The sequence below is a fragment of the Micromonospora sp. SD19 genome, assembly GCF_054462275.1.
This window is the reverse complement of record NZ_JBTLMN010000018.1, coordinates 1-43,747: the sequence shown is the minus strand read 5'-3', so window position 1 is coordinate 43,747 and position 43,747 is coordinate 1. Positions and strand designations below refer to the sequence as shown.

The 43,747-nt window shown below is 72.1% G+C and carries 37 protein-coding genes and 1 pseudogene; 15 read left to right on the top strand and 23 right to left on the bottom strand.

Annotated elements, in window-relative coordinates; genetic code table 11:
- Positions 1 to 720 precede the first annotated feature (720 nt).
- The 4 genes from uvrC to rsgA all read right to left on the bottom strand — a co-directional run bounded on the left by uvrC (position 721) and on the right by rsgA (position 7,857).
- Positions 721 to 2,709 (bottom strand): excinuclease ABC subunit UvrC, encoded by a 1,989-nt coding sequence (gene uvrC / locus ACX27O_RS32590; protein ID WP_210866745.1) that lies wholly within the window; start codon positions 2,707 to 2,709, stop codon positions 721 to 723.
- A 262-nt stretch (positions 2,710 to 2,971) separates the two neighbouring features.
- On the bottom strand, positions 2,972 to 3,457 hold the full coding sequence (locus ACX27O_RS32585; RefSeq protein WP_030338337.1) for a Rieske (2Fe-2S) protein: 486 nt from the start codon (positions 3,455 to 3,457) through the stop codon (positions 2,972 to 2,974).
- 163 nt (positions 3,458 to 3,620) lie between these two features.
- Complete coding sequence (gene uvrA / locus ACX27O_RS32580) at positions 3,621 to 6,575, bottom strand: excinuclease ABC subunit UvrA (protein WP_458940590.1); 2,955 nt, start codon at positions 6,573 to 6,575, stop codon at positions 3,621 to 3,623.
- A 211-nt stretch (positions 6,576 to 6,786) separates the two neighbouring features.
- Complete coding sequence (gene rsgA / locus ACX27O_RS32575; protein WP_458940589.1) at positions 6,787 to 7,857, bottom strand: ribosome small subunit-dependent GTPase A; 1,071 nt, start codon at positions 7,855 to 7,857, stop codon at positions 6,787 to 6,789.
- A 180-nt stretch (positions 7,858 to 8,037) separates the two neighbouring features.
- On the opposite strand from rsgA, the gene ACX27O_RS32570 reads away from it, so the two are divergent.
- Complete coding sequence (locus ACX27O_RS32570) at positions 8,038 to 8,754, top strand: maleylpyruvate isomerase family mycothiol-dependent enzyme (protein WP_358131364.1); 717 nt, start codon at positions 8,038 to 8,040, stop codon at positions 8,752 to 8,754.
- A gap of 7 nt (positions 8,755 to 8,761) precedes the next feature.
- On the top strand, positions 8,762 to 9,415 hold the full coding sequence (locus ACX27O_RS32565) for an MBL fold metallo-hydrolase (RefSeq protein ID WP_458940588.1): 654 nt from the start codon (positions 8,762 to 8,764) through the stop codon (positions 9,413 to 9,415).
- A 130-nt stretch (positions 9,416 to 9,545) separates the two neighbouring features.
- Here the strand turns inward: ACX27O_RS32565 and ACX27O_RS32560 are convergent, their stop codons facing one another.
- Together ACX27O_RS32560 and ACX27O_RS32555 are read right to left on the bottom strand one after the other, a co-directional pair.
- On the bottom strand, positions 9,546 to 10,154 hold the full coding sequence (locus tag ACX27O_RS32560) for a DedA family protein (protein WP_030338025.1): 609 nt from the start codon (positions 10,152 to 10,154) through the stop codon (positions 9,546 to 9,548).
- Positions 10,155 to 10,257: 103 nt separating this feature from the next.
- The gene (locus ACX27O_RS32555) at positions 10,258 to 10,941 is read right to left on the bottom strand and encodes a class I SAM-dependent methyltransferase (protein ID WP_036412762.1); all 684 of its coding nucleotides are present in this window, start codon (positions 10,939 to 10,941) and stop codon (positions 10,258 to 10,260) included.
- Positions 10,942 to 11,134: 193 nt separating this feature from the next.
- Here ACX27O_RS32555 and ACX27O_RS32550 point away from each other — a divergent pair, with 193 nt between their 5' ends.
- A complete protein-coding gene (locus ACX27O_RS32550; protein WP_007072071.1) occupies positions 11,135 to 11,338 on the top strand; it encodes a cold-shock protein in 204 nt (67 codons plus the stop codon).
- Positions 11,339 to 11,386: 48 nt separating this feature from the next.
- On the opposite strand, the gene ACX27O_RS32545 is transcribed toward ACX27O_RS32550, so the two are convergent.
- The 5 genes from ACX27O_RS32545 to ACX27O_RS32525 all read right to left on the bottom strand — a co-directional run bounded on the left by ACX27O_RS32545 (position 11,387) and on the right by ACX27O_RS32525 (position 16,575).
- Complete coding sequence (locus ACX27O_RS32545) at positions 11,387 to 12,667, bottom strand: MFS transporter (RefSeq protein ID WP_210862089.1); 1,281 nt, start codon at positions 12,665 to 12,667, stop codon at positions 11,387 to 11,389.
- Positions 12,664 to 13,239, bottom strand: coding sequence for an ArsR/SmtB family transcription factor (locus tag ACX27O_RS32540; protein ID WP_030338022.1), 576 nt, complete (start codon positions 13,237 to 13,239; stop codon positions 12,664 to 12,666). Before ACX27O_RS32540 ends, ACX27O_RS32545 begins: the two co-directional genes overlap by 4 nt.
- A gap of 108 nt (positions 13,240 to 13,347) precedes the next feature.
- Positions 13,348 to 14,220, bottom strand: a complete 873-nt coding sequence (locus ACX27O_RS32535) for a hypothetical protein (protein WP_358128182.1) — start codon at positions 14,218 to 14,220, stop codon at positions 13,348 to 13,350.
- Positions 14,221 to 14,377: 157 nt separating this feature from the next.
- Positions 14,378 to 16,057: a CocE/NonD family hydrolase gene (locus ACX27O_RS32530; protein WP_458940587.1), complete on the bottom strand. Its 1,680-nt coding sequence runs from the start codon at positions 16,055 to 16,057 to the stop codon at positions 14,378 to 14,380.
- Positions 16,058 to 16,059: 2 nt separating this feature from the next.
- Entirely contained in the window at positions 16,060 to 16,575 is a 516-nt protein-coding gene (locus tag ACX27O_RS32525) for a MarR family winged helix-turn-helix transcriptional regulator (RefSeq protein WP_030338019.1), read from the bottom strand.
- Positions 16,576 to 16,698: 123 nt separating this feature from the next.
- Between ACX27O_RS32525 and ACX27O_RS32520 the strand changes: the two genes are divergently transcribed.
- Entirely contained in the window at positions 16,699 to 18,825 is a 2,127-nt protein-coding gene (locus ACX27O_RS32520) for an MMPL family transporter (RefSeq protein ID WP_458940586.1), read from the top strand.
- A 45-nt stretch (positions 18,826 to 18,870) separates the two neighbouring features.
- On the opposite strand, the gene ACX27O_RS32515 is transcribed toward ACX27O_RS32520, so the two are convergent.
- Together ACX27O_RS32515 and ACX27O_RS32510 are read right to left on the bottom strand one after the other, a co-directional pair.
- Positions 18,871 to 19,743, bottom strand: coding sequence for a transglycosylase SLT domain-containing protein (locus ACX27O_RS32515; protein ID WP_458940585.1), 873 nt, complete (start codon positions 19,741 to 19,743; stop codon positions 18,871 to 18,873).
- Positions 19,744 to 19,778: 35 nt separating this feature from the next.
- Positions 19,779 to 21,197, bottom strand: coding sequence for a DedA family protein (locus ACX27O_RS32510; RefSeq protein ID WP_210862019.1), 1,419 nt, complete (start codon positions 21,195 to 21,197; stop codon positions 19,779 to 19,781).
- A 133-nt stretch (positions 21,198 to 21,330) separates the two neighbouring features.
- Between ACX27O_RS32510 and typA the strand changes: the two genes are divergently transcribed.
- From typA to ACX27O_RS32495, 3 genes are all read left to right on the top strand, one after another.
- The gene (gene typA, locus ACX27O_RS32505) at positions 21,331 to 23,199 is read left to right on the top strand and encodes a translational GTPase TypA (RefSeq protein WP_030338015.1); all 1,869 of its coding nucleotides are present in this window, start codon (positions 21,331 to 21,333) and stop codon (positions 23,197 to 23,199) included.
- A 113-nt stretch (positions 23,200 to 23,312) separates the two neighbouring features.
- Positions 23,313 to 24,164, top strand: a complete 852-nt coding sequence (locus tag ACX27O_RS32500; protein WP_358134508.1) for a serine hydrolase — start codon at positions 23,313 to 23,315, stop codon at positions 24,162 to 24,164.
- A 77-nt stretch (positions 24,165 to 24,241) separates the two neighbouring features.
- Positions 24,242 to 24,943 (top strand): lysoplasmalogenase, encoded by a 702-nt coding sequence (locus ACX27O_RS32495; RefSeq protein WP_358134505.1) that lies wholly within the window; start codon positions 24,242 to 24,244, stop codon positions 24,941 to 24,943.
- Here the strand turns inward: ACX27O_RS32495 and ACX27O_RS32490 are convergent.
- Positions 24,912 to 25,709 carry a tyrosine-protein phosphatase gene (locus ACX27O_RS32490; RefSeq protein ID WP_030338012.1) on the bottom strand — a complete coding sequence of 266 codons (798 nt, stop codon included), beginning with the start codon at positions 25,707 to 25,709 and terminating at the stop codon, positions 24,912 to 24,914. The two genes, ACX27O_RS32495 and ACX27O_RS32490, sit on opposite strands and share 32 nt — an antisense overlap.
- 44 nt (positions 25,710 to 25,753) lie before the next feature.
- On the opposite strand from ACX27O_RS32490, the gene ACX27O_RS32485 reads away from it, so the two are divergent.
- On the top strand, positions 25,754 to 26,851 hold the full coding sequence (locus ACX27O_RS32485; protein ID WP_030338011.1) for a mandelate racemase/muconate lactonizing enzyme family protein: 1,098 nt from the start codon (positions 25,754 to 25,756) through the stop codon (positions 26,849 to 26,851).
- A gap of 60 nt (positions 26,852 to 26,911) precedes the next feature.
- A complete protein-coding gene (locus ACX27O_RS32480) occupies positions 26,912 to 27,835 on the top strand; it encodes a C40 family peptidase (RefSeq protein ID WP_458940584.1) in 924 nt (307 codons plus the stop codon).
- A gap of 49 nt (positions 27,836 to 27,884) precedes the next feature.
- On the opposite strand, the gene ACX27O_RS32475 is transcribed toward ACX27O_RS32480, so the two are convergent.
- The 3 genes from ACX27O_RS32475 to pnuC all read right to left on the bottom strand — a co-directional run bounded on the left by ACX27O_RS32475 (position 27,885) and on the right by pnuC (position 30,972).
- The gene (locus ACX27O_RS32475; RefSeq protein WP_210859117.1) at positions 27,885 to 28,883 is read right to left on the bottom strand and encodes a TerC family protein; all 999 of its coding nucleotides are present in this window, start codon (positions 28,881 to 28,883) and stop codon (positions 27,885 to 27,887) included.
- Positions 28,884 to 29,194: 311 nt separating this feature from the next.
- A complete protein-coding gene (locus ACX27O_RS32470; protein WP_458940583.1) occupies positions 29,195 to 30,319 on the bottom strand; it encodes an AAA family ATPase in 1,125 nt (374 codons plus the stop codon).
- The gene (pnuC, locus tag ACX27O_RS32465; RefSeq protein WP_210866947.1) at positions 30,316 to 30,972 is read right to left on the bottom strand and encodes a nicotinamide riboside transporter PnuC; all 657 of its coding nucleotides are present in this window, start codon (positions 30,970 to 30,972) and stop codon (positions 30,316 to 30,318) included. The genes ACX27O_RS32470 and pnuC overlap by 4 nt, the downstream gene beginning before the upstream one ends.
- 82 nt (positions 30,973 to 31,054) lie before the next feature.
- Here pnuC and ACX27O_RS32460 point away from each other — a divergent pair, with 82 nt between their 5' ends.
- Positions 31,055 to 31,348: an antibiotic biosynthesis monooxygenase family protein gene (locus ACX27O_RS32460; protein ID WP_030338006.1), complete on the top strand. Its 294-nt coding sequence runs from the start codon at positions 31,055 to 31,057 to the stop codon at positions 31,346 to 31,348.
- 112 nt (positions 31,349 to 31,460) lie between these two features.
- Here the strand turns inward: ACX27O_RS32460 and ACX27O_RS32455 are convergent, their stop codons facing one another.
- The 4 genes from ACX27O_RS32455 to uvrB all read right to left on the bottom strand — a co-directional run bounded on the left by ACX27O_RS32455 (position 31,461) and on the right by uvrB (position 35,974).
- On the bottom strand, positions 31,461 to 32,318 hold the full coding sequence (locus tag ACX27O_RS32455) for a helix-turn-helix domain-containing protein (protein ID WP_030338005.1): 858 nt from the start codon (positions 32,316 to 32,318) through the stop codon (positions 31,461 to 31,463).
- Positions 32,319 to 32,510: 192 nt separating this feature from the next.
- The gene (locus tag ACX27O_RS32450) at positions 32,511 to 32,879 is read right to left on the bottom strand and encodes a VOC family protein (protein WP_458940582.1); all 369 of its coding nucleotides are present in this window, start codon (positions 32,877 to 32,879) and stop codon (positions 32,511 to 32,513) included.
- A 92-nt stretch (positions 32,880 to 32,971) separates the two neighbouring features.
- Complete coding sequence (locus ACX27O_RS32445) at positions 32,972 to 33,781, bottom strand: helix-turn-helix domain-containing protein (RefSeq protein ID WP_458940581.1); 810 nt, start codon at positions 33,779 to 33,781, stop codon at positions 32,972 to 32,974.
- Between the two features lie 84 nt (positions 33,782 to 33,865).
- Positions 33,866 to 35,974, bottom strand: a complete 2,109-nt coding sequence (gene uvrB / locus ACX27O_RS32440; RefSeq protein ID WP_030338002.1) for an excinuclease ABC subunit UvrB — start codon at positions 35,972 to 35,974, stop codon at positions 33,866 to 33,868.
- Positions 35,975 to 36,273: 299 nt separating this feature from the next.
- Between uvrB and ACX27O_RS32435 the strand changes: the two genes are divergently transcribed.
- Positions 36,274 to 38,001 carry a hypothetical protein gene (locus tag ACX27O_RS32435; RefSeq protein ID WP_458940580.1) on the top strand — a complete coding sequence of 576 codons (1,728 nt, stop codon included), beginning with the start codon at positions 36,274 to 36,276 and terminating at the stop codon, positions 37,999 to 38,001.
- 9 nt (positions 38,002 to 38,010) lie between these two features.
- Here ACX27O_RS32435 and coaE read toward each other — a convergent pair whose 3' ends face one another.
- Positions 38,011 to 39,192, bottom strand: coding sequence for a dephospho-CoA kinase (coaE, locus tag ACX27O_RS32430; protein WP_358128167.1), 1,182 nt, complete (start codon positions 39,190 to 39,192; stop codon positions 38,011 to 38,013).
- Positions 39,193 to 39,347: 155 nt separating this feature from the next.
- Positions 39,348 to 40,856, bottom strand: coding sequence for a 30S ribosomal protein S1 (gene rpsA / locus ACX27O_RS32425; RefSeq protein WP_030337999.1), 1,509 nt, complete (start codon positions 40,854 to 40,856; stop codon positions 39,348 to 39,350).
- 440 nt (positions 40,857 to 41,296) lie between these two features.
- Between rpsA and ACX27O_RS32420 the strand changes: the two genes are divergently transcribed.
- The 4 genes and pseudogenes from ACX27O_RS32420 to ACX27O_RS32405 all read left to right on the top strand — a co-directional run.
- Positions 41,297 to 42,103 (top strand): class I SAM-dependent methyltransferase, encoded by an 807-nt coding sequence (locus ACX27O_RS32420; RefSeq protein ID WP_030337998.1) that lies wholly within the window; start codon positions 41,297 to 41,299, stop codon positions 42,101 to 42,103.
- A gap of 57 nt (positions 42,104 to 42,160) precedes the next feature.
- A complete protein-coding gene (locus ACX27O_RS32415; protein WP_458940579.1) occupies positions 42,161 to 42,763 on the top strand; it encodes a Uma2 family endonuclease in 603 nt (200 codons plus the stop codon).
- Positions 42,764 to 42,799: 36 nt separating this feature from the next.
- Positions 42,800 to 43,018 carry a hypervirulence associated TUDOR domain-containing protein gene (locus tag ACX27O_RS32410; RefSeq protein ID WP_210857899.1) on the top strand — a complete coding sequence of 73 codons (219 nt, stop codon included), beginning with the start codon at positions 42,800 to 42,802 and terminating at the stop codon, positions 43,016 to 43,018.
- Positions 43,005 to 43,349: pseudogene (locus tag ACX27O_RS32405) on the top strand (DUF3140 domain-containing protein); the annotation flags it as partial. The gene ACX27O_RS32410 and the pseudogene ACX27O_RS32405, both read left to right, overlap by 14 nt.
- Between the last annotated feature and the right edge of the window lie 398 nt (positions 43,350 to 43,747).

Here is a 43,747-nt window from a genome sequence, read left to right as displayed (position 1 = left end):
GACGCCGGCTTGCTGGTGTTCGGGGCGGCGAAAGCGGTGGTGACGGGGCCGGCGATGGCACCGCCGGTGAAGGCGAGACCGGCGGCGGTCAGGGCGGTCTTACGAATCAGATCGGTACGCATGATGGCGTGCTCCTCTGCATCGGGGGAACCGCACGGGCACTGAACCGGGGGGTGTGGCCGTGCGGGGAGGTTCGTGGGGGCCCGGCGACCCGCTGGGGTCGGCGTCGGGACAGGGTGTAACGGTTCGCGGTGGCGGGTCATTCCGCCTGCCCATCGGCCCTGTTGTGATGCCGGGCCTGGCTGGTTCCGCCTACCAGGGCTGGCCGGTGGTGCTCGGGCCTGGCTGGTTTCGCCTACCTGGGGCCGGCCGGTGGTGCTCGGCCGTGCGGGGTGTAACCGGGGTGGCCGGGCGGGTGTTCCCGGCGGCTGCTCTCCACCGGGCCGGGGGCGCGGTGGTCTGCCAGGTATAACGACCCCGCCCGGCCCCCGATTCCGCCGTCGGGGTGGCCCCGACCACCCGACACCCCCACCCAAACCCGACAAACCGCCGACCCGACGCCTGCCTCGACGGCTGGCGACCCGGACACAGCGGACACAGCGGCATGATCGACTCGGGTTTCAGGAAGACGCGGCATCCGCGCGCCTGGGACACCGCGACTTCATGAAACCCGAGTCGATCACGCCTGCTTCGCACCCGGGACACCCCGGCATCACAGGATCAGGCGTTGGGTTTCGCCTCCGCGCCGTCGACGGCCTTCGTGTCCTTGTCGAGGGCGGCCAGGATCGCCTCGGCGGTGCGCCGACCGACCCCCGGCACCTCCGTGATCTCTTCGACAGTTGCGGCCGAGAGTCGCTTGAGCGAACCGAAGTGCCGCAACAGCGCTTTGCGCCGGACCTCCCCCAGGCCGGGCACGTGGTCGAGTGCCGACTCGGTCATCCGCTTCGAGCGGCGTTGCCGGTGGAAGGTGATGGCGAACCGGTGGGCCTCGTCACGCACCCGTTGCAGCAGGTAGAGCCCTTCCGAGGTACGCGGAAGGATGACCGGGAACTCGTCGTCCGGCAGCCACACCTCCTCCAGCCGCTTGGCCAGCCCGCACAGCGCCACGTCGTCGATGCCCAGGTCGGCCAGGGCCTGCGCGGCGGCTGCGACCTGTGGGGCACCGCCGTCGACGACCACCAGCTGCGGCGGGTACGCGAATTTGCGCGGCCGGCCGGTCGTCGGATCGATCAGGACGCCGACCTGCGGCTCGACCGCATCCTGCGGGGCGGCCTGGTCGTCGGCCGACTCCACGCCCACCTCGCCCGTCTCGGCCCTGGCGTCCAGGTAGCGGGCGAAGCGGCGGCGCAGCACCTCGGACATCGCGGAGAGGTCGTCGGTGGCGCCCCGGACGATGAACCGCCGGTATTCGCTCTTGCGGGGCAGCCCGTCCTCGAAGACCACCATGCTGGCGACCACGTCGGTGCCCTGGATCTGGGAGATGTCGAAACACTCGATGCGCAGCGGCGACGTGCTCATGCCCAGCGCCTCGCTGATCTCGTCCAGTGCCTTGCCCCGGGTGGTCAGGTCACCGGAGCGCTTCAGCTTGTGCCGGGCCAGCGCGTCCTTGGCGTTGCGCTCCACCGTCTCCATCAGGGAACGCTTGTCGCCACGCTGCGGCACCCGTAGCGACACCCGACTGCCCCGGTGGCTGGAGAGCCAGTCGGCAAGCGCGTCGGCGTCCGCTGGCAGCTCGGGCACGAGCAGCTCGCGGGGCACGTCGGCCTCGCCGTGCTCGCCGCCGTACACCTGGGTGCAGAAGTGGTGCACCAGGTCTCCGGTGGTCAGGTCCTCGGTCTTCTCCACCACCCAGCCGCGCTGGCCGCGGACCCGGCCGTCGCGGACGTGGAAGACCTGCACGGCCGCCTCGAGCGGGTCGTCGGCGAACGCGACCACGTCCGCGTCGGTGCCGTCGCCCAGCACCACTGTCTGCTTCTCCATGGCCCGACGCAGCGCTGCCACGTCGTCGCGCAGCCGGGCGGCCCGCTCGAACTCGAGCTGCTCACTCGCCTCGGTCATCTCGCGTTCGATCTTGCGGACCATGGTGTCGGTGCGCCCGGCCATGAAATCGCAGAACCCGTCGACGATGGCCCGGTGCTCGTCGGCGGAGACGGTGCCGACGCACGGGGCCGAGCACTTGCCGATGTAGCCGAGCAGGCAGGGACGACCGACCTGACCGGCCCGCTTGAAGACCCCGGCGGAGCACGTCCGGGCGGGGAACACCCGCAGCAGCAGGTCGAGGGTCTCCCGGATCGCCCAGGCGTGCGAATACGGGCCAAAGTAACGCACGCCCTTGCGCTTGGCGCCGCGCATCACCTGCAGCCGCGGGTACTCCTCGTCGAGGGTGACGGCGAGATAGGGGTACGACTTGTCGTCGCGGTAGCGGACGTTGAACCGCGGGTCGTACTGCTTGATCCAGGTGAACTCCTGCTGGAGTGCCTCGACCTCGGTGCCGACGGTGATCCAGTCCACCGACTCGGCGGTGGTGACCATCTGACGGGTGCGCTCGTGCAGGTTCCAGACGTCGCCGAAGTAGGAGTTGAGCCGGCTGCGCAGATTGCGCGCCTTGCCGACGTAGATCACCCGGCCGGTGCCGTCGCGGAAGCGGTAGACCCCCGGTAGCTCCGGGATGGTGCCGGGTGCGGGGCGGTAGGTAGAGGGGTCAGCCACGCCAGCAAGCCTAGTCCGCGGCACCGACAGCCCCCGGCAGGCGCGTGATCCACTCGGCGTCCCGGAGGTCGGGGTGTCGGCACGCCACGGACACCCCGATCTCCGGGACCGCGAGTCGATCAAGGGGCGCCGGCCCAACCACCAGATCAGCCCGCCGGCCCGGCGGTCACGCCAGCCCGGCCGTCAGACCAGCCCGGCGGCCCCGCGATCAGACCAGCCCAGCCGCCAGACCAGCCCAGCCGCCAGACCAGCCCGGCGGCGATCAGGCCAGCGAGATCTGGTCGCCGGTGACCTTGATGTTCTTCGGCGGCAGCGGCTTCGTGGCCGGGCCGGCCTTCACCGAGCCGTCCTCGATCGAGAACTTGCTGTTGTGGCAGGTGCAGTTGATGGTGCCGCCGTCGACGTTCGTCACCGGGCAGTTCTGGTGCGTACAGATCGGGCTGAATCCCTTGAACTGACCCGCCGTGGGCTGGGTGATGACCACGCCCTCGGCGGCGAGGACCTTGCCACCCCCGACCGGGATGTCGGTGGTGGTGGCCAACGACTGGGCGTTCTGCCGGTCGCCGCCGCCGGCGTCGCCGGTGCTGGGCACTGCGGGGCCCCCACTGGTGGGTGCGTCACTGCCGCTGCCGCCGTCGTCGCTGCCGCAGGCAGCCAGGACGACGGCCGCGCCGACCGCCCCGACGCCGGTGAGCAGGGTACGGCGTGTCTGGGTACCCGAACCGGTCAGCGCCTGATCGTCACTCATGCCTCGCCTCTCTCTGGCCCGCTGCGCCGGTCGGAAGCCGGCCACACTTCTCCACACGCGCAACTGTGCCGGATGGTTCATGGCGGCATCCGGCCGACCCGGCAAATGGGGCGGGGCGGGTCGTCATCCGACCCGCCCCGCCCGACGAACACGCACAGCGAGGTCAGCGCGCGCCGGCCGGCACCTTGCGGCTGGCCCGTGCCTTGGTGGCGCCGTTGGCCTTGGCGGCCCGGGTGGTGGCGGCGGCCGCACCCTTGGCCTCGCCGTCGAGCTTGAGCACCTGGCGCAGGAACTGGCCGGTGTGGCTCTCCGCCACCTCGGCGACCTCCTCTGGGGTGCCGGTGGCGAGCACGGTGCCGCCCCGGTGGCCGCCCTCGGGGCCCATGTCGATCAGCCAGTCGGCGGTCTTGATCACGTCGAGGTTGTGCTCGATGGTGATCACCGTGTTGCCCTTGTCGACCAGCCCTTCCAGCACCATCAGCAGCTTGCGGATGTCCTCGAAGTGCAGACCGGTGGTCGGCTCGTCGAGCACGTAGACCGTCCGCCCGGTGGAGCGCTTCTGCAGCTCGGAGGCGAGCTTGACCCGCTGCGCCTCACCACCGGAGAGGGTCGGCGCGGGCTGACCGAGGCGGACGTAGCCCAGGCCGACGTCGACGAGCGTCTTCAGGTGCCGGTGGATGGCCGGGATGGCGGAGAAGAACTCGGCGGCCTCCTCGATCGGCATCTCCAGCACGTCCGAGACGGTCTTGCCCTTGTAGTGCACCTCCAGGGTCTCCCGGTTGTACCGGGCGCCCTTGCAGACCTCGCAGGGGACGTACACGTCGGGGAGGAAGTTCATCTCGATCTTGATGGTGCCGTCACCCGAGCACGCCTCGCAGCGACCGCCCTTGACGTTGAAGGAGAACCGCCCAGGGCCGTACCCGCGCACCTTCGCCTCGGTCGTCTCGGCGAAGAGCTTGCGGACGTGGTCCCAGACCCCGGTGTAGGTGGCCGGGTTGGAACGCGGCGTCCGACCGATCGGTGACTGGTCCACGCCGACGACCTTGTCCACGTGCTCCAGACCGGAGACCCGGGTGTGCCGGCCGGGCACCAGCCGGGCACCGTTGATCTGGTTCGCCAGCACCGCGTAGAGGATGTCGTTGACCAGCGTCGACTTGCCCGAGCCGCTGACCCCGGTGACGGCGATCAGCTGACCCAGTGGGAACGAGACGGTCAGGTTGCGCAGGTTGCGCAGGTTGTGCTCCCGTGCGCCGTGCACCACCAGCTCACGGGCCGGATCCTGCGGGCGGCGGCCCGTCGGCGTCGGGATCGACCGCCGACCGGACAGGTACGCCCCGGTGATCGACTCCTTGTTCTTCAACAGCGCCGGCACCGAGCCGCTGTGCACGATCTTGCCGCCGTGCTCACCCGCGCCCGGCCCGATGTCGACGATCCAGTCGGCGGTGCGGATGGTGTCCTCGTCGTGCTCCACCACGATCAGCGTGTTGCCCAGCCCGCGCAACCGGATCAGGGTCTCGATCAGCCGGTGGTTGTCGCGCTGGTGCAGCCCGATCGACGGCTCGTCGAGCACGTAGAGCACGCCCACCAGACCGGAGCCGATCTGGGTGGCCAGCCGGATGCGCTGTGCCTCACCGCCGGAGAGCGTGCCGGCCGGGCGGTCCAGGGAGAGGTAGTCCAGGCCGACGTCGAGCAGGAACCGCAACCGGGCGTTGATCTCCTTGAGGACCCGCTCCGCGATCATCTTCTGCCGGTCGGTCAGCTCGATGCCGGCGAGCAGGTCGGCGCACTCCCCCACGGACAGGTTGCAGACCTCGGCGATGCTCTTGCCGGCCAACGTGACCGCGAGCACCTCGGGCTTGAGTCGGGCACCGCCGCACGCCGCGCACGGCACGTCGCGCATGTAGCCCTCGTACTTGTCGCGGGACCACTCGGACTCGGTGTCGGAGTGCCGGCGCTCGATCCACTGCACCACGCCCTCGAAGCCGGTGTAGTAGGAGCGCTCACGGCCGTACTTGTTGCGGTACCGCACGTGCACCTGGTCGTCGGAGCCGTGCAGGATCGTCTTCTGCGCCCGCGCCGGCAACGCCCGCCACGGGGTGTCGATGTCGAAGTGCTGAGCCTCGCCGAGCGCCTCCAGCAGGCGCAGGAAGTATTCCAGGTTGTGCCCGGTGGACCAGGGCTGGATGGCGCCCTCGCGCAGGCTGCGCTCCGGGTCGGGAACCAGCAGCTCCGGGTCGACCTCCTTCTTGGTGCCCAGGCCGGTGCACTCCGGGCAGGCGCCGTACGGCGCGTTGAAGGAGAAGACCCGGGGCTCGAGATCCTCGATGGCCAGCGGGTGGTCGTTGGGGCAGGCCAGGTGCTCGGAGTAGCGGCGCTCGCGGTCCGGGTCGTCTTCCGGCAGGTCGACGAAGTCGAGCAGGACCAGACCGCTGGACAGCCCCAGCGCGGCCTCGACCGAGTCGGTGAGCCGCTGCTTGGCGCTCGGCTTGACGGTGAGCCGGTCGATCACCACCTCGATGGTGTGCTTCTCCTGCTTCTTGAGCTTCGGCGGCTCGGTCAGCGGGTGCACCACGCCGTCGACCCGTGCCCGGGCGTAGCCCTTGGCCTGCAGCTCGGCGAAGAGGTCGACGTATTCGCCCTTGCGGCCCCGGATCACCGGGGCGAGCACCATGAACTTGGTGCCCTCGGCCATGGCGAGGACCCGGTCGACGATCTGCTGCGGGCTCTGCCGGGAGATGCGCTCGCCGCAGACCGGGCAGTGCGGCTCACCGATGCGGGCGTAGAGCAGGCGGAGGTAGTCGTAGACCTCGGTGATGGTGCCGACCGTCGAACGCGGGTTACGCGAGGTGGACTTCTGGTCGATCGAGACGGCCGGGCTCAGGCCCTCGATGAAGTCGACGTCCGGCTTGTCCATCTGGCCGAGGAACTGCCGGGCGTACGAGGAGAGCGACTCGACGTAGCGGCGCTGCCCCTCGGCGAAGATCGTATCGAAGGCCAGGCTCGACTTGCCCGACCCGGACAGCCCGGTGAACACGATGAGTGCGTCCCGGGGCAGGTCGAGACTGACGTCACGCAGGTTGTGCTCGCGCGCGCCACGGATGATCAGTCGGTCGGCCACAGTGCGTGTACTCCCGGGAGAAGATGAAGCGAAGGATGTGTCCCGCTCTGGGTGCTCTTGAGCGGTCGTGCGGGCGCGGAAAACACGCCTCGGCAACTCTAGCCCCGAGGTACGACAGTTTCCCTCGCCCGCACATTCCCCCAGCTCAGCCCGGTCGGCCGCCCGGCCCGCAGCCGGCCGGGAGCCCCGGCCGGTCGGCCGCGAACCACGGTCAGTAGCCCCCGGGCGTCGGCGGACGCGCCGCGCGACGTCGGGCCGAACGCCACCCGCCGCGCCGCTCCGCCGCCACCCGGGCTTCGCGCCGTCGACTCTCGTGGGCCACCTCACCCTGCAGTCGCCGCCAGCTCTCCCACCGACGGGTGGAGAGCTCGCCGGTGTGCAGCGCCTCCCGGACCGCGCAGGCCGGCTCACCGTCGTGGCCGCAGTCGGCGTACCGGCAGCCCTCGGCCAGCCCGGCGATGTCGGCGAACGCCCGGTCGAGCCCGGCCGCGCCGTCCAGCAGACCGACCGCCCGCACGCCGGGCGTGTCGATCACCGCGCCGCCGCCGGGGACGGGTACGAGAGCCCGCCAGGTGGTGGTGTGCCGACCCTTGCCGTCCACCCGCCGGATCGCCTGGGTGGGCATCATCACCGCCCCGACGAGGGCGTTGACCAGGCTCGACTTGCCGGCACCGGACGGGCCGAGCAGGCCGAGCGTGCGACCGGGGGTCACCTCGGCGCGCAGCGGGTCCAGCCCGAGGCCACGTTCGGCGCTGACCGGCAGCACCGGCACCCCGGGGGCGACAGCGGCCAGCTGGCGGGCCAGCGCGCCCGGGTCGGCCGCCAGGTCCGCCTTGGTCAGTACGACCAGGGGTCGGGCGCCGGACTCGTGGGCCAGGGAGAGCAGCCGCTCGATCCGGCCCACGTCCGGCTCGGGGTGCACCGGCTCGACCACGGCGGCGGCGTCGAGGTTGGCGGCCAGCACCTGGCCGCTGGCGTCCTTGCCGGCGGTACGCCGGATCAGCGCGCCGCGCCGCGGCAGTACCGCCTCCACGGTGACCCGGCGGTCCGGCCAGTGGGTGAGCAGCACCCAGTCCCCGGCGCAGGGCAGCGCGGACGGGTCCCGCGCGGCGACGGTCAGCACCGCCCCGCCCAGGCTGGCCCGGACCGGGCCGACGGTGGTCAGCACCGTGCAGACCCCCCGGTCCACCCGGGCCACCCGACCCGGCTGGTGCTCGCCGCGACGCGCGGCGTACGCCGCTCGCTCGGCGTCCCAGCCGAGGGCGGTCAGATCGATCGTCATAGCATCCTCATCGGTGTCGAAGCTGGTGATGGCGGAACACGCGTGCCACGTCCGGCATGATCAACCACCTCCGTCCGATGTCCCGGTGCCGCGTCTGCCGCTGACGGTAGGTCGTGCGCCGACGCGCCGAAAGCGATTTCCCCGGCGACGCCGCGGGCGGCGGACCGCTACTGTCGACGGGTGACCACGGATCCGCTGCTGCTGATGGGCGAGGTGGACGCGGCCACCAGCCGACTACTCCGTACCGCCGCGTCTTTCGACGCCGCGGACCTGGCTGCCGCGTCGCTGCTGCCGGGCTGGACGCGCGGCCACGTGCTGGCGCACGTGGCGCGCAACGCCGACGGCTTCGTCAACCTGCTCACCTCGGCCCGCACCGGGGAGGCAGTGCCGATGTACGCCTCGTTGGAGGCCCGCACGGCGGACATCGAAGCCGGTTCGGGCCGACCACCGGCCGCGCACCTGGACGACCTGCGCCGCACCGCGGACCTGTTCGCCGAGGCGGTCGCGGCGATGCCGGCCGAGGCGTGGGCGGCGACGGTGCAGGCGCGTAAGGGCCCGTGGCCGGCCGCGCTGCTGGTCTGGGGTCGGCTGCGGGAGATCGAGGTGCACCACCTCGATCTGGCCGCCGACTACCGGGCCACGGACTGGTCGGAGGCGTTCGCCCACCGACTGCTGCGCGAGGCGGCCAGCCATCACGGCACCGGTCCGACGCCCCCGTCGATGGTGCTCCGTCTCGACGGCAGCGAGCACGAGGTGGTGATCGGGGAGCGGGTCGGCGCCCCGGTCGTCGCCGGTCCCGCCCCCGACCTCGCCGCCTGGCTGATCGGCCGCGCCGACGGCGCCCCGCTCTCCGTCATCCCTGACGGTCCCCTGCCTACTCCACCGGAATGGATATAGAAACGTCATGACATACAACGGAGACGTCACGAACGGCGGCGCACCCGCGGTTCGGGAGTTGGCCGGGCTGACCATCAGCAAGCTGTCGGTGGGCCCGATGGACAACAACGCCTACCTGCTGCGCTGCACGGCCACCGGTGACCAGGTGCTGATCGACGCCGCCAACGAGGCACCCCGGCTGCTCGACCTGATCGGCGAGGGTGGGCTCACCGCCGTGGTGACGACCCACCAGCACATGGATCACTGGGTGGCGCTGGAGGAGGTCGTCGCCAAGACCGGCGCCCGGGCGCTGGTGCACGCCGACGACGCGGCGGGCCTGCCGATCGAGGCGGAGCGGCTGGCCGACGGCGACACCGTGGCGGTCGGCGACTGCGCGCTGGAGGTCATCCACATCCAGGGGCACACCCCGGGTTCGATCGCGCTTCTCTACCGCGACCCGGCCGGCACCCCGCACCTGTTCACCGGCGACAGTCTCTTCCCTGGTGGCGTCGGCAACACCGACAAGGACCCGGAGCGGTTCGCGGCGCTGATCGGCGACGTCGAGCAGAAGCTGTTCGACAAGCTGCCGGACGACACCTGGTTCTACCCGGGCCACGGCAAGGACAGCACGTTGGGCGCCGAACGCCCCGCCCTCCCCCAGTGGAAAGCCCGAGGCTGGTAACCCCACCCCCAACCCAAGACCCAACGTCGACCGAGAACCACCAAGATCAAGCCCACCACCGACGGTAGGCGGCACCCCCGCCCCCACCCACCGCAACCCGGCCCCGAGCCCCCCGGACCGCGAACAAAGCTCAGCCAACGACGGAGAACAACCGCCGCCGCGCCCCCAGCAACGCGACGGAGGCCAGCACCAGCCCGACCCCCATGGTGACCAGCAGCGGGCTGGGGCTGCCCGGCAGCAGGCCGACCACCGACCGCGCCGCGGTGCCCAGGGCCAGGTAGAGACCGGCCCAGGCGGCCGCGCCGAGCGTCGCGCAGCCGAGAAATCGACGGTACGACATCCGCAGCCCGCCGGCGGCCAGTGGCAGCAGCGCGTTGAAGACGGGCAGGAACGGCGCGACGACCATCATCCGACCGCCGCCGCGGCGCAGGATGCCTTCCGCCGCGGTCCAGCGGGGCTCGCCGATCCAACCGCCAAGGCGGCTGTGGCGCAGCCGGTCGGAGTAGCGACGGCCGATCAGGAAGCTCAGCGACCAGCCCGCCAGGCAGCCGACCAGCACCGCGGCGAAGGTGGCCAGCCCGGTGCTCGGGCGGCCGACCCCGACGGCGGCGAGGATCGCGACGTCGCCGGGGATGAGGACACCCAGCAGGGGTACGGCGTCGAAGAGCATGACGAGCCCGAGCGCGCCCATCAGCAGCAGAACCGGTAGTTCTCCGATCTGGGCCACCCATTGCGTCATGCGTCGACGCTATGGCCGCCGCGCCACTTCGGACATCGGGTCGTAGCCCCCAGTGACCCCTGGTATCCCACTCGGGGTCGTCCCTGAGTCGGGGGTTTCCGCCTCAGGCGGGGCGCAGCACCTGCACGTGACGCAGCGACGAGTCGACGGAGGGTTCGGTGGTGGGCACCGGGTAGTCGGCCAGCACGGCCAGGCGGTCCGCCGGTAGGTGTCCGCGGCCGGGGTCGCCGACCAGCACGTCGGCGCCGGCGGCGGCGGTCCGTTGCAGGAAGGGCAGCATCCGGTCGGCCATCGCGCGGTCGTAGAAGACGTCCCCGGCGACCACCAGGTCGGCCTTCGGCTCGGTGCTGTCGAGCAGATCGTCGCCGGTGGCGTCGACGGCGACGTGGTTGGCCCGCGCGTTGAGGGTGACGGCGGCGACGGCGTACGGGTCGATGTCGTTGGCGATGACCTCCGCGGCGCCGGCCAGCGCGGCGGCGATGGCCACCAGCCCGGACCCGGCGGCGAGGTCGAGCACCCGGCGACCGGCGACCAGCTCGGGGTGGTCCAGCAGGTGGCGGGCCAGGGCCTGTCCGCCGGCCCAGGCGGACGCCCAGTACGGCGCCGGCAGCGCGTGCCCGGCGGTCGCCTCCATCCGGGCCCACCAGACGATCGCGTCCTCGGCCAGGTGCAGCCGCACCTCGGGGACGAAGGGGGTGGGCATCAACCGGAGTCTGTCCAGACCGGAACCGGGCGTGCCGACCTCGCGTTCCAGCTCGGTCAGCGCGTCGGCTTCGGCACTTCTCATCGGCGCAAGCATGCCCCAGCGGCGGTTGGTCGGGGCGACTTTCACGTGCCGCCGCGCAGAGTTCACCCGAGTTCGCTCGAAGACCTACGGCACTTCGGCCAGCGGATCGGGGTTTTGCCCGTTACTGTCGAACAGGTACGGGCGATCATCGGCCAGAGGCCGGGGGTCAGCCGCTTTGAACAGGGAGAGATGCATGGCAACCGGCACGGTTAAGTGGTTCAACTCGGAAAAGGGCTTCGGCTTCATCGAGCAGGACGGTGGAGGGCCGGACGTGTTCGTCCACTACTCCGCCATCGCGACGAGCGGCTACCGGGAGCTCAACGAGGGCCAGAAGGTCGAGTTCGAGGTGACCCAGGGGCAGAAGGGTCCGCAGGCGGACAACGTCCGCCCGATGTAGCTCCGTGCCGGTGACGGCGGCCGGTCTCCGGCCGCCGTCGCAGCGCACTCAAGACGACGCCGGGGCGGCGGGCAGGTCCCGCCGCCTCCGGATCGGCCCCACCAACAGAATCAACGGGGTGAGCGCCAACCAGGCGGTCATTCCGACAATTGCCGTCTGGACGCCGTAACGTGCGCCGATGGCACCGGCCAGCACGGCCGCCAGCGGAATCGTGCCGTAGTTGAGCAGGTGCATGCTCACCGTCACCCGGCCCAGCAGGTGGTGCGGCGTGTAGGTCTGCCGGAAGGCGCCCTTGACCACGTTGCCGATGGCCACCCCGAGGCCGATCAGCAGGCCACCGAGCGCCGGCCAGGCCAGCCCGATGCCGGGTGCGGCGAGTGGGATGAGCAGCGCGGGTGGGCCGGTGAGCGCCGCCGCGACCAGCAGCGCCCGCGCGGTGCCGCAGCGGCGGGCCACCGTGGTGGCGAACAGCGCGCCGATGATCCCACCGGCGCTCATCACGGCGATCAGGACGCCCACCAGGCCCGGTTCGAGACGCAACTCACGGACCAGGAAGACCACCAGCACGGCCTGGTAACCGGTCAGCCCGATGTTGCTGGCCGCGCCGAAGACCGTCAGCACCCGCAGGTACGGGTCTCGGGCGACGAAACGCAGCCCCTCAGCGATGTCACGGCGCAGTGACCGGGACTGGTCCACTCGGCGAATGCGCGGTTCGACGGTGCGGATCCGCAGCAGGCACACCGCGGAGACCAGGAAGCTGATCGCATCCAGCAGCAGAGCGGCGACCGCACCGATGAGCTGGGCGATCAGACCTGCGACGCCGGGGCCAACGACATAGCTCGCGGTCTGGGCGGCGTGCAGCTTCGCGTTGCCCTCCGGCAGTTGCTCGGGTCGCAGCAGCACCGGCAGGTACACCTGGTCGGCTGTCTCGAAGAAGACCCGGGCCACGCCGGCGCTGAGTGCCACCAGCAGCAGGTGCCAGACGGTGAGCCGGTCGAGTGCGGCGGCGAGCGGCACGCTGAGGAAGAGCAGCGCGCGGAGCAGGTCGCACGCCACCATCACGGGTCGGCGGGGCAGCCGGTCGACCCACGCGCCGGCCGGCAGGCCGATCAGCAGCCAGGGCAGCCAGGCCGCGGCGGTGAGTACCGCCACCTGGAAGGTGTCGGCGTCCAGGACGGCGACCGCGACCAGCGGAAGCGCGACAGTGGTGACGTTGCTGCCGATGCTGCTGACCGTCTGGCCGGTCCAGAGCAGCCGGAAGTCGCGGTGCCGCAGCAGCCCGCCGGTCTTCCGGACGTCAGTGGGGTCGCTGCGGGTGGCGGCGGTCACGGTCGCGCCGGCACGCCGTGGACGAACACGAAGACCGGTCTGCGGTCGGCGTCGTCGTCGGGCAGGTCCCGGTTGGCCCAGCGCGTGAGGACGGCGATCATCTCGCGGCTCAGCTCGGCCAGTTCCTCGGGCGTGAGGCGCAGCCAGTGGTCGGTGGAGAACGCAGCGTCGTTCCAGGTGGCCTGCTCGGCCTCGTCGGCGGCGTGCCATGCGCGGGCCAGGGCGACGTGCCGGTCGAGGTTGAGCGAGGTGGCGGCGTCGGCGACCGCGCGGGAGGCCGGGTCGGTGTCGAAGTCGGTGTTGGACCAGCGCAGCCCTCGGGTGACCAGGCGCCACCACCGTTCGCGCCGGTCCCGGGCCAACTCGGGCGCCTCGGTGACCAGGTCGGCGGCGGCGAGGACCTTGAGGTGGTGGCTGACATTCGCGGGGGCCTGGTCGGTGCGCTCGGCGAGCAGGCCGACGGTGGAGGGTCCGTGGACCTTGAGCACGTCCATCAACCGGCGGCGCAGCGGGTGGGACATGGCGGCCAGCACCCGGGAGTCGGTGATCTGGCGTACGTCGGAGCGTTCCATGACGCCATCGTCACATCCGCAACACCTGTTGCGCAATGACTATTGCTCAATATTCGTTGCGGAATGTTGCCGGGAGGGGCGGCCCGGCGTCCCGGGCCACCCCCCCGCTCAGGCGACCAGCCGGCGGGCCAGCTCGTCGGCGACCTGCTTGGCCATGTTCGGTGGGATGGCCGCGGCGATCTTCTCCGGCGTCAGCGAGGCCAGCACACCCGCCACGATCGCCGGCTCGTCGGTGAAGTCCCGGTTGGACAGCGCGGTCAGCGCCGTCTGCAACGCGCTGAGCTGGGCGCCGATCGACCGCAGCGTGGGGTGCGCCGAGGTGAAGTTCGGGACGGTGGCATCCTCACCCAGCGCCATCCGGGTGTAGATCTGCCCGACCGGGTTGCGGCCGTCCAGCACTGTGAGGTTCTTGTGGACGGTGGCCAGCCAGTTGTGTTCTTCGGGGGTCATGTCGTCCTCCAGGAGTCCGATGGAGCTGAGGTAGCGGCGGAACAGGGGCCGCTGGTCGCGGCCCGCCTTGATGGCGTCGCGGAAGAAGCTGAAGTGGGTGTGCCAGCGGTGCGAGCTGTCGCCGCTGGTGCGCTTGCCGAGGCGGTCCCACCGCTTCACCGTGCTGCCGTCGGGGCTGTAGATGATCTCCCGGATGTCCCGGGTGTCGGCGGCGTTCGCGGCGCACTGCGCGACGCACCAGACCGAGAAGCTGGCCAGGGTGTTCGTCCGACCGCCGGAGCGGACGTCGAACTGGCCGACGTCCAGCGCCGCCGCGTCGAGGGTCAGCCCGGCCCGGTCACGGGGTGACTCGACCACCGAGTAGTCGTTGACGACCACCCGGTCCGATCCGCAGTGGTAGCCGCCCCGGTGGGCCGAGTCGCCGACGATGCCGACCTCACCCGGTTCCAGATCGTCTGGCCCGGGGGCGTTGTCGAGGTGAGTGAGAAGCAGGCTTCGGACGGCCAGAAGGTTAGCCGGGGCCCGAGTCATGAGGTCCCCCTTTCGAGAGGCGAGGACCGGGCACGACGTCACACCGCGTACGCGGTGCTGGGCTTCGAACGAGCCCGGCCTACTGGCGCACGGCGCCGGGCGTTGACTCCACCATAGCCCGCGTTTTCGGCAAACGACCAGCTCAGAGAGGGTCTGTTCAGATTGGAGGTTGCGGTGGAGCAGAGTGGACGATCGGCAGCAACACCGCCGAGGGGTGATCCGGGTCGTGCAGAATCTGCCGCCAGCCGGCACGCAGCGTCACCGCCGTGCCGAGGGATTCCCCGGTCCCGGGGTTGCGGGCCCACCGTGGATGGGCGCCACCGGAGACCTGCACCCGCAGTCGGTGCCCGGCGGCGAACCGGTACGCGGTCGGCCACAGCGGCACCGGAACCCGCAGCGCCCCGGCGGAATCGGCCGGGAAGCGCTCGGGGGTGACCCGCACCAGACCGTCGCACACGTTCCACGAACGACCCTTGCGGTCCACGTCGCACAGCCGAACGAAGACGTCCAGGTAGGGCAGGTCGCTGCGGACGTGGATCTCGGCGCGGACCGGGCCGATCACCTCGACCGGGTCGGTCAGCGGGGCGCTGGTGTAGGTGAGCACGTCGGGGCGGGCCTCGACGGGCCGGTTGTCCACCGGGCCGGCCCGCTGGGCGACGAGCAGTGGCCCGCCCAGCGACGGGGTGGGGTCGGCCGGGTCGTAGCGGAACCGGTCCGGCGTCGACGCGACCGGTGGGCGCGCCGCCAGCTTGCCGTCGGGTTGCAGGTGCCAGGCGGTCTCGACCGCCGGTGGTGGCCAGTCCGGCAGGTCCCGCCACCCGCCGCCGGCGCCGCTGACGTACAGCCGGACGGGCGCCACCTCGGGCCGCGCCCGTCCGCCCGGTCGAGGCGTTTGCGGCAGGTGTTCGTCGAGCCACGCCAACCCCTCGCGCAGCGCGGCCACGAACAGTCCGGGGCTGCCGTGCGTCCACGGGCCGATCACCAGGCGCGACGGTGTGCCGGCGGCGCGCAGTACGGCGTGGTCGTCGAGCTGGGCGGGCAGGAAGATGTCGTGCCAGCCGGTGACCATCACCACCGGCGCCCGCACCTTCGCGACCTGGTCGGCGAAGACCCGGGTCCGCCAGTACGCGGCCTGCGGGGTGTGGTGGCGCAGCCACTCCTGGAAGAACGGAATTCTCACCCCGGTGGCCACCCGGTCGGCGTCGGCCAGGGGGAGGTGCGCCAGCGCGGCGGCCAGCCGGGGCTGCCCGCGTTTGAGCTCCCACTGCCGGGCCAGCCACGGCACGGTCTGCGCGTGCAGCAGCTCCGCCCAGGTCAGCACGGTGTCCAGGGCGAAGGACTCCCCCGCGTACGTCGAGTCCCGGGTGGCCGAGGCGGTCACCACCGCGACCATCGCGCGCAGTTCCTCGCCGGCGTCGGCGGCCAGCGCCCACTGCGCGAAGCCCTGGTAGCTGACCCCGAACATGCCGAGGTGACCGGACCACCAGGGTTGGCGACGCAGCCACTCCAGGGTGTCCGCGCCGTCGTCGCGCTCGTGCACCAGTGGGACGAACGTGCCACCGGACCCGCCGGTGCCCCGGCACGACTGGATCACCGCGTGTCGGCCCCGTGCGGCGAGCAGCCGACCGAGCAGCCGCAGCGGTCCGCCCCGCCCGTAGGGGGTGCGGATCAGCACGGTCGGCGCGCCGTGGTGGCCCGGGGCGTAGTGGTCGGTGCGCAGCACCACGCCGTCGCGGGTGCGCACCGGCAGGTCACGGGTGACCCGCACCGGGCCGGGGCGGGTCGGTGGCAGCCGCAGCGCGGCGCTGGCGAGGCGGGTGACGAGCCGGTCCGGCACGGTCAGCCCGTCGGGCGGCGGGGCGACTCGGGCCGGGCGGCGCGCACCGCGTCGCGGTGCGTCCGCAGGGACTCGCTCATCTCCGCCATGAAGCGGTGCACCACCGCCAGCTCGTCCTCGCTGAAGCGGTCCATCACCGTGTCGGTGCGCTCGCCCAGCGGCCGGAAGAACTCCCTGGCCAGGGTCATGCCCTGGTGGGCGTAGTGCAGCAGGACCTTGCGCCGGTCGACGGTGTCGCGGTCCCGGCGGATGTGGCCGGCCCGCTCCAGCCGGTCGATCAGGGCGGTCACCGAGCCGGAGGAGAGGTTGAGCTGCTCACCGAGGCGTCCGGGCGTGATCGGGTCACCCAGCAGCTCCGCGTCCATCACCGCGAGCAGGGCGTTCAGGTCTGTCGGGTTGAGGCCGTGCAGATTGGCGAAGGCGTGGCTCACCTGCTGGGCGTCCACCGCGTACCGCCGCAGGTTGTTGGTGATCTCCGCGACCAGCTGTTCGCGGCGCGTCTCGCGCCGCCGGTACATGCCCTGAGTCGCCACCGCGTGCCGCTTCTCCCCGTCGTCGTCTCTCGAGTTGCAGCATAGAACAGCCGCCGATAATCTCGATAATCAAGATACTTGGCACTCGAAATAATTTGGGGTCAGCTGATGTCCGTCTTCACCAGAGTCGCCCGCGGCCGGTTGGCCGCCTGGCTCACCGTGGCCGCCGCGATCGTCGTCGGCGCGGCCGTCTTCGGGCTACCCCAGCCGGACAACCCGGCGCCGGTATCCGCCAGCGGCCTCTCCGCCCAGTGGCAGTCGACCCAGGTGGAGCGACTGCAGGACCAGCTCCCGTCCAGCGAGGTCCAGCCGGCCATCGTGGTGGTCAGCCGCGACGACGGGGGCGCGCTGACCGAGGCCGACCGGGGCGCCGTCACCGCCCGCGCCGGCGACCTGGGCCGCCTCGCGGTGGGCGGGCAGATCAGCCCACCGCAGGTCTCCCCGGACGGCACCGTGGCGCTGGTCGCCGTGCCGCTCAGCATCGCCGGCGGCCAGGACGAGGTCGTCGAACAGGTCGACCAGGTACGCGCCGCGCTGGCGAACCTGCCCGACGGGCTGACCGTCGAGGTGACCGGTTCACCGGCGTTCACCGCCGACCTGTCCTCGGTGTTCGACGGCGCCGACATCACCCTGCTCGCGGTGACCGCCGCCGTGGTCGCGGTGCTGCTGCTGATCACCTACCGCAGCCCGTTCCTGTGGATCGTGCCGCTGGTCGTGGTCGCCGCGACCGAGCAGCTCACCCTGCGCGCGGTGGACGTCATCGTGCCGGGTGTCGGCATCAACCTCCAGCAGGGTCAGGTCACCGGCATCGCCAGCGTGCTGGTCTTCGGCGCCGCCACCGACTACGCGCTGCTGCTCATCGCCCGCTACCGGGAGGAGTTGCGCCGCGAGGAGGACCGGTTCAGGGCGATGCGCGCCGCGCTGCGCCGCACCGCGGAGCCCATCCTCGCCAGCGGCGGCACCGTCGTGCTCGGCGTCCTCACCCTGCTGCTCAGCGAACAGGAGACCAACCGGGCCTTGGCGGTGGCCTGCGCCACCGGTGTGGTCTTCGCCATGCTCTCGGCCCTCTTCGTGCTCCCCGCCGTGCTGGTGCTCTTCGGTCGCGGGCTGTTCTGGCCGTTCGTCCCCCGCGTCGGCGGCCCGGCGCGCGAGGGTCGGCTCTGGGGTCGGCTCGGCGCGGCCGTGGAGCGCCGCCCGGTGGTGGTCGCCACCCTGGCCACCGTGCTGCTCGGCGCGCTGGCGCTGGGTGGGCTCGGCATCCGTACCGGCCTGTCCGAGACCGAACAGTTCCGGGCCGAACCGGAGGCGGTGACCGGGGCGCAGACCCTGGCGAGGGCGTTCCCCGCCGGCAGCACCCAACCCGTCGCCGTGATCACCACCCCGGCGGCGGTGCGGGTGGTCACCGACGCCGCCAGCGCGGTACCCGGTGTCGCCTCGGCACGCCCCGGCGACGCGGGCGACGCTGTCGCCCAGGTCGACGTGGTCCTCGACGCCGAACCCGGCACCACCGCCTCGGACCGGGCGATCGAGGCGCTGCGCGAGGCCGTCGCCGCCGTTCCCGGCTCCGCGCCGCCGGCCACCGTCGGCGGCGACACCCCGTCCGGGGCGATCGTCGGTGGCTCCGTGGCCGCCACCTACGACTCCGACGAGGCCAACGATCGGGACCTGCGGCTCATCCTGCCGATCATCCTGCTGCTGGTCGGCGGTGTGCTCGTGCTCCTGCTGCGCGGCCTGCTCGCGCCGCTGCTGCTGGTGCTCACCGTGATCGCGTCGTTCTTCGCCAGCCTGGGCGCGGCCTGGCTGCTCTTCGACCACGTGCTGGGCTTCCCCGCCCTGGACAGCGGGGTGCTGCTGCTCGCCTTCGTGTTCCTGGTGGCGCTCGGGGTGGACTACAACATCTTCCTGGTCACCCGGGCCGGGGAGGACGCCCGCAGCGCCGGCACCCGCGCCGGGATGCTCTCCGCCCTGCGGGTCACCGGCGGTGTGATCACCAGCGCCGGAGTGCTGCTCGCCGCGGTCTTCGCCGTGCTCGGCGTGCTGCCGCTGATCACCCTGACCCAGATCGGCATCATCGTCTGCATCGGCGTCCTGCTCGACACCCTGCTGGTCCGCACGGTCCTGGTGCCGGCGCTGGCGTTCCTGCTCGGCGACCGCTTCTGGTGGCCGGGTCGGATCACGAAGGACCCGGCGCAGGGCACCGTGCCGTCGCCCGAGCCGGTCGCCGCACACGACTGACCGAAGCGTCGGGGCCGTGCCGGATCCGGCACGGCCCCGACGCCGTCAGTACGCCAGGCAGACACACTCGTTCATCAACGCCCGCACGTTGCGCACGTACGACGGGTTGGGGATGGCCAGTGGCTTGCCCTCCTGCGCCACCGCACCGTGCCCGAAGTTGTAGGCGGCGATGACCGCGTTGAGCAGGCAGGAGTTCAGCTCGCTGGTGCACAGCGCCGGGTCGAGGCGGAAGTCGGACTCGAAGTACATGTCGCCGATGTACTTCGTCGCCCAGGCCAGATAGGTGGCGCCGAGGTAGGCGTTGTCCCGGTAGGCGTCGATCTTGTAGCTCTTCTCGAACCGCTGGTTCATCCAGCTCGCGGTGTCCGGCATCACCTGCATCAGCCCGACCCCACCGTCGCAGGCGTAGATGTTGGACTGCCAGCCGCTCTCCTGCCACGCGGTGGCCTTGAGCAGGGTGAGCGGGATCTTGATGTCCGGCGCCGAGACCGGCCAGTAGGTGCGGTTGGCCGCGTCGGTCAGCGCCGCCTTCACCTCGGACCGTGATGCCTGGGTGCCCTTGTAGGTCGGCTTGCAGGACGTCGGTGCCGGCTTCGGTGGCGCCGGCGGCACCTCGGTCTCGGTGGGCGGCTTCGCCACCGGACGCGGCTTCGGCGCCGTACGGGTCGGCTTCTTCGACGGCTTCGGGGTCGGGGTAGGGCTGCGACTCGGCGCGGCGCCCATCAACTCCACCGCGCTCACCGACGGGCTCGGCTCCGCGCTGACCTCGTCGGACGGGGCGTCGGTCGGCTCGTCGCTGACGGCGACCGGCGCGGCAAGGGACTCGGGGCTCTGCTCGTTGCCGGCACAGCCCACCAACGCGCTCAGCAACAGCCCGGCGAGCGCCGCGCCGACCAGCCGATGTGTCTGTCGAACCATCCCGTTGCCTCCCCCGGTGTGACCGTCGCCGCACCCTAACAAGGCTCGACCGGGCGGCGGTGCCCCTGCGACGGCGACCGGGGCTGGTCAACCGGCGGCGGTCGCTCCCCCACCGCCCGGTCCCGGGTCGCCCAGGCGACCACGAACACCACGGTCCAGAGCACCCCGAGCAGCACCGCCGCCGCGGCCCCGCTCGCCGTGTCCAGGCCGAGGTAGAGCCGCGCGCCGCCGATCCCCAGCACCCCGGCCGCGGCGGCCGTCCAGGCGGCCACGGCCACCGGCCACCGGGCGCTGCGCGACACCAGCCAGGCCAGGGTGCAGAAGCTCGCCGCGACCACGGCGCTCTGGGTCGACAGCGGAGCCACCTCCCCGCCGCCCGGGGCGCCCCCGTCCGGGCCGGTCAGCTCGGCCACCACGGCCAGCACCACCAGCGGCACGAACGCGCCGACAGTGCCGACCACGCTGAGCAGATCCGCCCGCCAGGGCCGGTTGCGCCACGCCAGTCCCGCCGCCACCAGCGCCACCAAGAGGATCAGCACCGACCCGCGCACCACCGACACCACGATCAGCGTGGCCTCGGCGGCGTCCGGGGTACGTCGGGCGGCGAACCACCCGGCGATGGCGCCATCCAGTGCGGCAAGCCCGGAGTTGCGGACCGCCACCGCGAGCAGACCGGCGATGGCGAGCCCGGCGGCGAAGAGCAGCAGCAGGCCGGCAGCCAGATTGAGCAGCAGTGTCCAGGCCGGGCCGATCCGCATCGCCACCAGGAAGAACAGCACCCCGTAGCGGGCGGTGAGCCACCGCACCGGGGGCAACCCGCCCGCCCGGGACAGCAGCGCACGCACCGGATCGGGGTTACGACCCAGCCACCGGCCGACGAGCACCACCCCCAGCAGACCGGCCAGCAGCAGGAACGCCACCCCGGTGGCCCGGCCGAGCAGCCGGGAGACCGTGTCGTACGACTCACCGGCGAGATGGCCGAGCAGCACCGAGCCACCCACCCAGGTCACCACCCCGGCCAGGTTCCACAGGACGAACCGCCGGTACGGCATGCCGGCCGCACCTGCCAGCCGAGGCACCAGGGTGCGGGCGAAAGCCACCCACCGGGCGGCGAACACCCCCCGCCCACCGAGGCGGGCGAGCATGGCGTCGGCGCGGGCCCACCGGCCGGGTCCGACCCGGTGCCCCAGTCCGGCGCGCAGTCGGGGGCCGTACCGCCGTCCGGCGCGAAAGGCCAGCCCATCGCCGAGGACCGCCGCGACGATCATCGCGAGCAACGCCGGCCCGAGCCGCAAGGTACCGTTGTAGGTGAGGAAGCCGACCAGCAGCAGGGTAGCCTCACCCGGCACGAGCAGGCCGAAGATCACCGCGGTCTCGCCCGCCACGATCAGCGCGGCGACCAGGTAGATCCACAGGGTGGGCAGACCCTGCACCCAGGTCAGCAGGTCGTGCACTCAGGCCCCCGGGACACGGGAGTCAGCATGCCAGCCGGGGGAACCACCGGCACAGCGGTTTCACCATAGATCAGGGGCACCTGGGGGTGACCCCGACGCAGCCTGCGCGAGCGCAGGCGGAAGGATAGAGGGTATGCAGCTTCGCACCGACCTCCGCAACGTCGCCATCATCGCTCACGTCGACCACGGCAAGACCACCCTGGTCGATGCCATGTTGCGGCAGGCCGGCGCGTACGGCGCACGCGGCGAGAACACCGAGCGGGTGATGGACTCCGGGGACCTGGAGCGGGAAAAGGGCATCACGATCCTGGCCAAGAACACCGGCGTGCGGTACCTGCCGGCGGACGGCTCCGATCCGGTCACCATCAACATCATCGACACCCCCGGCCACGCCGACTTCGGTGGCGAGGTGGAGCGCGGCCTGACCATGGTCGACGGTGTGGTGCTGCTCGTCGACGCCAGCGAGGGCCCGCTGCCGCAGACCCGTTTCGTGCTGCGCAAGGCCCTGCGGGCCCGGATGCCGATCATCCTCGTGATCAACAAGGTGGACCGTCCGGACGCCCGGATCAAGGAGGTCGTGGACGACACCTACGAGCTCTTCCTCGATCTGGACGCCGACGAGGAGCAGATCGACTTCCCGATCGTCTACGCGTGCGCCCGCGACGGCATCGCCTCGCTGACCCAGCCGGCCGACGGCTCGGTGCCCGACGACAGCGACTCCCTGGAGCCGCTGTTCCGCACCCTGCTGGACACCATCCCGGCTCCCGCGTACGAGGACGGCGCCCCGCTGCAGGCGCACGTCACCAACCTCGACGCGTCGCCCTTCCTCGGCCGACTGGCGCTGTGCCGGGTCCGCCAGGGCACCATCAGCAAGGGCCAGACGGTGGCCTGGTGCCGCACCGACGGCAGCACCCAGCGGGTCCGCATCTCCGAGATGCTGATGACCGAGGGCCTGGAGCGCAAGCCGGCCGAGACCGCCGGGCCGGGTGACATCATCGCCGTCGCCGGCATCCCGGAGATCATGATCGGTGAGACGCTGGCCGACGTCGAGAACCCGGTCGCGCTGCCGCTGATCACCGTCGACGAGCCGGCCATCTCGATGACCATCGGCACCAACACCTCGCCGCTGGTCGGCCGGGTCAAGGGCTCCAAGGTCACCGCCCGGATGGTCAAGGACCGCCTGGACAAGGAACTGATCGGCAACGTGTCGCTGCGGGTCCTGCCCACCGAGCGACCGGACGCCTGGGAGGTGCAGGGCCGCGGCGAGCTGGCGCTGGCCATCCTGGTCGAGCAGATGCGCCGGGAGAGCTACGAGCTGACCGTCGGCAAGCCGCAGGTGGTCACCAAGGAGATCGACGGCAAGACCTGCGAGCCGGTCGAGCGCCTGACCATCGACGCCCCGGAGGAATACCTCGGCGCGATCACCCAGCTCCTCGCCACCCGCAAGGGCCGGATGGAGCAGCTGGTCAACCACGGCACCGGCTGGATCCGGATGGAGTGGCTGGTTCCGGCGCGCGGCCTGATCGGCTTCCGCACCGAGTTCCTCACCGACACCCGGGGCACCGGCATCCTGCACCACGTCTTCGAGTCCTACGAGCCGTGGTTCGGCGAGCTGCGTACCCGCAACAACGGTTCGCTCGTCGCCGACCGGGCCGGCGCCGTCACCGCCTTCGCGATGATCAACCTGCAGGAGCGCGGCCAGCTGTTCGTCGAGCCCACCACCGAGGTGTACGAGGGCATGATCGTCGGGGAGAACTCCCGCTCCGACGACATGGACGTCAACATCACCAAGGAGAAGAAGCTCACCAACATGCGGGCGTCCACCTCCGACGAGACGGAGAAGCTGATCCCGCCGCGCAAGCTCTCCCTGGAGCAGGCCCTGGAGTTCTGCCGCGAGGACGAGTGCGTCGAGGTCACCCCGACCGCCGTGCGCATCCGCAAGGTGGTGCTCGACCAGCAGCAGCGGGGCCGCGCCGCCGCCCGCCGCAAGCACGCCAGCTGACCCACCCGCACCCGACACCGGGCGTGTCGGCCGCTTGCGGCCGGCGCGCCCGGTGCTTTTTCCCCCGACGGGTACGCGAGTCCGCCCACCCGTGATCCGCTACGGTCACCGGCATGACCTGGGATGATCTCGACGCCCACCTGGACCGGGTGCCCGGCACCGTCTCCGCGTACGTGGGGCGCCTCGACGCCCCGCCGACCTGGACCCGCCACGCGAACGCCGCCCACTACGCCGCGAGCACCATGAAGGTGGCGGTGCTCGCCGCACTGCACCGGGCCGCCGAAGCCGGCACCCTGGACCTGGACGCCCCGGTCCCGGTCGTCAACGACTTCGACTCCGCCCAGCCCGGCGCACCCCGGTTCGCCTGCGCCCAGCCCTACGACAATGACGACGCGGTCTGGGACCGCATCGGCGCCACCGCGTCGCTACGCTGGCTGGCCGACCGGATGATCGTGCGCTCCAGCAACCTCGCCACCAACCTCGTGCTCGGGCACGTCGGGCTGCCTGCGGTCGCCGAGGTCTGGGCGCTCGCCGGCGCCCGCACCAGCGTCACCGGACGGGGCATCGAGGACTTCGCCGCCCGCGACGCCGGCATCACCAACACGGTCACCGCCGCCGACCTGGCCGCCCTGCTCGGCGCGCTGGCCACCGGCGCCACCACCCCCGGCCCACTCGCCTCCCCGGCCGCGTGCGCCACCATGCTGGACGTCCTGCTCGCCCAGGAACACCGCGAGGACCTCGCCGCCGGCCTGCCCGAGGGCACCCGCATCGCGCACAAGAACGGTTGGGTACGCGGCGTCCGCCACGGCGCCGGCGTGGTCCTGCCCGACGACGCACCGCCGTACGTGATCACCGTCTGCACCACCACGGACCTGGCCGACGGCGACGACCAGGTGGAGGATGACGCCTGCCTGCTGCTCGCCCACATCTCGGCGCAGGTCTGGGCCGCCCGCCACCACCTCTGACCCGGCACCCACCGCGCCGGCACCGACACCCGCCGACTGCGGCTAGGCTGCTCGCACCCCCCACCCCGGAGCCGCCGATGCCCCGCAGTCGCACCGTGCTGATCGCCTTCCTCGTCGTGACGGCAGCGAACCTGCTCGCCAACGCCACCGGCGGCGGCACGGCCCTCCTGCTCACCAAGCCGCTGCTGATGCCATTGCTGGCCGCGTACCTGTGGCGGGCCAGCGCCGAACGCGGAGCCCGACCGGACCGGCTGCTGCTCGCCGCGTTGGCCTTCGCCACCGGCGGCGACATCGCCCTCATGATCGACGGCACCGGCTGGTTCGTCGCCGGCATGGCCTGCTTCCTCGGCACGCACCTCTGCTACCTCGCGGCCTTCACCAGCCACGGCGCCGCGACCGCGCTGCGCCGGCCGCCGCTGGTCGCCGTCCCCCTGGTGTACGCGCTGCTGACCGTCATCGCCCTGGCCTGGATGTGGACCGGGCTCACCGACGTCGGGCTGGCCGTACCGGTGGCCGGGTACGCGATCGCGCTGGCCGCCATGGCCACCACCGCCACCACCCAGGGTTGGCGGGTCGGTCTCGGCGCCGCGCTCTTCCTCGGCTCCGACCTGCTGATCGCCGCCGGGGTGGCCGAGGTGGCCCAGCCACCCGGCGCGCCGGTGCTGATCATGGCGAGCTACGCCGCCGGCCAGGCACTGATCGTCACCGGTTGGGTCGCCCGCGCCAGCACACCGCCCGGCTCAGCTGTCACTCCAGCAGCTGCGCCCGCAGCGCGGTGAGGTCGGAGTCGGTGAGCCCCAGCCCGTCACGCAGGTACGCGTCGAACGAGCCGTGCACCCGACGCACCTCGGCGTAACCGGCGTCGAGGTACTCGGCGCGGACCTCCAGCACGGGCAGCACCGCGTCCACGTCCAGCTCGGGGTTCCGCCGCCGCATCGCCTCGACGATCACCGCCCGCAGGCTGTCGGTCAGCTCGTTGTTGCGCAGGTAGTCGGCACGGATCGCCGCCTCGTCCACCCCGAGCGCCGTCAACAGGACGACGGTGAGCCAACCGGTGCGGTCCTTGCCGGCCGAGCAGTGGTAGACCAGCGGCAGGTTCTCCGGTCGCGCCGCCAGGCGTACCGCCTCGGCGAAACCGACCCGCGCCGACTCACCCGTGACGAACCAGCGGTAGATCGCCGCCATCGCCCCGGCCGTGCCCTGCCGGGCCAGCTCCGCGTACGCGTTCAGGTCGTGGCCGAGCAGCACCGCCGAGACGTACGTGAAGACCGGGTGCTCCGCATCGTGCACCGGCAGCCGCACCACCCGTGGCTCACCGGCGAGCCGGTCCGCCGGGGCGACCGAGATCTCCGTGGTGTCGCGCAGATCCAGCACGCACGCCGGCCCCAGCTTCGCCAGCACCGGCAGGTCCTCGTCGGTGAGCCGACCCAGCGCCGGAGTGCGGATCAACTGGCCGACCCGAACCCGCCGCCCGTCCGCGCCGACGAGGCCGCCCAGGTCACGCGCGTTCGGCGCACCCACCAACTCCCAGCCCTGCCCGGTCATCCGGTCTCCCCTCCCGCCGTGAACCTGCATATAGAGTGCCCCACATGACGATCTCGGCGGTACGCACCCACCGGGTTTCCGCCCCCTTACACACCCCGTTCGTCACCGCCCTGCGCCGTACCACCACAGTGGACACGCTGGTCGTCGAACTCGTCGACAGCGACGGCCGGTCCGGCTTCGGCGAGGCTCCCCAGGTCTGGCAGGTCACCGGCGCGTCGGTTGCCGGCGCACAGGCGTGCGTCCGCGAGTTGCTCGGCCCACAGCTGATCGGCAGTGACCCGGACGACCTGGTGACCCGGTGCGCCGAGGTGCAGCGCGCGGTGGTCGGCAACGAGGCGGCGAAGGCCGCTGTCGACGTCGCCCTGCACGACCTCGCCGCGCGGCGGCTGGGCGTACCCCTGGTGCGGTTGCTCGGGGGCACCTCGCTGCGGGTCCCGACGGACGTGACGCTGGCGGCGGGCGACGCGGTGGACCTGGCGGCCGCGGCGCGGCAGCGGCAGGGTGACGGCTTCGGTGTGCTCAAGCTGAAGGTCGGCACCGACGCGGCCGGTGACCTGGACCGGGTGCGGGCGGTACGGGCGGCCGTCGGCCCCAGCATCCGGATCCGGTTGGACGCCAACCAGGGCTGGACGCCCCGGGAGGCGGTCCGGGTGATCCGCGGCATCGAGGACGCGGGGCTCGACGTGGAGCTGGTCGAGCAGCCGGTGGTCCGCTGGGACCTGGATGGGCTGGCCTGGGTCAGTGACCGGGTGTCCGTGCCGATCCTGGCCGACGAGGCGGTGTTCGGGGTCCGTGACCTGGTGGAGGTGATCCGCCGCCGCGCCGCCGACCTGGTCAACGTCAAGCTGGCCAAGTGCGGTGGGTTGCACCCGGCGCGCACCCTGCTCGAGCTGGCCACCGCGCACGGTCTCGGCACGGTGGTGGGCTCGATGATGGAGAGCCAGGTCGGCATCGGGGCGGCGGCGAGCCTGGTGGCCGCGTACGGCACCACAGCGGTCGCCGATCTGGACGCCGCCTGGTGGCTGGCCTGGTCACCGGTGCAGGGTGGCATTCGCTACGACGGCGCGAGCGTGGTGCTGCCGGACGCCCCTGGCCTGGGCATCTCCGGCCTGACTGAAGCAAAAGTGCAGCATCGCGGTTGATGGTGGTCGGTTTCTTTCATAGGGTTTCCCCGGGACAGCCGACGCGATCTGGGAGTTGACGTGCAGCTGCAACCGGGCCGCGAGGCCCTCGTCCGGGTCGCCGTGGCGACGCTGTGGACCTCCCCCGAGGCGGTCCGCCCGGTCGACCGCCCCGCGCTGACCGCTGGCGCCGACATCCTGACCTGGGTCTCCGGACTCGACACCGACCAGCAGGTGGGCGACTGCGTGCTGAGCCAACTCCTGCTCGGCGAGCGGGTCCTCGTCAGCGAGCTGCGCCCGGACGGCTGGGCGCGGGTCGTCGCCGTCGAACAACCAGCGGCCAAGCTGGACCCCCGCGGCTACCCGGGCTGGCTCCCCACCGACCAACTGACCACAGTCGACCCGGCCCACACCGGCACCGGTGACCCACTGGTGGTGGACGCCACCGTCACCGGGCTGCACACCGCCCCGAACGGGCCGGTGGCGCTGCCCGGCGTCGTCGTCGGCACCCGCCTCGTCCCGGCCGGCCCCGTGCGCGACGACTGGCGGCCGGTGCACGTCCCCGGCCGGTCCACGCCGTTCTGGCTGCCCGACGAGCACCTGGTCGCGGCGTCGGCCGCGGCGCCGAACTCCGAGCAGGCGCTCGCGGTGGCACAGCGACTGCTGGACGTGGTCTACATCTGGGGCGGCCTGTCCGCGCACGGCATCGACTGCTCAGGGCTGGTGCATCTGGCCTGGCGGCGGTTCGGGGTGCTGCTGCCCCGCGACGCCGACGACCAGGCCGCCGCCACCACCCCGGTGCCGTTGGGCGCGGAACGCCCCGGCGACCTCTACTTCTTCGCCCGACCCGGCCGCAAGATCCACCACATCGGCATCGTCACCGCGACGCCCGGCGACGGCGGCCAACGCCGGATGCTGCACGCCTGCTACCGGCGGCGGCGGGTCATCGAGGAACCCCTACCGGAAGACCGGACCGCGACGCTGGTGGGCGCGCACCGGGTCTAGAGCGTCTTTCGACCGGCCGGGCGCGGACCCGCGCCCGGCCGGTGACCGGTCAGCGTCGGGCGTCGGCCAACTCGCGACGCCGGTCCCGCGAGGACTTGATCAGGCTGGCGGCGGTGGCGACACCCAGGGTGCCGATGATGACCAGCAGTGACAACCAGATCGGGATGTGCGGCGCCCAGCCGACGTGCTCACCACCGTTGATGAACGGCAGGTTGTTGTCGGCCAACGCCTCCAGCACCAGCTTGACCCCGATGAAGCCGAGCACGACGGCCAGGCCGTAGCTCAGGTAGATCAGCCGGTCGAGCAGGCCACCGAGCAGGAAGTAGAGCTGACGAAGGCCCATCAGCGCGAAGACGTTGGCGGTGAAGACCAGGTACGGCTCCTGGGTGATGCCGAAGATCGCCGGGATCGAATCCAGTGCGAAGATCAGGTCGGTGGTGCCGATCGCGATCATCACGATCAGCATCGGGGTGAACAGCCGCCGGCCGTCCACGCGGGTGGTGAGCTTCGCGCTGTCGTAGTCCTTCGAGATCGGCAGCGCCTTACGGCTCCACCGGATCAGCACGTTCTCGGAGAACTCGTCCTCGTCCGGCTCACCCTGCCGGGCCAGGTTCACCGCCGTGTAGATCAGGAACGCGCCGAAGATGTAGAAGACCCAGGAGAACTGCGAGATCAGCGCGGCACCCGCGGCGATGAACCCGCCCCGCATCACCAGCGCCAGCACGATGCCGACGAGCAGCACCTTCTGCTGGTACTGCCGGGGCACCCCGAAGCGGGCCATGATGATCACGAAGACGAAGAGGTTGTCCACCGAGAGGCTGTACTCGGTGAGCCAACCGGTGTAGAACTGGCCGGCCGCGCTGGCACCGGAGGTCAGCCAGAGACCCACTCCGAAGATCAGGGCGAGCCCCACATAGAAGGCGACCCAGAGGCTCGACTCCCGCACACTCGGCTCGTGCGGGCGCCGACCGATGATCAACAGGTCGACGAGCAGGACCGCAGTCAGTGCGACAAGCGTCCCCGCCCACACCAATCCGGACACGTCCAACGTTCATTCCTCCGGCAGACACGCGGCGTCGGGCACACCGTACGCCCCCACGGGGGCCGGTGTGCCGCTGTCGCTCACTCTGGTGACTGTCGGAGGTCTCTTCCGCCGCCGCCCGGGAAGGGCGGCGACCTACGGGGCCGGGTCGGTCGCCGTGGAACCCGGCGATCGACCGTGCTGACGACTCCGTTGCGGGGGAATACTCCCCTCCTCGGTGACCATTGTTGCCCACCACTGCCCGTGATCACACCCCGGGCAGCCGGTGGCTCCGAACACCCTGTTCGACGCCACACCGTCTATGGCTTCCTAGGAGGCTAGTGCAGGTCGGGTGCGGCGATCGGGTCGGCGAGGGACCAGCCCGCGGCGAGCAGGTCGTCGCAGGCCCGCACCGCCCGGGCCAACCGCTCGGCGGGCGACCCGTTCAGCTCCACCACCGGCACCCCGCACCCCGCCAGCTCGGCCCGGAACCGCTCGGTCATCCACTCCCGCAGGTGCTCGCCGTCGCGCAGCCCGTCATCGGTGAACGGCACCCCCCGGTGATCAGTCAGCAGATACAGCGCCGGCCGACGGGCCGCCGCCCGCACCTGCTCCGACGCGCTGCCCAGGTAACGCTCCTCCCACACCGCCGTCGCCCGCGCGTCGGTGTCGCAGACCAGCAGCGGCCCGCTCGTCCGGGCCGCCGCGTCCTCGGCCGCCTGCTGCGCGCGGACCACGGCGCGGAAGTCGTCCCGGTCCCACGTGACGTCGAAGACCGTCGCCGTCGGCGTCCGCTCCCGCAACCGGGCCAGCTTGTGGGCGGTCAACTCCCTGCCGTACTCCGGCACCCAGGACGTGCCGTAGTGCCCCGCCAGCGCCGCCGCCATCGTCGTGGTGCCGGTCGACTCGGCCCCGACCACCACCACCCGCCGGACGAACCACGCCCGCACCGGCGCGCTCAACCACCGCCAGTGACGCGCCGGATCCGCGCGCACGACCGTCCCGGACACCGGCACGGTCCGCCGGTCCGGATCCACCGACACGGGTACGGCGTCGAACCGGCGCGCCAACTCGGCGCCGTACGCCTCGGAGGAGAAGACCGCGTCCACCGGCCCCGGCCCGACGGCCTCGCGGAACACCGCGCAGTGCGCGTCCCAGACGGCCGGATCGGCGTAGTCCACCGGGTGGTCGTCATACCGGCCGACGAACCGGACCCACGGCGTGTCGGCATGCGCCTCCCGCAGCCAGTCCAGGCGCAGCGGCAACGGGATGGACTCCCGACGCGAGGGTGCCACCACGACGGTGACCTCGGCGCAACGGGCGGCGGCCGCGGCGATCAGCGCGTGGTGCCCGGCGTGCGGTGGATAGAACTTGCCCACCACCATCCCGTGCCCGAACTCCGGGGCGGCCGGGTGCCCCGGCGAGCGTGGCGCTGGTGCCCGGCCGGACGTCTCGGCGCTCACGCGGCGACGGGGGCCGGACCGGGCGGGACCGCGCTCGGCCGGTCGACCCGACGCAGGTCGGCGCGCCAGGCCCGCAACCCGAGCACGCACAGGGCGAGGAAGACCAGGTAGAGGACGGCGGTCAGGTGCAGCCCCTTGTACGCGTACAACGGGATGTAGATCAGGTCGGCGGCGATCCAGAGCCACCAGCTCTCCACCCGCTTGCGGGTCTGCCCGTACGTGGCCAGCAGGGACAGCGCCGTGGTCAACGCGTCCGGCAGCGGCACCGTCGAGTCGGTGGCCCGGTCCACCAGCACCCAGAGCACGCCGGTGAGCAGCACCCCGGCGGCGGCCAGCGCCAACCACTCCCGTCGTCCCGTCCGGCTCACCGTGAGCCGGGTGCGCCGCTCGCCACCGACCAGCCAGTGCCACCAGCCGTAACAGCCGAGCGCGACGTAGACGACCTGGAGCCCCGCGTCGGCGTACAGGCCTGCGGTCCAGAACAACAGCATGAGCAGGAGCACGTTGGCGATGCCGATCGGCCAGTTGGCGATCTTCTGCCGGGCCACCAGCCACACGTTGAGCACACCGGTCGCGAACCCCAGCAGCTCCGCCCAGGTGGTGCCCGTACCGGCCACCCGAAAGGCGGTGCCGGTGAGCCAGTCAATGATCACCAGGCCACCCTAGGGGCGTCGCCGACGCCGGAACAGACCCCGCGACAGCACCGGCAACGACCATCGTGGGAGGCTGTCCGACATGGTGCTTGAGGTCGCGTTGATCGACGTACTGCCCGGACACGAGGACGCGTTCGCCGCCGCGTACGCCGAGGGGCACCCGGTGCTCGCCGGGGCGCCCGGCTGCCGGTCCGTGCGGATGACCCGGGGAATCGAGTCGCCGACCCGCTTCGTGCTGCTCGTCGAATGGGACTCGGTCGAGGCGCACGAGGAGAACTTCCGGGCCACCGAACGGTTCGAGCGGTGGCGGGCGCTGATCGGCCCCCACTTCGCGGGACCGCCGGTGGTCGAGCACTTCCTCGACGTGCCGGCCTGAGCCTGCCTGTCGTACCCCGTGGTTATCGTGCCGGACGCACGCGCCGGCCGCCGGTCCCGACGGGCTCGGGGGCGCCGGGCCCGGTGGCCGCGCGGCGCCGCGCCGTCGGCGGTTACTCGCCGACGCGGCGGGCCAGCACAGTGACGGTCTCCTCCGGCGACAGCGCCGCGGCCAGCAACGCCTCGGTCATCCGCTGGTAGCGGTCGACGTCGAGCGCGGTGGCCAACCGGACGTCGGTGGTCAGCGCCTCGAGCATCACCGTCCGCGGGTCCGCCGGGTCGGGAAAGGCGTAGCAGGAATACGGTGTCAGCGGATGCAGGCCGCCACCGGCGACCCCGCGCGGCAGCAGTCGCACCGTGACGTGGGACAGCCCGGTCACCGCGACCAGATGCCGCAGCTGCTCCCGCCAGACCGCCACCGGCAGGTCACCCTGGTCGCAGACGGCCTCGGCGAGCACCGCCGTGTAGCGCGGCGGATAGGCCCGCCGCAGCACCTCCTGCCGTAGCGCCCGAGCCCGCACCTCGGCGTCCACATCGACCTCCGGCGTGAGCTGGGCGCTGGCCGTGACCAGCACCCGGGCGTACGCGGGCGTCTGCAGCAGCCCCGGCACCACCGACGGCTGGTACTCGACGATGTCGGCGGCACCCGCCTCCAACTCGGCGTAGGTGCGCTGCCGTTCGCTCATCTCGCCCAGCGTCTTCCACCAGCCCCGACTGGTCGCCGCGTCCCGGGCGATGACGATCAGCGCCTCCCGGGCGGGCGTCGGCACCTTGTAGACGTCCAGCAGATCGAGCACGTCGGCAAGGTCCGGGCGACTCTGGCCCAGCTCGATGCGGGACAGCTTTGACGTCGAGGCCCAACCCAACCGGTCGCAGACCTGCTCCAGGGTCAGCGACTCGCGCCGACGAAGCTGGCGCAGTTCTGCGCCGAGACGTGCACGTCGAATAACAGGACTTGTTGGCAGCGGCATCCCGGCCTCCCCACCGAGGGAGACTACGCAGGACGATCACCCAGTGCAATAGTTCGCTCGCACACCGCAATCGGCGCATTCGGTGCCGCCCCCGGCCGGGCCCGCTCACCCGCATCGTTTCCACAGGTCAGCGGCGGTTCACGGTCGAGGGGGGTGGGTGCCCTGCGGGCTGCGGGCCGGCTCGGCGGGGGTTCAGGGCCGGTACGTGCCAAACGACCAGACGGTGCCGGCCAGGTCGCGCGCCGCGTAGTCACGGGAGCCGTAGTCGGTGTCGAACGGCTCACGGATGATCTCGGCGCCGGCCGCCCGGGCCCGCGCGCAGTGCGCGTCGACGTCCGGCACCGCCACGTAGACCGACCAGTCGTCGTCCGCCGGGCGGGGCGCGGCGTCGGTCCGCCCACCCAGCATGATCATGCCGGTGTCGAGGATCAGCTCGGCGTGCGCGACGGTGCCATCGGGTGCCTCGTGCACGGCGTGCACCTGGAAACCGAAGGCGGCGCTGAGCCAGTCGATCGCGGCGCGGGGATCGGGGTAACGGAGGATCGGATAGATGGTTCGCATGACCCGATTCTGCGTCCGGCGGCGCGAATCCGGATTGGACGAATGCGACCTCGGCGGGTCGCCGCCGCGAGCAGGGGGTCAGTCGAGCGTCGTCACCGGGCGGCGAGCAGCGCGGCCGGCGTCGCCCCCGCGAACTGGTGGAAGTCCCGGATCAGGTGGGACTGGTCGTAGTAACCGCAGGCCGCCGCCACCGCGGCCCAGTCGACGGCCCGACCGCTCGACGCGATCTCGGTCGACACGGTGTGCGCCTGTTGGAAACGCAGCAGCCGGGCGGCCATCTTGGGTGGCAGCCCGACGTCCTGCCGGAACCGGAACGCGAGGTGCCGCCGACTCCAGCCCAGCTCGTCGGCGAGCTCACCGACGCTCCCCCGCCCACCGCTGGCGACGAGCCACCGCCACGCCCAGGCGAGCCGCGGGTCCACCGGCGGGGACGCCACCAGCCGGGCGGTGAGCACCCGGTCGAGCAGGGCGAACCGCTCCGGCCAGCCCGGGGCCTCGGCGAGCCGGTCGCGCAGCCGATCCAGCCAGTGGCCCGGGAGCTGCTCCACGCCGACGGCCCGGTTGGTCAGCTCGCCCAGCGGCAGGCCGAGGAGCCGCCGGGCGGTCAACGGGGCGAGCAGCAACTCGACACCCTCCCCCACGCCCACCGTGCGCGTGGTGCACCAACCGTCGAAGGTGCCGGCCACGAACGAGTCGACGGTGGTGACGCCGCGGTCGGCGCTGCGCGGGTCGGTCACGTCCAGCGGAGCACCCCAACCCAGGATCAGCACCACGAAGACGCCCGCCGACTCCCGGCGGACCAGTGGCACGTCAGCGCGTTCCCGGTAGCCCACGTACCGGTCGACGAACGGACGCAGCCTCGCCTCGGGCAGCCCGAGGACCATCTCGCCAACCGGCGTCACCGCCGTCAACAGAGCCCGCCCTTCGCGTTGCCCCGGTCGGCCGGGCCCGGGCGTAACGCTGGGCGTGGCCGACCGGGGAGACCGTCACCTCACGCCGGCGGCGTCCATGCCGCGCAGCTCCTTCTTCAGGTCGGAGACCTCGTCGCGGATCCGGGCCGCCAACTCGAACTGCAGCTCGCGGGCGGCGGCCAACATCTGGTCGTTGAGCTCCTGGATGAGCTGGGCGAGGTCGGCGCGGGCCATCCCCTCCCGGGAGGTGGTGGCGGCAGCGGAGCGGCTCCGGCTGCGGGTCTCCTTGACCGGCGCCTTGCCTCGGGAGAGCTGCCGCACCGCACCCCCGACCCGGGAGTTCTCGGTGTCCTCCGCCTCGCGGTAGATGTCGTCCAGGATGTCGTGGATCTTCTTGCGCAGCGGCTCCGGGCTGATGCCGTGCGCCTCGTTGTGCGCGATCTGCTTGGCCCGCCGCCGATCGGTCTCGTCGATCGCCGCCGCCATCGACGGGGTGATCTTGTCGGCGTACATGTGCACCTGACCGGAGACGTTACGGGCGGCTCGACCGATGGTCTGGATCAGCGAGCGGCCGCTGCGCAGGAAGCCCTCCTTGTCAGCGTCGAGAATCGCCACCAGCGACACCTCGGGCAGGTCCAGACCCTCGCGGAGCAGGTTGATGCCGACCAGCACGTCGTAGTCGCCCTTGCGCAGCTCACGCAGCAGCTCCACCCGGCGCAGCGTGTCCACCTCCGAGTGCAGGTAGCGCACCCGGATGCCGTTCTCCAGCAGGTAGTCGGACAGGTCCTCGGCCATCTTCTTGGTCAGCGTGGTGACAAGCACCCGCTCGTCCCGGTCGGTCCGCAGCTTGATCTCGTGCATCAGGTCGTCGATCTGGCCCTTGGTCGGCTTGATCACGACCTCCGGGTCGACCAGGCCGGTCGGTCGGATCACCTGCTCGACGAACTCGCCCTGGGCCTGCTCCATCTCCCAGGTGCCGGGGGTCGCGGAGAGGAAGACCATCTGCCCGACCCGCTCCAGGAACTCGTCGAAGCGCAACGGCCGGTTGTCGGCCGCGCTGGGCAGCCGGAAGCCGTGGTCGATGAGCATCCGCTTGCGCGAGGCGTCGCCCTCGTACATGCCGCCGATCTGCGGGATGGTCACGTGCGACTCGTCGACCACGGTGAGGAAGTCGTCGGGGAAGTAGTCGAGCAGGCAGTGCGGCGGGCTGCCGGGCAGCCGCCCGTCCATGTGCATCGAGTAGTTCTCGATGCCGGAGCAGAAACCCACCTGCCGCATCATCTCGATGTCGTAGGTGGTGCGCATCCGCAGCCGCTGCGCCTCCAGCAGCTTGCCCTGCCGCTCCAGCTCGGCCAGCCGCTCGGCCAGCTCGACCTCGATGTCGCGGATCGCCCGCTCCATCCGTTCCGGGCCCGCCGCGTAGTGCGTGGCCGGGAAGATCACCAACTGGTCGACCTCGCGGACCACGTCACCGGTCAACGGGTTGAGGTAGTAGAGCTTCTCCACCTCGTCACCGAAGAGCTCGATGCGCACGGCCAGCTCCTCGTACGCCGGGATGATCTCCAGGGTGTCACCGCGGACCCGGAAGGTGCCGCGCTGGAAGGCCATGTCGTTGCGGGTGTACTGGATGTCGACCAGCCGGCGCAGCAACTGGTCGCGGTCGAGATCCTGGCCGACCTGCACCTTCACCGCCCGGTCGAGGTATTCCTCCGGGGTGCCCAGCCCGTAGATCGCCGAGACGGTCGCCACCACGATCACGTCGCGGCGGGTGAGCAGCGACATCGTCGCCGAGTGCCGCAGCCGCTCCACCTCCTCGTTGATCGAGGAGTCCTTCTCGATGTAGGTGTCGGTCTGCGGGATGTAGGCCTCGGGCTGGTAGTAGTCGTAGTACGACACGAAGTATTCGACGGCGTTGTGCGGCAGCAGCTCGCTGAACTCCTTGGCCAACTGCGCACAGAGCGTCTTGTTCGGGGCGAGCACCAGGGTGGGGCGTTGCAGCCGTTCGATCAGCCACGCCGTGGTGGCACTCTTGCCGGTGCCCGTCGCGCCGAGCAGCACGGTGTTGCGGTCGCCGCGCCGAACCCGACGCTCAAGATCGTCGATCGCGGTCGGTTGGTCGCCGGCCGGCTGGAACTCACTGACGACCTGGAAGCGGCTGTCGAGCCGGGGAATGTCGAGCGCCATGCCGTCAACGGTACGCCGCAGGTCCGACATGTTCGGCCGTCACGCCAGGTACGTGATCGGCTTCAATATTCCCATTGTGTGGCCCATGTCACCGGGACTACCCTCTTCCTGTAGGCCGCTCGCGGCGGCCGACCGGGCCGGTGGCCAGGCCAACATCACGGCCGGTCGCCCCCGGCACTGCGGTCGCAGCACCCGGCTCGTCCGGCGTGCGCACCCGTGTGGTCGCGCTCGAGGCGCAGACCGGCCGCCGCGAGCGCCCCTGCTCGTCACCTCGGTGCCACCCCGGCCGTTTCATCTCCGTGGACACCTCCCCGACCCCGGCGCCCGACACCGCCCACGCGACCCCGTCGCGGCCGGGCGACCCGAGCACCGGCAACGCCCCGGGCAGCGGCGACGGCGGCTCAGCCAGCGGCGCGTCCACGACAGCCCGCACCACCGGCGGCGCCCGCCGGGCCACCGCCCGCCGCCCGAGCGCCAGCGGCCGGGCCGCCGCCGCACGGACCCGCGCGGAGGACCACGAGACCACCGGCCCCGACGACCTCACGGACACCACCGACACCACCGGCCCGGCCACGGCCGGACGTCGTCGGCGTACCGTGCTGCTGTTGCTCGGCCTGACGGCGGTGACGTCTGCGACCGCCCTGGTGCTCGGGTTGTTGAGCTGGGCACCCGACCCGCCCGAGCCAGCCCGGCCGCTGACCGTGTCGGAGAGCGATCGACTGGCCGCCGTACGGGTCACCAACCTGCGGGACCTGCGCGCCGGCGTACGCGTGACGGCCGGCACCGACGCCGCCCGCGTCGAACTGGTGGGCTGGGTGGACTGGTCCCGGTCGCTGCTCTACCTCGACGTGGGCGGCCCGGGTGCCGGCGCCGAACGCGGGCTGCTGCAGAAGAGCGGGCCGGTGCTGGTGATCAGGCCCGACCCGGCGGCGGTGCCCACTCCCGCCGCACCACCACTGATGCCACCGGCGGATCGGTGGCGGCTGCACCGACTGACCCCCGGGGCGCACCTGGCACCGGTGCTCGACCTGCTCCTCGATCTCGCCGCCGATCGCCCCGACCCGACCCGGACGGCACCGTCCAGCGAGGCGCGCTGGATCGCCCGGGACACCGCGCCGGCCGGCCCCCTGGACGTCATACAGGCGCCACTGGCCACCGGCGCGCCGGCCGCCAGCACGGCGCCCGGCACCCCCCGCGCCGCGACACCGACCCCGGACGGACAGACCCGGTACTGGCTCGACCAGGACGCCCGGCTGCACAAGCTGGTGACCCGCCTGCCCGGCACCGGCCCGGTCACTGTGGTGTTCAACCGGGAGGACCGGCCGACACTACGACCGGCGGACGCCCTCGGCGGCCGACCCGGTCTGCCCCGCGTGCTGACCGACGCCGAACAGCGTCGGCTCGACCGGCTGCCCGCCCGGCTCCGCGCCCAGGGCGGTGCCACGCTCACGCTGACCGCGCCGGTCGGCACTGACACGAACCTGCGGGGCGCCGGTTGGGTGAGCTGGACCGCGCGGACCGCGTACCTCGCCGTCGCCGACCTTGGCGTACCGGATCGCCGGACCCTGCTGCGACGCGACGCCGCCGGTCTGGCCCGGGCCGACCTGCCGGCGGTCGCCGCCGGCGGCGGCACCGCGGAGGCGCCGGCCCGGCCGCCGCTGCCGCCCCCGGCCGGGGCCTGGCGGGTCACCCGACCCGGCGGGGACGACCTGAGCGTGCTTGTCGACGCCGCGGTGACCGCCGGGTCGGTCGGGCACCGGGGCGCGGCCGTACGCATACGCGACGATGTCACCGCCGGACGGACCGTGGACGTCATCGAGGCGGGCCCGGCCGGCGCACGGCTGCGCTACTGGATCGACCGCGGGGACGGGTCGCTGCGCCGACTCGAGTTGCGGACCGACGTCGGCGCGTGGGCACACCTCGACCTCCAACCCGCCGTCGTGCCCCGGCTGGCCGCCAACCCCCGGCCCGCCAACCCCCGACCGGCAGCTCCCCGGCCCTCGGCCCCTCGGCCCGGCACCCGCTGACCGGCGCCCTCAGGCCCGCCAGCCGGTTTGCGTGGCCCACTGCTCGGCCCGCAGGTACTCCTCGTCGAACCACGGGTTCCGGGCCGTGCCGGAATCGCCGGCCTCCGGCGCCGACGCGACCAGGTCCCGCTTGAGCAGCAGGTACGCGGCCCGCTGATCCGGGTCGGCACGCAGGTGGTCGCGCATCAGCAACGCGTACCGCCAGCCCGGTGAATCCGCCACCCGCACGTGCAGACGAACAGGGCGGGCCGGGTCCGCACTGCCGTGCAGCCGCTTCTCCCAACGCCCCCTGCCGGCCGGGCGCGGGTCGTCCCACCACTGCCCCGGCACCCGCGGGAACCCGGCGCTCGCCAGCCGGTCGGCCAACGGCCCGTCGGCGTCGGCGAGACTCCCGACCGCCACCTGCACGTCGATGACGTTCTGCGCGGCGAGGCCGGGCACCGCCGTCGCGCCGATGTGGTCGATGCGCAGGGCGGCCGAGCCGAGCGCGTGCTGGATCCGGGCGGCCAGCCGCTCGTACTGCTCCGACCAGCTCGCGTCGGCTCCGACCGACGCCGCCGGGTCCGGCGGGACCACCCGCCGCTGGCGCAGGTTGTCCTCGTAGGGCACCAGCCGTTGCCGCCAGAGCACGTCGACGGCGTCGTGCAGCGCCGCCAGACTGCCGTCATTGGTCAGCACCACGTCGGCCACCGCCCGGCGGCGGGCGTCGTCGGCCTGGGCGGCGATCCGCCGCTCGGCCTCCGCACGACTCATCCCCCGGTCGCGCGCCAGCCGCTCCAGTCGGGTCGGCACGGCCGTCTGCACCACGACCACCAGGTGGTACGTCGGCGCGAGACCCACCTCGACCAGCAGCGGCACGTCGTTGACGACGATCGCGTCGGGTGCCGCCGCGGCGGTCAGCTCCGCGGTGCGGGCCCGGACCCGGGGGTGGGTGATCGCCTCCAGCCGGCGCCGGGCGGCCTCGTCGGCGAACACCACCGCTCCCAGGGCGGCCCGGTCCAGCGCGCCGTCGGTGTCCAGCACCGCGTCGGAGAAGGCGGCGACGATCTCGGCCAGCCCGTCCGTACCCGGCGCCACCACCTCCCGGGCCACCCGGTCGGCGTCAATGAGCACCGCGCCCCGCTCGACGAGCCGCGCGGCCACCGCGCTCTTGCCGGACCCGATCCCGCCGGTCAACCCCACCCTCAGCACCCGAACAGTCAACCGGATCCACAAGCCCGCCGCCAAACCCGCCCGTCACCCGGCGACCCGCCGACCGGCGCGGCTCGTGTGCGGCAGGTACGGCGAGGGCCCCGCCCCCAGCGATCCGGAGATCGCGGGGACGGGGCCCGTCGTCGTTCAGCGGGTCACTTACCGCCGGCGAGCTTCTCCCGCAGTGCGGCGAGCGCCTCGTCGGTGGCCAGCGTGCCGGCCGGCTCCTCGGCCTGCCGGCTCGGGGCCGGGCTGGACGAGGAGGTGGTGCCACCGCCGCCACCGGCAGCGGCCGGGACGACCGGAGTCGGGTTGGCAGCGGCCTCGGCGTCGGCGGCCCGAGAGGTCTGCACCTGCTTGGTGTGGGCCTCCCAGCGCAGACGAGCCTCGGCGTACTGGTTCTCCCAGGTCTCGCGCTGCTTGTCGTACCCCTCGAGCCACTCGCCCGTCTCCGGGTCGAAGCCCTCCGGGTAGATGTAGTTGCCCTCGGTGTCGTACGTCGCGGCCATGCCGTAGAGGGTCGGGTCGAAGTGCTCCTCGCCCTCGACGAAGCCCTCGTTGGCCTGCTTGAGCGACAGCGAGATCCGGCGACGCTCCAGGTCGATGTCGATGACCTTGACCATGACCTCGGAGCCGACCTGGACGACCTGCTCCGGGATCTCCACGTGACGCTCGGCCAGCTCGGAGATGTGGACCAGGCCCTCGATGCCGTCATCCACGCGGACGAACGCACCGAACGGAACCAGCTTGGTGACCTTACCCGGCACGATCTGCTGGATCGCGTGGGTGCGGGCGAACTGCCGCCACGGGTCCTCCTGGGTCGCCTTCAGCGACAGCGAGACCCGCTCGCGGTCCAGGTCGACGTCCAGGACCTCGACCTCGACCTCCTGGCCCACCTCGACGACCTCGGACGGGTGGTCGATGTGCTTCCAGGACAGCTCGGAGACGTGCACCAGACCGTCGACGCCGCCCAGGTCCACGAAGGCGCCGAAGTTGACGATCGAGGACACGACGCCCTTGCGGACCTGGCCCTTCTGCAGCTTGTTGAGGAACTCGGTGCGCACCTCGGACTGCGTCTGCTCCAGCCAGGCCCGGCGGGACAGGACCACGTTGTTGCGGTTCTTGTCCAGCTCGATGATCTTGGCCTCGAGCTCCCGCCCGACGTACGGCTGCAGGTCGCGCACGCGACGCATCTCGACCAGGGACGCGGGCAGGAAGCCGCGCAGCCCGATGTCGAGGATGAGGCCGCCCTTGACCACCTCGATGACCGAACCGCGGACGACGCCGTCCTCGTCCTTGATCTTCTCGATCGTGCCCCAGGCCCGCTCGTACTGCGCCCGCTTCTTGGAGAGGATCAGACGACCCTCCTTGTCCTCCTTCTGGAGGACCAGGGCCTCGATGTGGTCGCCAACCGTCACAACCTCGGCCGGGTCCACGTCGTGCTTGATCGACAACTCCCGAGAGGGGATGACACCCTCGGTCTTGTAGCCGATGTCGAGCAGGACCTCGTCCCGATCGACCTTGACGACGGTGCCTTCGACAATGTCGCCGTCGTTGAAGTACTTGATGGTCTCGTCGATCGCGGCGAGGAAAGCCTCCTCGGAACCGAGATCGTCGTGGGTGACCCGGGTGGCGCTCGAGGGGGCCTCGATGCTGCTCGTCATGTGGGCGGTTGCTCCGGTCGGTGGGTTGTCACAGCAGGCTGGTGTGTCGCAGTGACCTGTTCGCGCCAGCGGATCCGTCGCCGGGCACACCGAACGATCGCCTAGTGAGATCATGATGTGGCTCCGTCGACCGCGCACCTGCTCCCTGCCGAGGCAACGCGATCCGCGAGCGCATCGTCTAGCCTACCGTGCGCATTACCACAGCGTGCAAGCCCTCCCGGGTTCTCTCCACACGATGACCTGCGAAAGCCGAACAATCGCCCGGAAAACACCCCTGCTGTCTCCTGCGTCACAGCAGCCCCGTACGCCTCGTCGCCGCCCGCCTGATCGACTCGGGTCGCCGGGTCGGCGCGCCCCACCGCCGCCGACGACGAGCCGGTCACCGAGATCTCCGACGCGCCGTCGTACCCAATACGAGCGGGTGGGCCTAGCGTGGGCGCGTGGATGACGACAGCCGGGTTACCCGGCGCCGGGTGGGTGACGCCGAGGCGCGGCGCGCCAACCGCGGCTGGTGGGACACCGACGCCGACGACTACCAGGCCGAACACGGCGCGTTCCTCGGCGACGTGGACTTCGTCTGGTGTCCCGAGGGCCTGCGCGAGGCCGACGCGCGGCTGCTCGGCGACGTGTCGGGGCGACGGGTGCTGGAGGTGGGCGCCGGCGCCGCGGCCGCCGCCCGCTGGCTCGCCACCCAGGGCGCCCGGCCGGTCGCCTTCGACCTGTCCGCCGGCATGTTGCGGCACGCCGCCACGGCCGCCGACCGCACCGGGGTACGCGTACCGCTGGTGCAGGCCGACGCGCTCGCCCTGCCGTTCGCCGACCAGTCGTTCGACGTCGCCTGCACCGCGTTCGGCGCGATCCCGTTCGTGGACGACTCGGCGGCACTGCTCGCCGAGGTGCACCGGGTGCTGCGCCCGGGCGGCCGGTGGGTGTTCTCGGTGACCCACCCGATGCGGTGGATCTTCCTCGACGACCCCGGCGAGGGCGGGCTGACGGCGGTGCACTCGTACTTCGACCGCTCCCCCTACGTGGAGCAGGACGAGAACGGGGTGGCCACCTACGTCGAGCAGCACCGCACCCTCGGCGACCGGATCCGGGAACTGGTGGGCGCCGGGTTCCGGCTGCTCGACCTGGTGGAGCCGGAGTGGCCCGAGGGACACGAGGAGATCTGGGGGCAGTGGAGCCCGCTGCGCGGACGGCTCTTCCCCGGCACCGCCATCTTCGTCACCGAGAAGCCGGCCGGGTGAGCGGGTCGCACCCGCGGTCCGACCTGCGATCCATCGATCGCCGGTAGGCTCGACTCCATGAGCGCCGAGCCCATCCCGACACCACCTGGCCCCTGGTGTCCGGATCCGATGCGGCAGCAGCGTGCCGACTACACGCTGGAGGACCTGCTCGCCCTGCCGGACGACGCCCCCCGCGTCGAACTCGTCGACGGAGTTATCCAGGTGACACCCTCCCCCACCCTGGGCCATCAGGACATCTGCAGCCTGCTGTGGCTGTGGCTACGCTCGCACGCCCCGGCGAACCTTCGTGCTGCCCAAGCAGTCGGTGTCGCGCTCAGCCGCAACACGAGCCGGCAGCCGGACGTGCTGCTCTGCCGTGCCGAGATCCCGTCCAACCGGTCCACACTGCGGCCGGCGGACGTCGTGCTCGCCGTGGAGATCGTGTCGCCCGGCACGCGACGGATCGACAGGTTCGCGAAGCCCGGGGAGTATGCCGCCGCCGGCATCCCGTTCTACTGGCGGATCGAGCAGGACCCGGTGCACGTCTACGCGTACCGGATCGGCGACCGGGTGGGGCCGGGCGGTGAGCGGCAGTACGAACTGGTCGCCGACGGCGCCGATGTGATCGAGCTGGCCGAGCCGTTCGACATCAAACTGCCGGTCGCCGAGATCGCCCCGTAGTCGTTTCGCCCCGGCCGGGTCGGGTAGCCGAGGGCCATGGCCGAACAGAGATTCCACCAGGGCGACCGTGTCTCCTGGTCGGCCCATGGCAGCCGCGCGTACGGCGTGGTGCAGGGCACGATCACCGAGCGGACGCGGATTCGCGGGCGGGCGGTGAACGCGGCCCCCGACGACCCGCAGTACCGGGTCCGCAGTGACGGCACGGGCCGCGACGTGGCCCACCGACCGGAGGCGCTGCGCCATGAGCAGAAGTGACGACGGCCGGGACACCTACCGGGAGTTCACCGAGGCGGTGAACATGAAGCCCGGCGAGCTGTCCACGTGGCTGGAGACGGACGAGTCGAAGCAGGTTGGCTGGCACAAGGGCGGTCACGCCGGTGGAGGCGAGTCCGTCGGGCACGAGTCCGGCCGAAAGATCATCAACCTGCTCCGTCGCAAACGTGGCGACCTGTCCGACGGCGACTACAAGCACATGCGCAAGGTGGTCGGTTACGTACGCCGACACATGGCGCAGCGCCCCTCCGGCGACGTCCGCGACACCAGGTGGCGCTGGTCTCTCATGAACTGGGGCCACGACCCGCTGAAGTAGACGGACCGCTCCCGCGGGCCAACCACAAGGTCCGCACACGACATTGCCGCAAGTGCGGTGTCCGCCGTACGGGCACCAGGGTCCCGCCGACCGCCCCGTCGACTGCCAAGATCGCGCTCGATCCATGATGTAGGGGCCTCCCCGCCACCGCACACCACTACATCCTGGTTCGAGCACGATCTTGGCTGTCGTGGGCGTCCCGAACCCCGGCTCCCGGTCTCCCGCGGCCGCATTCGTCGTCGGAATCCGAGATGCGGGCGCGGGGCGCGGGCGCGGGGCGCGGGCGCGGGGCGCGGGCGCGGGGCGCGGGCGCGGGGCGCGGGCGCGGGGCGCGGGCGCGGGGCGCGGGCGCGGGGCGCGGGCGCGGGGCGCGGGCGCGGGGCGCGGGCGCGGGG

Coding starts and splice junctions, on each gene's coding strand:
- ACX27O_RS32455 (WP_030338005.1), bottom strand. CDS start 32,318: ATGCCGCTGCCAACAAGTCCTGTTATTCGACGTGCACGTCTCGGCGCA.
- ACX27O_RS32520 (WP_458940586.1), top strand. CDS start 16,699: ATGTCCGTCTTCACCAGAGTCGCCCGCGGCCGGTTGGCCGCCTGGCTC.
- ACX27O_RS32500 (WP_358134508.1), top strand. CDS start 23,313: ATGACCTGGGATGATCTCGACGCCCACCTGGACCGGGTGCCCGGCACC.
- ACX27O_RS32495 (WP_358134505.1), top strand. CDS start 24,242: ATGCCCCGCAGTCGCACCGTGCTGATCGCCTTCCTCGTCGTGACGGCA.
- ACX27O_RS32585 (WP_030338337.1), bottom strand. CDS start 3,457: ATGAGTGACGATCAGGCGCTGACCGGTTCGGGTACCCAGACACGCCGT.
- ACX27O_RS32565 (WP_458940588.1), top strand. CDS start 8,762: ATGACATACAACGGAGACGTCACGAACGGCGGCGCACCCGCGGTTCGG.
- ACX27O_RS32515 (WP_458940585.1), bottom strand. CDS start 19,743: ATGGTTCGACAGACACATCGGCTGGTCGGCGCGGCGCTCGCCGGGCTG.
- ACX27O_RS32415 (WP_458940579.1), top strand. CDS start 42,161: ATGAGCGCCGAGCCCATCCCGACACCACCTGGCCCCTGGTGTCCGGAT.
- rsgA (WP_458940589.1), bottom strand. CDS start 7,857: ATGACGATCGATCTGACCGCCCTCGGCTGGGACGCCGAGCGAGCGGCG.
- ACX27O_RS32540 (WP_030338022.1), bottom strand. CDS start 13,239: ATGGAACGCTCCGACGTACGCCAGATCACCGACTCCCGGGTGCTGGCC.
- rpsA (WP_030337999.1), bottom strand. CDS start 40,856: ATGACGAGCAGCATCGAGGCCCCCTCGAGCGCCACCCGGGTCACCCAC.
- ACX27O_RS32555 (WP_036412762.1), bottom strand. CDS start 10,941: ATGAGAAGTGCCGAAGCCGACGCGCTGACCGAGCTGGAACGCGAGGTC.
- ACX27O_RS32525 (WP_030338019.1), bottom strand. CDS start 16,575: ATGTACCGGCGGCGCGAGACGCGCCGCGAACAGCTGGTCGCGGAGATC.
- ACX27O_RS32450 (WP_458940582.1), bottom strand. CDS start 32,879: ATGCGAACCATCTATCCGATCCTCCGTTACCCCGATCCCCGCGCCGCG.
- typA (WP_030338015.1), top strand. CDS start 21,331: ATGCAGCTTCGCACCGACCTCCGCAACGTCGCCATCATCGCTCACGTC.
- ACX27O_RS32490 (WP_030338012.1), bottom strand. CDS start 25,709: ATGACCGGGCAGGGCTGGGAGTTGGTGGGTGCGCCGAACGCGCGTGAC.
- ACX27O_RS32550 (WP_007072071.1), top strand. CDS start 11,135: ATGGCAACCGGCACGGTTAAGTGGTTCAACTCGGAAAAGGGCTTCGGC.
- ACX27O_RS32560 (WP_030338025.1), bottom strand. CDS start 10,154: ATGACGCAATGGGTGGCCCAGATCGGAGAACTACCGGTTCTGCTGCTG.
- ACX27O_RS32535 (WP_358128182.1), bottom strand. CDS start 14,220: ATGACTCGGGCCCCGGCTAACCTTCTGGCCGTCCGAAGCCTGCTTCTC.
- ACX27O_RS32460 (WP_030338006.1), top strand. CDS start 31,055: ATGGTGCTTGAGGTCGCGTTGATCGACGTACTGCCCGGACACGAGGAC.
- ACX27O_RS32485 (WP_030338011.1), top strand. CDS start 25,754: ATGACGATCTCGGCGGTACGCACCCACCGGGTTTCCGCCCCCTTACAC.
- ACX27O_RS32410 (WP_210857899.1), top strand. CDS start 42,800: ATGGCCGAACAGAGATTCCACCAGGGCGACCGTGTCTCCTGGTCGGCC.
- uvrB (WP_030338002.1), bottom strand. CDS start 35,974: ATGGCGCTCGACATTCCCCGGCTCGACAGCCGCTTCCAGGTCGTCAGT.